The organism is Nocardioides sp. 31GB23 (genome assembly GCF_040012395.1).
Lineage (GTDB): Bacteria > Actinomycetota > Actinomycetes > Propionibacteriales > Nocardioidaceae > Nocardioides > Nocardioides salarius.
Genome location: NZ_JBDYKJ010000024.1, coordinates 1 through 57,671 on the forward strand (window position 1 = coordinate 1; position 57,671 = coordinate 57,671).

Consider the following 57,671-nt stretch of genomic DNA (forward strand, 5'->3'; position numbering starts at 1 on the left):
CCCCCCCCCCCCCCCCCCCCCCCCCCCCCCCCCCCCCCCCCCGGCCGGCATCCTGCTCACCGCCACCGCCGGCAGCCTGCGCATCATCCAGCTGCGGCGGCGTACGAAGAAGGACATCAAGAACCGCTGAGGCCCGCCCCGCTCACTCCCACTCGATGGTGCCCGGGGGCTTGCTGGTGATGTCGACCGTGACCCGGTTGACCTCCTCGACCTCGTTGGTGATGCGGGTCGAGACGGTCTCGAGGACCTCGTAGGGCAGCCGGGCCCAGTCGGCGGTCATCGCGTCCTCCGAGGTGACCGGGCGCAGCACGATGGGGTGGCCGTAGGTGCGGCCGTCGCCCTGCACGCCGACCGAGCGGACGTCGGCCAGCAGCACCACCGGCATCTGCCAGATGTCGCGGTCGAGCCCGGCGCGGGTCATCTCCTCGCGCACGATCGCGTCGGCCTGGCGCAGGATGTCGAGCCGCTCGCGGGTGACCTCGCCGATGATCCGGATGCCCAGGCCGGGGCCCGGGAACGGCTGGCGGTGCACGATCTCGGCGGGCAGGCCCAGCTGCTCGCCGACCAGGCGCACCTCGTCCTTGAAGAGCGTGCGCAGCGGCTCGACGAGCTCGAACTCGAGGTCCTCGGGCAGGCCGCCCACGTTGTGGTGGCTCTTGATGTTGGAGGTGCCGGCGCCGCCGCCCGACTCCACCACGTCGGGGTAGAGGGTGCCCTGCACCAGGAACGCGACCTTGTCGCCGCCCTCGCCGGTCACGGCGTCGGGCATCTTGTCGGCCAGCACCTCGGCCTCGGCGGCCTCGAAGGTGCGGATGAACTCGCGGCCGATGATCTTGCGCTTCTCCTCGGGGTCCGAGACGCCGGCGAGGGCGTCGAGGAACTGCTTCTCGGCGTCGACGACGCGCAGGTCGACCCCGGTGGCGGCCACGAAGTCCCGCTCGACCTGCTCGGTCTCTCCCGAGCGCATCAGCCCGTGGTCGACGTACACGCAGGTGAGCCGGTCGCCGATGGCGCGCTGCACGATCGCGGCGGCCACGGCCGAGTCGACGCCGCCGGACAGGCCGCAGATCGCCTGGCCGCGCTCGCCGATCTGGGCACGGATCGACTCGATCTGCTCCTCGACGATGTTGACCATCGTCCAGGTCTGGCGGCAGCCGGCGATGTCGACGAGGAAGTGCTCGAGGACCTGCTGGCCGTGCTCGGTGTGCAGCACCTCGGGGTGCCACTGCACGCCGGCCAGGCCACGGTCGACCTGCTCGAACGCCGCGACCGGGGTCTTGGTGGTCTCGGCGAGCACCGAGAAGCCCTCGGGGGCCGCGGTGACCGCGTCGCCGTGCGACATCCACACGGTGTGCGACGACGGCACGTCGGCCAGCAGGGTGCCCGCCTCGCCGACGGTGACCGGGGTCCGGCCGTACTCGCGCGAGCCGGTGCGCGCCACGGTGCCGCCCAGGCCGGCCGCCATCAGCTGGAAGCCGTAGCACATGCCGAAGACCGGGGTGCCCGACGTGAAGATCGTGGGGTCGATGCCCGGCGCGCCCTCGGCGTAGACCGAGCTCGGGCCGCCGGAGAGGATGATCGCCTTCGGCTTGCGGGCCAGCATCTCCTCGACCGGCAGGTGGTGCGGCACGATCTCGGAGTAGACCCGTGCCTCGCGCACCCGTCGGGCGATCAGTTGCGCGTACTGCGCCCCGAAGTCGACGACCAGCACGAGGTCGTGGTCGGGGATGCCGGGGGTCACGTCGCTCATGGGGCCAGCCTATCGGCGTACCGGCCCGGGCCTCGGGTCGCCACCTGCCCCGGACGTGTCAGGCCGGGGACTCCTGCGGCGCCCAGAAATAGCACCAGGGCCCGGCCGGGGAGGGAGGATGGCCGGGCCCTGATCGTCCACGCCTCTGTTGGACAGCAGCTTGGACAAACGACCCGACCTTTGGGAGGGAGCATGACTGCCGGGTCTGACCTTCACAACGAGGTCGATCTCAGGGGGTTACGTGGGTGACGGGCTTTCCCGCACCTTTTTTTCGTGGGCTAGACATCCAGCCTCAGCTGACTCCCACGATGGGCAGCCGCAGGGCGCCGGGAGCGCCCTCCGGGACCACCGGGTGCAGCGGCGCGACGGGGTCGACGCGGCGGTAGTCGGCGCCCAGCCCGGGACGCCGGTCGGCCTCGCCCTTGTTGGGCCACAGGGCCATCGCGCGCTCGGCCTGCGCGGTGATCGTCAGCGACGGGTTGACCCCCAGGTTGGCGGTGATCGCGGCGCCGTCCATCACGTGCAGGCCGGGGTGGCCGTAGACGCGCTGGTAGGGGTCGATCACGCCGCTCTCGGGCGAGTCGCCGATCGCGCAGCCACCGATGAAGTGGGCGGTCAGCGGCATGTTGAAGGGCTCGCCGATGTTGCCGCCGGCCGTGCCGCCCAGCACCCCGGCGATGCGGCGCACCGCGTCGTTGGCCGCCGGGATCCACGTCGGGTTGGGCGCGCCGTGGCCCTGGCGCGAGGTCATCCGCCAGTGCCCGGTGAGCCTGTTGCGCTTGCCGTAGGTGGTGATCGAGTTGTCGAGGCTCTGCATCACCAGCGCGATCACGGTCCGCTCCGACCAGTGCTTGAGGTCGTAGAGGTTGGCGATCTCGCGGCGCTGGGTCCACATCTCCTTCAACCACGCGCGCCAGCGCGGCCCGTCGCCGTCGCCGTCGGTGAGCACGGTCTGCATCATCGCCATCGCGTTGAAGCCCTTGCCGTAGCGCACCGGCTCGACGTGGGTGTCGGCGTCGGGGTGGAAGCTCGACGTGATCGCGACGCCGTAGGAGTAGTCGGTGGTGTCCGACTTGGGTGCGATGGCGCCCAGGATCGACTCGGAGTTGGTGCGCGAGAGGTAGCCGAGCCGGTCGGAGACGCGCGGCAGGTGGCCCTCGTCCTTCATCCGGTGCAGCAGCTTCTGGGTGCCGAGGGAGGCCGCGGCCATCACCACGTGCTCGGCGGTGAGGGTGCGGGTGGTGCGCGCGGTGGCGCGCTTGGCCTTGGTGTACTTGATGGTCACGTCGTACCCGCCGCCCTCGCGGGGGCGGATGCGGGTCACGGTGCTCAGCGGCATGACCCGCGCGCCCTGCTTCTCGGCGAGGTAGAGGTAGTTCTTGACCAGGGTGTTCTTGGCGTTGTGCCGGCAGCCCGACATGCACTCGCCGCAGTTGAGGCAGGCGTTGCGCGCGGGGCCCGCGCCGCCGAAGAAGGGGTCCTCGGCCTGCTCGCCGGGCTGCTGGCCCGGGCCGCCGAAGAAGACGCCCACCGGGGTGGGGTGGAAGGAGTCGGCCACGCCCATGTCGCCGGCGACCTTCTCCATCACGTCGTCGGCCGGGGTGCGCACCGGGTTCTCGACCACGCCGAGCATCCGCTTGGCCTGGTCGTAGTAGGGCGCCAGCTCGGACTTCCAGTCGGTGATGTGGCTCCACTGCGGGTCGTTGTAGAAGGCCGGCAGCGGCTCGTAGAGCGTGTTGGCGTAGACCAGCGAGCCGCCGCCGACGCCCGCCCCGGCCACGATCATCGTGTCGCGGACCGCGTCGATGCGCTGGATGCCGTAGCAGCCCAGGGCGGGCGCCCACAGGTAGCGGGTGAGGTCGAAGGTGCCCGAGGCGAAGTCGTCGTCCTCGAAGCGGGCGCCCGCCTCGACCACGCCCACGCGGTAGCCCTTCTCGGTCAGCCTCAGCGCACTCACCGAGCCGCCGAACCCGGAGCCGATCACCAGGACGTCGTAGTCGTGCTCGCTCATGTCAGGGCCTTCCCAGCTTCTTCATCACACGCAGCTGGGCGGTCATCACCCGTGCGTAGGTCTCGTCGGACATGCCCAGCATCGGGGCGATGCGGATCAGCCGCTGCGTGGCGACCGACTGGGTCTCGGTGTAGCGGTGGATGCCCTCGCTCCCCTGGCGCCGCCCCATCCCCGACTGGCGCATCCCGCCCATCGGCGAGTCGATGGAGGCGAAGGTGGCCGCGAAGGCCTCGTTGACGTTGACGGTGCCGCAGGCGATCTCGCGCGCGATCGCCCGGGCCCGGGCGCCGTCACGGCTGTAGACCGAGCCGTTGAGGCCGTACTCCCCCGCGTTGGCCCGCGCCACCGCGTCGGCCTCGTCGTGGAAGCGGTAGAGCGAGACCACGGGCCCGAAGGTCTCCTGGCCGAAGCAGGTCATCTCGGGAGTGACGCCCTCGAGGATCGTCGGCTCGAAGACGTAGGGGCCCAGGTCGGGCCGGGCGCGCCCGCCGGTGAGCACCCGCGCGCCCTTGGCGACGGCGTCCTCGACCTGGCTGGTCACGGTGTCGAGCTGCGCCTGGCTGACCAGCGAGCCCATGTCGTTGCCCCACTGGAGGCTCGCGCCCAGGGTCATCGCCTGGGTGCGTGCCACGAAGCGCTCGACGAAGCGGTCGTAGACCTGGTCGGCGACGAAGAGCCGCTCGGCGGAGACGCAGAGCTGGCCGGCGTTGGAGAACGAGGCACGCACCGCGCCCTCGGCGGCCTTCTCGACGTCGGCGTCGCGCAGCACCAGCATCGGGTTCTTGCCACCCAGCTCGAGGGAGCAGCCGATCAGCCGCTCGGCGCAGCCGGCAGCGACCCGGCGGCCGGTGGCGGTGGAGCCGGTGAAGCAGATGTAGTCGGCCTGGCCGATCACCTGGGGGCCGACGTCGGAGCCGGGGCCGGCCACGACCTGCCACAGGTCCTTCGGGAAGCCGGCCTCCTCGAGCAGCTGCGCACCCAGCAGCGCTGAGAGCATGGTCTGGGCGTCGGGCTTGGCCACCACGGCGTTGCCGGCCATCAGCGCGGGCAGCCCGTCGCACAGTGCCATCGTGAAGGGGTAGTTCCAGGGCGAGATGATGCCCACGACGCCCTTGGGCACGCGGTTGACCTCGACCCGGGTCAGGCCGGGCACCACGCCGAGGCGACGCCGGGGGTCGAGGTGCTGGTGCGCGGTGCGGGCGTAGTAGCGCGCGGTGAGCGCGATGTGGATCGGCTCGTCGAAGGCGTGCTGACGAGCCTTGCCCGACTCCCAGACGATGAGGTCGAGGATCTCCTCCTGGCGGTCGATCACCAGGTCGTGCAGCCGCATCATGATGGCCGAGCGGTGCTCGAGGCTGGTGCGCGCCCACGCGGCCTGGGCGCGCCGCGCCCGGGTGAAGGCCTCCTGCACGTCCTGCTCGCCCGACTGCGGCACGTGCGCCAGCGGCGCCCCGTTGATCGGGGTGCGCACCTCGGCGGTGCGCCCGGTGCTGCTGCGCACGCGCCGGGTCAGCGAGGCGACGTACTCCGGCTCGAGGGCGTACGACGCGGTCGGGTCGTGCTCGGGGTCGTGCGGCCCGTCGAGCGACGGGGCACCGGGCCGGTCGGGCTGCTGGGCGTTCATGTACCGAGAGTATGTGACCGCGGTCTCGCTCACTACCGATTGGTAGCGAGTGTGCTCTTTTACACAGCAAAAGAAAGTGTCAAGCGCCCCGGGACCACAGGTCCCGGGGCGCTCGATGACGCCGGAGCACTCGCCCAGAGGCTGCTCAGATGGCGAGGTCGATCTTCTCGTCGACGCCGCCACCACGGAGGGTGAGGGTGAACTTCTTGAAGCCGCTGCTCTTGACCTGCGTGCGGAAGCTGCTCTTCACACCGAGCTTGAGCACCTTGGTCTGACCCGCTACCAGCTTGATCTTGCCGTAGCCGATCTGCTTGCCCTTGGCGATGCCGCCCGACTCGGAGCCCAGCGAGATCGCCTTGCCGGTCAGGGTGCAGGGGGCCGCCCCGCACGAGACGGTGACCTTGATCTTGCTGCCCGCCGCGTTGTGCTGGGCACCGGCGGCACTGATGCTCGGCGTGGCCGGCTCGCCGCCGGCGATGGCGGTGATGGTGTTCGAGCCGCTGGCCGACCTGGTGCCGGAGGTCACGACCGCGGTGCTGGTGATCTGCTTGCTGCCGCGCTCGCCGCCCAGCGAGGACTCCAGGCACACCGCGCTGACCTCGGCCCGGGCCTTGTCGCCGCTGTCGTTGAAGAACTGGTGCGACCGGGTCTCGTAGCGCGGGTCGAAGCCGACCTGGAGCAGGCCGGGCTCGGTGGCGCTGAAACCGCCGGCCACGGCGTACGTCGACGGCCCGCAGCTGGTCTCGACGGAGCCGGAGGCGCCGTCCTCGATCATCCGGGCGACGGGGTCGACCGAGCGCAGGCCCAGCTGCGCGCTGTGCCCGTGGGCGGGAGCCGTGGCCAGGTCGAGGCACGCGACCGAGACCTTCAACCTGCTGTCCTCCTCGAGCTCCTCGGCGGTGAAGGACCACCCGGCGCCCTGGGGTGCCGAGGAGGTCATCAGGCCCGACCCGGCGGTGAACTCGAACGAGGGCGCGATCGCGATCTGTCCGCTGGCGCAGGAGCCGCTGGTCGCGGCGATGACGCCGTCGCCGTCGGCGCCCGTCGCGGTGCCGGTCGTGTACGTGACTCCGCCGACCAGTGCGTGGGTGTGGCTGGAGCCGGTGGTCTGCGTGGCCAGGCAGCTCACCCGCAGCTTGCCGGTGGCACGGGCCCCGTCGTTGACGACGCTCGCCACCCAGCCCGAGCGTCCGTCGACGGTGGCGGCGCGGCTCTCGGTGGTGAAGACGTCGGTGGCGCTCGAGGCGTGCACGCTGTCGAGCTGCAGGCTGCCGTCGGTGACGACGTGCCCGGCCGGGCAGGCCAGCGAGGCGGTCGTCGCCTTGCCGGCGGGCAGCTCGACGAACTTCTCCTCCTTCACGTAGACCAGCCGGTGCCCGGAGTCGCTGGGCGCCGGGGCGGTGAAGGCGTCGACGGTGGCGGTGACGGTGCGCGGCGCGGCCGTCGCGCCGGCGGCCAGGTCGCCGAGGGTGCAGGTGAGCGTGGCGCCCGTGGCGCTGCACCCCGGCGCGCTGGTGAGCGTGAGGCCGTCGGGGACGGTGTGGGTGATGACGGGAGCGGTGGCCACCGAGCCGCCGGTGTTCTTGACCGAGAGCGTGTAGACCACGCTGTCGCCGCCGGCGGCCGTGGTCTTGTCGGCGGTGATGCTCAGCTCGAGCCGGGGCGCCGGTGCGGCCGAGGCGGGCGCGAGGAGCAGTGGCAGGCCCGCGAGGCCCAGGGTCGTGGTCACGGCCACGGTGGTGGCCAGATTTCGTGTGCGCTTCAGGCGCATGGTGGAGTCCTCCCCCTCATGCGGCGAAAACCCCTCCCCGCCGCGTCGATGTGGGTCCCACTCTCGGCCCGCGCATGCGCCGCATCGACGACTCGGGACCGGCCCTGGGGTCGACCTGGCCCGAGTGGGCCATGCTCCCTGGGGTTGCCGGTCGCACCGGTCTCGACCAGGTGTCCAGACGTCCGAGCCCCGCCCGCGGGGAGGGACCGGACCCTCCCCGCACAGGCTAGCCCGCCGGCGGCGGGGTGTAGATGGACTTGACCTCGGTGTACTGCGCCATCCCCTCGGGCCCGAACTCGCGGCCCACCCCGGAGGCCTTGAAGCCGCCGAAGGGCGCGGCGAAGTCCATCGTGTAGGTGTTGACCCCGTAGGTGCCGGTGCGCACCTGGCGGGCCACGTCGATCCCGGCCGCCAGGTCGGCGGTCCACACGGTCCCCGCGAGGCCGTAGTCGGAGTCGTTGGCGATCCGCACCGCCTCCTCGACGCCGTCGTAGGCGATCACCGAGACGACGGGCCCGAAGATCTCCTCCTGGGCGATGCGCATCCGGTTGTCGACGTCGGCGAAGACCGTCGGGCGCACGTACCAGCCGCGGTCGAGGCCCTCGGGCATCCCCGTGCCGCCGGTGACCAGGCGGGCCCCCTCGCCCCGGCCGACCTCGATGTACGACGTCACCCGCTCCTGCTGCCGGCGCGCCACCATCGGGCCGACCTCGGTGGCGGGGTCGGCCGGGTCGCCGACCGGCATCGATGCGGCGGTCTGCGCCAGGGCGTCGACCACCTCGGCGTAGCGCCCGCGCGGGGCCAGCACCCGGGTCTGGGCCACGCAGGCCTGCCCGGAGTTCATGAAGGAGGTGAAGCGCAGGCCCTCCATGGTGGCGGTGAGGTCGGCGTCATCGAGCACGATGGCCGCCGACTTGCCGCCCAGCTCGAGGGAGCAGCGCTTGAGCTGCTCGCCGCACACCGCGCCGATGGTGCGACCGGCGGCGGTGGAGCCGGTGAAGGCCACCTTGTCGATGCCCGCGTGGGCGACGAGGTGGGCGCCGGCCTCGCGGCCGCCGGCCACGATGTTCACCACGCCGGGCGGTACGCCCGCCTCGTCCAGCAGCTCGGCCAGCAGGTAGGCGTCGAGTGGCGACTCCGGGGCGGGCTTGGCGACCACCGTGCACCCCGCCAGCAGGGCCGGGACCACCTTGGAGACCAGCGTGAACTGCGGGACGTTCCACGGAGCGATCGCCGCCACCACCCCGACCGGCTCGTGGCGCACCAGCACGTCGGAGCCGAGCACGCCCGGTCGGGCGGCCTCCCACGCGAAGTCGCGCGCGATCGCGATGAACGCCTCGATCTGCATCCAGGGGGCCGGCGACTGCGCCAGGTTGGCGAACGATGTGGGCGAGCCCATCTCGATGGTGATCAGCTCGGCCATGTCGCCCAGCCGGGCGGCGTACAGGCCCGAGAGGCGTTGGACGACCTCGACCCGCTCCGCCGGGGACGTGCGCGGCCAGGGCCCCTCGTCGAAGGCCCGGCGCGCGGCCGCCACGGCGGCGTCGATGTCGGCGGGACGACCCTCGGGCACCCGCGCCACGACCTGCTCGGTGTGCGGCGAGACGACCTCGATGACGTCGCCCGTGGCGGGTCGGGTCCACCGCCCGTCGATGTAGAAGGAGTCGCGGTCGAGCGCGTCGACGCCGATCGGTCGGTGGTCCTGGGTCTGGGTCATCCGGGGCTCCTGGGCTGCTGGACTGCTGGACTGGTGGCTCGGGGTGGGGTGGGGTGAGCTGGGTGTGGGGCGGTGGGTGGGCGCCGCTCAGGGCGCGAGGTCGAACCAGTCGGCGAAGCCGCTGCGGTCGTGGCGCCCGATCGCGCCGTGCTCGAAGAGGCCCCAGCCCTCGCTGGTGCGGCCCTCCTCGTGGCAGGTGCTGCGCCCGACGTAGTCGACGACGCCGAACATGGCCCTGCCGGCGTTCTCGGGGGTGGTGACGTCGTAGCTGAGCCGCTCGACGAAGCCCGCTCCCTTCCAGAGCCCGTGGCTCCAGTCGCTGTCGCCGCCGTACCCGCCGCCGAGGTGCAGCGGGGTGGGCAGCCTGGCCTCGACCTCGAGCAGCACCTCGACCCCGTCGGGGCGGGTGCAGCGGATCGTGGCGCCGGTGGCGGTGCGAGTGCCCGACGCGTAGCGCACCTGCACCAGCGGCCAGCCGAGCTGCTCGACGCGTCCGTCGGCGAAGATCCGGCTGCAGTCGTTGAAGGTGCGGTGCCCCTCGGGCGTCTCCTGCATCAGCAGCACGATCGAGAAGTCGTCGAAGCGCATCGGCACGTAGGTCCACCACATCCCGTCGAAGGGCGGGTCGGCCGGCCGCCCCGCCGGCTCGGGCTCGCCCACGGGGCGGATGCCCCACGACCGGTCGCGGGTGCCGAGCCAGGTGTCGGGAGAGACGGTGATCTCCTCGCCGTCGACGAGCATCGTGCCCTCCCACGAGCCCACCTGGGCGAAGCGCTGCGCGTCGAGGGTGACGCGGCTGCCCGAGCGCATCACGTGGGGCTGCTCCTGCACGGCGTCGAAGGAGCCCGTCCAGTGCAGGTCGAGCGCCAGCCCCTCGGTCTCCTCGAGCACCACCCGCAGGCGGCGCAGCGGCTCGGGCACCTCGATGCGGAAGGGACCGACGTGCATGTCGAGGCGGTCGTCGTCGACGGGGTCCCCGAGGTGCAGCGCGGTCTGGACGTCGCCGCGGCGCCACAGCACGAACGCGTCCTTGGTGCCGAGGTTGGGGTAGTAGCCCAGCCCCATGATCAGCAGGCGCTCGCCGCTGCGGTCGTGGGCGTTGAAGTAGCTGCGGTCGTAGAAGTTGCGGTCGCTGGTGGCGGCCCACCCCACGGGCAGCGGGGCCTGGTGCAGCGCGAACTCGTCCAGCGGTCCGACCATCTCAGGCACCCACCCTCTCCAGCGTGTCGAGCAGCAGGGGCAGGTTGTGCATCAACGACTCGATGTCGTCGGGCTCGGCGATCTCGCCGAAGTGCAGCTGCCGGAAGCCGGTGCGCATGAAGACGATGCACCACTGCAGGCCGCTGTGGACGTGGTACCAGTCGAGGTCCCCCAGCCGGACGCCGCTGGCGCGCTCGTACGTCGCCAGGACGTCGTCCTCTCGCAGGAAGCCCGGCATGCCCGGCAGGCCGAGCACCTCCACGATCGACTGGAAGACCTGGTGGGCGGTGACCAGCCAGCTGAGGTCGAGCTCGCGCGGGCCGAGCGTGGCCATCTCCCAGTCCAGCACGCCGGCGGGCTCGAAGCCGTCGTAGAGGATGTTGCCGATGCGGGCGTCGCCCCAGCACAGCACCGTGCCGGTGGTCGTCGCGGGCTCGTGGGTCTCGAGCCAGGCCAGCGCGCGCTCCGCGGTGGGCGAGGGCCCGACGTCGGCCTTCGCGAACTCGTACCAGGCACGGGTGCGGGCCAGGACGGCCCGCAGGGTGTCGGTGTCGGTGCCAGTGCCGGGGCCGGGGCCGGGGCCGGGGCCGGGGCCGGGATCGAGGAAGTCGAACCGCGACGCGGCGTCGGGCACGGCGTGCAGGGCCGCGACCACCTCGACCGTGCGGTCCTGCAGCCGGCGCTGCTCGTCGGCGGAGGCGTCGAAGAGCCAGTTGTCGCCGAAGGGGTAGGGCAGCACGTCGGGCGGCACCCGGCCCTCGACCCGGTCCATGAGGAAGAAGGGGCTGCCGAGGACCTCGCCGGTGGGCTCGATCCAGCGCACGGCCGGGACCGGCACGTCGGTGAGCTCGGCGACCAGGCGCATCGCCTCGTGCTGGCCCGCCAGGTCGTAGGCGGGGAAGACCGGCACGTCCTGCGGGGTGGGCGCGACGCGGGCGACGTACCCCCGCGTGCGGCGCTGACCGCCCTCGGTCCAGGTGACGTCGAGGACGACCGTCTCGGAGCTCATCCCGTTGGCGTCGACCCCGGAGCCGAGGGCCACGCCGGGGTCGGCACCGGCGGGCAGCCGGGCGGCCAGCCACCGCGCCAGCCTGGCGGCGGAGTCGCTCGCGTCGCGGCTGGACCGCTGCAGGGTCAGGTCGGCATCGGGTGCGACAGGCTGGCTCACGGGACTCCCCCGGTGTGACGTGGGTCATGCACGAGTTGACACGCGTCAGCGTGGTGGAACGTGTTCTCGTTTGTCAACGGCCCGCCGGCCCCGCCGCGGTTCCCCGATTTGGGCGACGCCCCCGCCTGGCCATCGGCCTAGCGTCCTGCTCGTGGTCGCCAGGGGGCCACACGACCATTCACATCACTTCGGGAGACAACGATGCGCAAGTCCGTACAGCTGCTCGCAGCAGCGACCACCATGGCCGGCCTGACCCTGTCGGCCATGCCGGCACAGGCCGACAGCACCATCGTCAAGATCAAGAAGCGGGCCCACCTCTCCGACTCCTCCAAGATCGCCTACGTCAAGGCCACCGTGACCTGCTCGGAGGACACCACCAGCGCCCGGCTGACCGCCACGCTGACCCAGGTGACCGTCGGCGGGACGCAGACCCAGACGGCCCAGGTCAGCCACTTCAACGCCTTCGAGTGCGACGGCGAGGAGGAGACGGTCTGGATCGCGATGCGCCGCCCGACCGGTGGCTTCAAGTGGGAGGCCGGCAAGGCTCGGGTCACCGACTTCGTGTTCGAGACCGCGGACCCGTCGGGCCACTACTCCGACGTCGCCAAGGGCCGTACCGTCCGTCTGCGCTGATGCACCTGATCCACTCCGCCCGCGCGCACCTGGCACGGTGCGTGGAGGACGACGTCGCGTCGGGCTTGCTCGTCGTGACGTGCCTGGTGACCGGCGCGACCATCAGCGCGGGGTTGCTCGTGCAGCTGGTGGCCTAGGCCCCCGCCCAACGGCCTCCAGGGCAATGGACCGCCCCCGGTGACGAGCTCACCGGGGGCGGTTCAACGCGCGCCCGCGACCGCCTCGGCCAGCCCGCGCGCCGCCAGCCGGTCGGCCCGCTCGTTGCCCTCGTCGCCGGCGTGACCCTTGACCCAGTGCCAGTGCACGTCGTGGCGCTCGCAGGCCGCGTGCAGCTGCTGCCACAGGTCGACGTTCTTGACCGGCTGCTTGGCCGAGGTGCGCCAACCGTTGCGCATCCAGCCCTCCACCCAGGTGGTGATCCCCGAGCGCACGTAGGTGCTGTCGGTGTAGAGCTCGACGCGCACCGGTCGCTTGAGGGCCGTCAACGCCATGATCGGCGCCGTCAGCTCCATCCGGTTGTTGGTCGTGGAGCCGGCCTCGCCCCCGCAGAGCTCGAGCTCGTGGGAGCCCTGGCGCAGCAGGGCGCCCCACCCGCCGGGCCCGGGGTTGGGCACGCACGCCCCGTCGGTGTGGATGACCACGACATCGGGCACGTCCTCGCTCACGCGCGGCATCCTCCCAGAGGGAGCCGGCTACTGCGCAGGTGACACCGAGGGCACGTGGGTGACCTGGTCCCAGGTGAAGGTGTACGCCGCACCGCCGGCCGGCACGTCCAGCACCAGGTTGTCTCCCCCGGCGGCCCCGCCGGCGCCGTAGTTCTCGTCCCACGAGTCGTCGACGGCGACCTTCCACTCGTAGCTGCCCTCGGGCAGCGTGAAGGTCGCGTGCCAGCGGCCGTCGGTCGCGTCGAAGGCCAGGTGGGTGGCCGCGCAGTCGGGCTGCCAGTCGGCCGGGCAGCCGAGCTCGTCCTGCAGGCTGCCGGCGAGCGTGACGCTGTCGCGGGCCGGCTGCGGGGCGGCGGTGCGCACCGTGACCTCGTCGCTGGTCACCGGCTCGGCGCCCGGCTCGAGCAGGACCGCGCGGTAGGTGACCTCGGTGCCGAGCTCGAGCCCCTCGATGTCGTCGGTGGCCCGGTAGGCCGGCGAGGACGTGTCGGTGCCGAGCACCTCCCAGGCCCCGTCGGGCCCGACCCGGCGCTCGAAGCGCACCGACTGGGTGGGCCGCTCGGGCTGGACCTCGGCGCTGACGGTGACCGGGTCGATGCTGCTGACCGTGCCGTCGGAGCCGGAGGTGCTCAGCGTGATGGCCGGGGCGGCGACCTGGGTGCCGCGCGCCTTCGCCAGCCGGGCGTGGCCGGCGTTGTCGAGGACGGCGGCGCGGTAGTGCACCGGGGTGCCGGTCGCCAGCACGCTGGTGTCGTGGAAGACCCGGTAGGGCGCCGAGTCGTCGGTGCCGACGCTCTGCCAGGCGCCGTCCCCGACCCGGGCCTGGAAGGTCACCTCGGCGAAGGAACGGCCGGCCACCCGTGCGCCCACCAGCATCCGGCCGCGATCGACGGCGCTGGGCCGCGGGGTGCGCAGCGTGATCGACGGGGCCCGGCGCGAGGCCGCCAGCCGCTCGCTGGCGGCGTACACCACGGTGGACAGGGCGGGCACCCGCACGCGCACCTCGCCGGAGCCGTTGGTGCGCACCCGCTGCTCCCCCGGGCCGTAGACCTTGCGGAAGGCGCCCTTGCGGACCCAGGTGGAGACCTTCGCCGAGCGTGCGGTGCTCGCGTTGTTGAGCAGCACGACGTACTCGCGCTGCTGGTCGCGGTCGAGGCGCGAGAAGGCGGCGACGCCGGGCCCGTCCTGGCCCAGCCGCACCTGGTGGGCGCCGTCGCGCAGCGCCGGGTGGCGCTCGGTGAGCCGGTCGAGGCGGGCGATGCGGCGGTAGAGCGGGTGCGTCGGGTCGAGGCTGTCGGTGGCCGGGGTCTTCGCGTCGGTGCCGAGCTGGGTGTCGTCGGCGTACTCCGGCACCTGGCTGGCGAACATCGTCTGGCGGGCCAGCTGGTCGCCGCCGGTGCCGGTGAAGCCCTGCTCGTCGCCGTAGTAGACGACCGGGTTGCCGCGCGAGAAGAACATCAGCTCGTGGCCCAGGCGGTCGCGGCGCAGCAGCTCGGCCTCGTCGGCCCCGGGGTTGTCGGCGCCGACGAAGTGCCCGAAGCGGCCCATGTCGTGGTTGCCGAGGAAGGTGGGCAGCGCGTAGGCGTTGGAGTCGGCGTCGGTGTAGAAGTCGTCGTCGACGAAGAACCGGGCCAGGTCGGCGGCGCTGGTGCCGCGCGAGGCGAAGTCGCGCGCGGCCCACTGGAAGGGGAAGTCGAGCACCGACTGCATGCCGGCGCGGGTCGTGTAGCCGGAGGTGAAGGCCTTGGCGGCGGCGTCGGCGCCGTCGAGCGCGACCTCGCCGAACATGAAGAAGTCGGGCTTGCCGTGGCTGCGGGCGTAGTCGAGCAGGCCGGGCCCGAACGCCTGCCAGAACGGGTCGTCGACGTGCTTCATCGTGTCGATGCGGAACCCGTCGATGCCGAGCTCGTCGACCCAGGTGCGGTAGATGTCGATCATCCCCTCCCGCACGGTGGGGTGCTCGGTGAAGAGGTCGTCGAGGCCGAAGAAGTCGCCGTACTGGCTGTCCTCGCCGGTGAAGGTGGTGTTGCCGCGGTTGTGGTAGAGCGTCGGGTCGTTGAGCCAGGCCGGGACCTTGAGGTCCTCCTCGCCCTCCTCGAGCACCGGGGTGTAGGGGAACGAGGTCTGGGCGTCGAGCTCGGGGAAGTCGTCGCCGCCGGCGTGGTCGCGGTCGTCGAAGGGCTCGCCGTCGGCGGTGCGGTAGGGCTCGACGTCCTTGGGCACGTACGCCGTGCGCGCACCCTCCTCGTAGCCGATGACGTCGGCGGTGTGGTTGGTGATGATGTCGAAGAAGACCTTCATGCCCCGCTCGTGGGCGGCGTCGACCAGGTCGGCCAGGTCGGCGTTGGTGCCCAGGTGGGGGTCGATGCGCGTGAAGTCGGTGATCCAGTAGCCGTGGTAGCCCGCGGAGGGTCCGTCCTCGAGCTGGACGGCCTTGTTCTCGAAGACCGGGGTCAGCCAGATGGCGTCGGTGCCCAGGCCCTCGATGTAGTCGAGCTGCTCGCGCAGGCCGACCAGGTCGCCGCCGTTGAAGAAGCCCTTGGCGGTGGGGTCGAAGCCGTGCTCGAGACGACCGCCCTCGATGCCGCCGGTGTCGTTGGCGCTCTCGCCGTTGGCGAACCGGTCGGCCATCACGAAGTAGAAGCTGTGGTCGGTCAGGCCGGTGCGCAGCGCCGGGCGGGCCACGTCGGTGGCCCGGTCGGGCCGGTCGGCGCGGACCGCCGGAGCGGTCGCAGCGCCGGCGACGGCCGGGGCGGCGGTGCTCGGCAGCGAGGCGCCGGCGGTGAGCAGGCCCAGCGCGAGCGCGCTGGTCAGGGCGGGGATCAAGCGGGTCACGGACGCCTCCCGAGAGTGATGAAGGTCACAGAGCCTGCTCACTCTAGCCCCTGGCCGCCGGTGGGCGTCAGACCCGCACGCGGTCCCCCAGGTCGTCGCGGTGCTCGTGGTGCATCCGGTGCCGCTCGCGGGTCGTGGTCACCTGCTCGGGCTGGATCTCGGCGATGGCCAGGCCCTCCTCCTCGCCGAGCCGGGCCAGCGGGTGGCCCTCGGGGTCGTAGACGGCCGAGCCGCCGATGAAGGAGCTGGCCCCGCAGCTGCCAGTGAGCCCGGAGAGGACGACGTAGAACCCGTTGTCGAGCGCGCGGGCGGCGTAGTAGAGGTCGCGGCGGTGGGCGCCGCCGGGGAAGTACGCCGCCGAGCACAGGTAGCCGAGCGCGCCGGCGTCGCTGGCGGCCCGGGCGTGCTCGGGGAAGCAGCCGTCGTAGCAGGTGGACAGGCCCAGCTCGACGCCGTCGACGACGACGGAGGCGCCATGGTCGCCGGCCTCGAACCACTCCCGCTCGGGCTGGTCGACGTGCTGCTTGTCGTAGGGCAGGTGGGCAGCGACCCCGTCGCCGGCCGCCCCGTCGGGCCGCACCACGAGGGTCGACAGGGTGCGCCGGGAGCCGCGGTCGAGCGCGGTGCCGACGACCACCGTCACACCGGTGCGCAGCACCTGCTCGCGCACCGGGTCGAGCCGGGGGCCGGTGAGGTCGGCGGGCCCGGGCAGGCTGCCGGCGAAGACGGCGGCGTCGTAGCCGGTCAGGAACGCCTCGGGCAGCACCAGCACCCGCACCCCCTGGTCGCCGGCCAGCGCGGCCAGGCGCGCGGTGGTGCGCAGGTTGGCGTCGAGGTCGCCCGGCACGGCCGCCGCCTGGCCGGCGGCGACGCGCAGCGCGGTGGTCGCGATGCTCACGGTGTGCTCACGGTGTGATCACCACACAGGCCTACTCGACGACGACCTCGACGCGCTGGAACTCCTTGCAGTCGGTGTAGCCGGTGGTGGCCATCGACCGACGCAGCGCGCCGATGAGGTTCATGGTGCCGTCGGCGACCCGGGAGGGGCCGAAGAGGATCTCCTCGAAGGTGCCGACGGTCTCGAACTGCACCCGCTGGCCGCGGGGCAGCTCGGCGTGGTGCGCCTCGGTGCCCCAGTGGAAGCCGCGCCCCGGGGCGTCGCTGGCGCGGGCGAAGGGCGAGCCGACCATCACGGCGTCGGCCCCGCAGGCGATCGCCTTGGCGATGTCGCCGGACCGGCCGATCGAGCCGTCGGCGATGACGTGGACGTAGCGCCCGCCCGACTCGTCGAGGTAGTCGCGGCGCGCGGCCGCGACGTCGGCGACCGCGGAGGCCATCGGCACCGCGACGCCCAGCACGGTGCGGGTGGTGTGGGCCGCGCCGCCGCCGAAGCCGACGAGGACGCCGGCGGCGCCGGTGCGCATCAGGTGCAGGGCGGCCTGGTGGGTCGCGCAGCCACCGACGATGACGGGCACGTCGAGCTCGTAGATGAACTCCTTGAGGTTCAGCGGCTCGGCCTGGCTGGAGACGTGCTCGGCCGAGACGGTGGTGCCGCGGATGACGAACATGTCGACCCCGGCGTCGACGACGGTCTTGGCGAACTCCTTGGTGCGCTGCGGCGAGAGCGACCCGGCGACGGTCACGCCGGACTCGCGGACCTCGCGCAGGCGCTGGGTGATCAGCTCGGCCTTGACCGGCTCGAGGTAGATCTCCTGCATCCGGCGCGTCGCCTCGGTGCCGGTCAGCCCGGCGACCTCCTCGAGCAGCGGCTCGGGGTCCTCGTAGCGGGTCCACAGGCCCTCGAGGTTGAGCACGCCCAGGCCGCCGTGGCGGCCGAAGGCGATCGCGGTGCTCGGCGACATCACCGAGTCCATGGGCGCGGCCATCACCGGAAGGTCGAAGCGGTAGGCGTCGATCTGCCAGTGCGTGCTGACCTCCTCCGGGTCGCGCGTGCGCCGGGAGGGCACGATCGCGACGTCGTCGAAGGAGTAGGCCCGGCGGGCACGCTTGGCGCGGCCGATCTCGATCTCGCTCACGGGGCCAGGCTAACCGCTGGCCCGCGCCGCCGGCTCAGTGGTGGGCGTGCTCGGTGCCGGCGTGGCCCTCGGGCTCGATCTGGAAGGTGGAGTGCTCGATGGCGACGTCGAAGTGCTCGGCCACGCACTCCTGCAGCTCGCGCAGCACCTCGCCCGAGTGTCCCGACTCGAAGCAGGCCCGCTGCATGGTCACGTGGGCGGTCAGCACCGGGAGGTCGGAGGAGACCCGGGTGACGTGCAGGTCGTGCACGTCGACGACGTGGCGCACCTCGAGGATGTGGCGGCGCACGTCGGCCAGGTCGAGCCCCGGCGGCACCGACTCGAGCAGCACCCGGGTGCTGTCGCGCAGCAGCAGCAGGGTGCGCGGCAGGATCAGCAGCGCGATCAGCAGGCCCGCGACGCTGTCGGCGCGCACCCACCCGAACGCGGCGATCAGCACCGCGCTCACGATCACCGCCACCGAGCCCAGCGCGTCGTTGGCGACCTCGAGGTAGGCCGCGCGCATGTTGAGGTTCGAGCGGCGGCCCCCGGTCAGCACCGCCAGCGCGACGAGGTTGGCCACCAGGCCGACCACGCCGAAGACCAGCAGCGACGTCGACGGCACGTCGGCGGGGGTGACCAGGCGGCGTACGCCCTCGACGAGCGCGAAGCCGCCCACCGCCAGCAGCAGCGTGGCCTGGGCCAGGGCGGCGATCACCTCGGCGCGCCGCAGCCCCCAGGTGTGCCGGTCGGTGGCCGGCCGGGTCATCAGCACGCTGGCCACCAGGGCCATGCCCAGCCCGACGGTGTCGGTGAGCATGTGGGCGGTGTCGACCAGCAGCGCCAGGCTGCCGGTGACGACCGCACCGACCGCCTGGGCGACGACGACCACGCCGGTCAGCGCCAGGGCGGTGCCCAGCCGGGCGCGGTTCGCCCCCGCCCCGTGGTCGTGCCCGGCTCCCATGCCCGACTCCTCCCCCGCGATCAGCGCCCGGTGTAGTTGGGCGCCTCGACGGTCATCTGCACGCCGTGCGGGTGGCTCTCGTTGAGCGAGGCCGAGGTGATCCGCACGAACCGGCCCTTCTCCTGCAGCTCGGGCACGGTGCGCGCGCCGACGTAGAACATCGACTGGGTCAGCCCGCCGGTGAGCTGGTGGGAGACCGCGGAGAGCGGGCCGCGGTAGGCGACCTGACCCTCGATGCCCTCGGGCACGATCTGGTCGTCGCTGGTGACCTCGGCCTGGAAGTAGCGGTCCTTGGAGTAGGACTTCTTGCCGCGGCTCGACATCGCGCCGAGCGAGCCCATGCCCCGGTAGGACTTGTACTGCTTGCCGTTGACGAAGACCAGCTCGCCCGGCGACTCCTCGCAGCCGGCCAGCAGCGAGCCGAGCATCACCGCGTCGGCGCCCGCGACGATCGCCTTCGCGATCTCGCCGGAGTACTTCATGCCGCCGTCGGCGATCAGCGGCACGCCGGCCGGCCGGGTGGCCAGCGACGCCTCGTAGACCGCGCTGACCTGGGGCACGCCCACGCCGGTGACGACGCGGGTGGTGCAGATCGAGCCGGGGCCCACCCCGACCTTGACCGCGTCGGCGCCGGCGTCGACGAAGGCCTGGGCGCCCTCGCGGGTCGCGACGTTGCCGCCGATGACCTGCACGTGGCGGGTGGCCGGGTCGCTCTTGAGCCGGGCGACCATGTCGAGCAGCAGCCGCACGTTGCCGTGGGCGGTGTCGGCGACCAGCACGTCGACGCCCGCCTCGACCAGGGTGGTGGCGCGCTGCCAGGCGTCGCCGAAGTAGCCGATCGCGGCACCGACGAGCAGCCGGCCGTGGGCGTCGTACGACGCGTGGGGGAACTGCTCGCTCTTGACGAAGTCCTTGACGGTGATCAGGCCGGCCAGGCGGCCCTGGTCGTCGACCAGCGGCAGCCGCTCGCGCTTGTGCTTGCGCAGCAGGGCGGTGGCCTCGTCGCGGGAGATGCCGACCGGGCCGGTGATCAGCGGCATCGGGGTCATCACCTCCTCGACCTTGAGCGTCGACCACTCCGCGACCGGGGTGAAGCGCAGGTCGCGGTTGGTGATGATGCCCAGCAGGCACTGGTCGGCGTCGACGACCGGGAGGCCCGAGACGCGGTACTCGCCGCAGAGGCGGTCGAGCTCCTCGAGGGTCGCGTCGGGGCCGATGACCACGGGGTTGGAGATGATGCCCGTCTGGGTCCGCTTGACCAGGTCGACCTGGTAGGCCTGGTCCTCGATCGAGAGGTTGCGGTGCAGCACGCCCATCCCGCCCTCGCGGGCCATCGCGATCGCCATCCGCGACTCGGTCACGGTGTCCATCGCTGCGCTGACCAGCGGCACCTTCAGCGAGATCTCGCGGGTCAGGCGCGAGGTCGTGTCGATGTCGGCCGGCGCCAGGTCGGAGTGACCGGGCAGCAGCAGCACGTCGTCGTAGGTGAGGCCGAGGGCGGCGAACTTCTCCGGGATCTCCACCCGTTCATCGTACGGGCGACGGCGGTGCCCGGCGCTGGCGGAGGGCGCGTCTCGCGTCACACCGGTGCCGAGCCGACCTCCAGCGGCCGCAGGCCCTGCACCGGCACCCGCACGGTCAGCTGGTCGGAGGCCAGCCGGATGCGTCCGTGCATGCCGGCCGCCAGCACCAGCGGCAGCACCGCGCGGTTGTCGGCGGTGGTGCTCAGCGCGACCTCGCGGGCGCCGAGGCTCAGCGCCAGGCGCGACGCGGCGACCAGCAGCCGCGTCCCCACGCCGCGGCGTCGCCAGGCCGGGTCGACCCGCAGCACCAGCGGCAGGCAGCCGTCCTCGAGCTCCTGGCTCGCCGGCTCGCCGGGCAGCCCGAGGCTCGCGCGGCCCACGACCACGTCGGCGACCACCGCCGAGACCACCCGGCCCTCCACGACGTACGACGGCCGCGCACCGTCGCCGAGGCGGCGACCTGCGACCGGGGCGGCCATCGCCGGGTCGGGCCGTCCGCGCCGCAGCACGTCGGTCACCAGCTCGGCGACGGCGACGCCGCGCGCCCGCTCGGTGTCGGTGAAGGGGGTGGCGCGGCGTACCTGCACGAGCACGTCGCCGACCGTCATCTCCAGCAGGTCGCCCCCCGGGCCCTGGTCGGGCTCGGTGTCGAAGAGCGCGGCCACCACCTCGGGGAAGCTCTCGGGCGAGGCCAGCACCTGCCGGGCGGCCTCGACGTAGCGGGTGGGCTGGTCGGTCAGCGCCGCGCCGGTGCACGGGGTGGAGAAGACGTGCCGCCAGCCGGCGGACTCCACCAGCACCGCCACGTCGGCCTCGCCCCAGTCGCCCGGCACGTCGACGACCACCTCGTCGGTGACCTCGTCGACGCCGGGGAAGACCTGCATGGCCCGGATGTCGGCGCCCGCCTCGGCGCAGCGCTGCGCGAGCGCGGCGAGACCTCCCGGGCGGTCCGGCGAGCTGGCCCGCACCTTCCACAGCATGGGTTCCTCCTCCGTGGGCCCGCTCCGACGGCGGGCTGTGGACTACGTTGGCCCACCGACGTTGCGGCGACGTTTCGGTCGTGGGTCGTGCGGTGACGAGCCGTCGAGCGGAGGTGGGCGATGGGCCGGGAGCGCCGCTTCGTGCTGCTGGTCGCCCTGGTGGCGGGTGGGCTGCGGCTGGTCGGGCTGTTCCGGCCGGTGCGCCCCGACGAGGCGGGCTTCACGCTCGTGGCACGCGCGTGGGCGCCGAGCGCCGACAGCGTCTACGGGCCCTACTTCGTCGACCGGCCGCCGTCGCTGGTGGCCACCTACGGCGCCGCGGACTGGCTCGCCGGGCCGCTCACGGTGCGGGTGCTGGGGGCGGCGGCCGTGACGGCGCTGGTGCTGCTGGCCGCGGTGACCGCCCGGCTGGTGGCCGGGCCGTCGGCGGCACGGTGGACCGCGGTGCTGGTGGCGGCGCTGTGCGTGACCCCGCTCATCGACGTGGTCGCCACCAAGGGCGAGCTGCTGGGCCTGCCGCTGGTGATGGGCGGCTGCCTGCTCGCGCTGCTGGCGCTGCGGCGGGCCGAGGGTCGGCGCGCGCTGCTGCTGGCCGGTGCCGCCGGCACGGTGTCGGCGACCGCGCTGGGTCTCAAGCAGAGCCTCGTGGGTGGACTGGTCTTCGGCGGGGTGCTGCTCCTGGTCGCGGCGCTCGGGCGCGAGGTGACGCTGCGCCGGGGCGCGGCCCTCGCCGGCGCGGCGCTCGTGGGGGCGGCGGTGCCGGTGCTGGCCACGCTCGGCTGGGCGGTGGCTGCCGGCGTACGGCTCGAGGCGCTGGGGTACGCCGTGTGGGCCTTCCGCGGCGACGCCTCGGCGGTGCTGGCCGCGCAACCTGCCTCGGCACCCACCGAGCGGGCCGCGCTGCTGGTGGTCGTGGCGGCCGGTGCCGGGATGGTCGCGGTCATCGGCGGCCTGCTGGTGCACGTGCGCGACGAGGTCGGCCGCGACGCACCCGTGACCTGGGCGGTGCTGGCGATGCTGGGCGCCGACACCGCGGCGCTGGTGGCCAGCGGCTCCTACTGGCGCGACTACCTGCTGGTGCTGGTGCCCTCGACGGCGCTGGCCGCGGCCCTGCTGGTGCGGCGACGCTCGAAGCGCGGCGCGGCGATGCGGGCGGTGGTCGCCGCGACGGCGGTCTCGAGCGCGGTCTCGCTGGTGGTGTGGGGTGCGGTGCAGCTGCTCGACCTGCAGGAGCTCGACGAGGCCGACACCGGCGCGGCCCTGGCCGCGGCCGCCGAACCGGGCGACACCCTCACCGTCTTCGGCGGGCGCGCCGACCTGCAGCTGAGCAGCGGGATGGACTCGCCCTACCCCTACCTGTGGAGCCTGCCGATGCGCACCCTCGACCCCGAGCTGGAGCGACTGCAGGAGCTGCTGGCCTCACCGCGGCGACCGACGTGGTTCGTCGAGTGGGTCCACCTCGGCGCCTGGACGCCGGAGGCGGGTGCCGCGCTGCGCGAGGTCCTCGAGGAGCACTACGTCGAGGTGGGCGGTGCCTGCGGGGACCACCGGGTCTACCTGCGCCGCGACGCCGAGCGGCCCGCGCCGCAGCCCCGCTGCCACGGCTGAGCCCCGGCGCCGCGGGACGTCATACGTCTGGCACGAGCGGACGTCCTGCCCGTATGACGTCCTGGGCGGTCACCGGGACGACGACGGCCCGCCCGGGTCTCCCCGGACGGGCCGTCGTGCGGTGCGGCGCGTGCTGCGCCGCGGGGTGGATCAGTGCGTGATCAGTGCCTGATCAGTGACCGTGGCCGTGGCCGTGGCCGCCGGCGGCGGACTCGTCCTCGTCCTCGGGCTTGTCGACGATCAGCGTCTCGGTCGTCAGCAGCATGCCGGCGATCGAGGTGGCGTTGACCAGCGCGGAGCGGGTGACCTTGACCGGGTCCAGGACGCCCTGGGCGACCAGGTCGCCGTACTCCTCGGTGGCGGCGTTGTAGCCGTTGCCGACGCCCATCTCGCGGACCTTGGTGGTCACGACGTAGCCGTTGACGCCACCGTTCTCGGCGATCCAGCGCAGCGGCTCGTCGGCCGACTTGCGCACGATGCGCACGCCGACCGCCTCGTCGCCCTCGAGGCCGAGGTCCTTCTCGAGCACCGAGACGGCGTGGATCAGCGCGGAGCCACCACCGGGGACGATGCCCTCCTCGATCGCGGCGCGCGTCGCGGAGACGGCGTCCTCGATGCGGTGCTTCTTCTCCTTCAGCTCCACCTCGGTGGCGGCGCCGACCTTGATCACGCAGACACCGCCGGCGAGCTTGGCGAGGCGCTCCTGGAGCTTCTCGCGGTCCCAGTCGGAGTCGGTGTTCTCGATCTCGGCCTTGATCTGGTTGACGCGGCCCTCGACGGCGGTGGCGTCGCCGGCACCGTCGACGATGGTCGTGTTGTCCTTGGTGATCACGACGCGACGGGCCTGGCCCAGCACCTCGAGACCGACCTGGTCGAGCTTGAGGCCGACCTCGGGGGCGATGACCTGACCGCCGGTCAGGGTCGCGATGTCCTGCATCATCGCCTTGCGGCGGTCACCGAAGGCCGGGCTCTTGACCGCGACGGCGTTGAACGTGCCGCGGATCTTGTTGACCACCAGGGTCGAGAGCGCCTCGCCCTCGACGTCCTCGGCGAGGATGAAGAGCGGCTTGCCGGCGGCGATGACCTTCTCCAGCAGCGGCAGCAGGTCGGCGATCGCCGAGATCTTGCCCTGGTGCAGGAGGATGTAGGGGTCGTCGAGGACGGCCTCCATGCGCTCCGGGTCGGTCACGAAGTACTGCGACAGGTAGCCCTTGTCGAACTGCATGCCCTCGGTGAAGTCGAGCTCGGTGCCCATCGAGCTGGACTCCTCGACGGTGATGACACCGTCCTTGCCGACCTTGTCGAAGGCCTGCGAGAGCAGGTCGCCGATGACCTTGTCGCGGCTGGAGATGGTGGCCACCGAGGCCATGTCCTCCACCGAGTCGACCTCGCGGGCCGCCTCGAGCAGCGCGTCGCCGACGGCCTTGGCCGCCGCGTCCATGCCGCGCTTGAGACCCATCGGGTTCGCACCCGCGGCCACGGCGCGCAGGCCCTCGTGGACCATCGCCTGGGCCAGCACCGTCGCGGTGGTGGTGCCGTCGCCGGCGATGTCGTTGGTCTTGGTGGCGACCTCCTTGGTGAGCTGGGCACCGAGGTTCTCGAAGGGGTCGTCCAGCTCGATCTCCCGCGCGACGGTCACGCCGTCGTTGGTAATCGTGGGGGCGCCCCACTTCTTGTCGAGGACGACGTAGCGGCCCTTGGGGCCGAGGGTCACCTTGACGGCGTTGGCGAGGGCGTCGACGCCGCGCTCGAGCGCGCGGCGGGCGTTCTCGTCGAACTCCAGGATCTTGGGCATGTGGATGCTCCTAGGTCAGTGGTGTGGGAGATGAAACGGGCCCGGGCGCCATGCGACGCGGGTCGCAGGGCGACCGGTCGGCATGACGCCCGGGCCGGTGGATCAGTTGACGATCGCGAGGACGTCGCGCGCCGAGAGGATCAGCAGCTCCTCGCCGCCGTACTTGACCTCGGTGCCGCCGTACTTGCTGTAGATGACCTTGTCGCCCACGGAGATGTCCATCGGGACGCGCTCGTCGCCGTCCTCGTTGAAGCGGCCCGGGCCCACGGCCACGACCTCGCCCTCCTGGGGCTTCTCCTTGGCCGTGTCGGGGATGACGAGACCCGAGGCGGTGGTCTGCTCCGCCTCGAGCGTCTTCACGACGATGCGGTCCTCGAGGGGCTTGATGTTGATCGACACGTTGGATCGACCTCCACTTTCTTGCACACGTTGGCTGGTGGAAAACGTAAAGGGGTGCTCGCAGGCCCTGGCACGCCGTCGCGGGGGTCGCGCCGACCTGGTGAGCGCTGGCACACTCACGGGGAGAGTGCCAGTCCAAAAACTAGCACTCCCCCTCGAGGAGTGCCAGAGCGGGAGGGCGGTGACAGGATCGCCCGATGGACCTCGACGCCTTCCGGTGGCTGCTCACCGACGACGGCCAGGCGCTCCTGGCCCGCGCCGAGGAGCTCGACCCGGGCGACCCGCTGCGCGCCCAGACGGCCCTGCGCCGCCACGCCGACGCCGAGCACGCGGCCGCCGCGCTGACCCAGGCCGGGCTGCGGCGTCGGGCGGTCGCCAAGTTCGGCGACCTGGCCGCGCGGCTCTACTTCACCCCCGACGGGCTCGAGCAGGCCACCCGCCTGGCCGTCGCCCGCCACCGCGCGGCGCGGCTGCGGGCCTTCGACGCCCTGAGCCTGGTCGACCTCGGCTGCGGCATCGGCGGCGACCTGCTCGCCGCGGCCGAGACCGGCATCGTCAGCGTCGGGGTCGACCTCGACCCGGTGCGGGTCGCTGTCGCCGGCGCCAACCTCGCGGCGCTCGACCTCGACGGCGTCGTCAGCGTCGTCGACGCGACCACGATCGACACCTCCCCCTTCGACGTCGCGTACGCCGACCCCGCGCGCCGCTCGGCGCGCGGTCGCAGCTTCGACGTCGACGACTGGACTCCCCCGTGGTCGTTCGTCGAGTCCCTGCTGGCCCGCGACTCCTGCGTCAAGGTCGCGCCGGGCATCCCCCACGACCTGGTGCCCGAGGGCGTCGAGGCCGAGTGGGTCAGCGACCACGGCGAGGTCAAGGAGGCCGCCCTGTGGTCGGGCCGCCTGGCCACGACCCGCCGTCGCGCCACCGTCATCGGCGACGGCGGGCTGGCCACCCTCACCGACGAGGACGACCCGGGCGCCGGCGTACGACCGGTGGGCCGCTTCCTCTACGAGCCCGACGGGGCGGTGATCCGGGCCGGCCTGGTGACCGCCGTGGCCGCGGCGTGCGACGGCGGGCTGGTCGACGAGCACATCGCCTACGTCACCACCGACGCGGACGACACGGCCACCCCCACCCCGTTCGCCCGCGGCTACGAGGTGCTCGAGGAACTGCCCTACCGCGAGAAGGCGCTGCGCGCCGCCCTGCGCGAGCGTGGCGTGGGCCGGCTGACCATCAAGAAGCGCGGCGTCGACGTGGTGCCCGAGGAGCTGCGCAAGCGCCTGGCCCTCTCCGGCGACGCCGAGGCCACGATCGTGCTGACCCGGGTGGCCGGGGCCGGCACCGCCCTGCTGGTCCGCCCCCTCTGACCCCACCCGCGCCCCCAGGACGCGGACAGTCCCTGACGTTCCTCACCGCGACACGCCGTCGAGGTGTGTGGAACGTCAGGGACTGCCCGAGCGCCATGGGTCAGGAGGTGCCGAGCGCCGCCTTCTCCGCACCGATGGTGGTGTCGGGGCCGTGGCCGGTGTGCACCACGGTCTCCTCGGGCAGCGCGAAGAGCCGCTCGCGGATCGACGTCTTGATGACGTCCTCGTCGCTGTACGAGCGTCCGGTCGCACCGGGGCCGCCCTGGAAGAGCGTGTCGCCGGTGAAGACGACGCCCAGCGAGGGCGCGTGGAAGCAGACCGCTCCCGGGGCGTGGCCGGGGGTGTGGATGGCCTGCAGGCGGGTGCCGCCGACGAGGATCTCGAACCCGTCGCCGAGGTCGACGTCCCAGAGGTGGTCGGTGTGGGTGAGCTCCCACAGCGGCCGCTCGTCGGGGTGCAGCATGATCGGTGCCACGACCCGCTCGCGCAGCTCGGGGGCGACGCGGCAGTGGTCGTCGTGGGCGTGGGTGAGCAGGATGGCGCGCACCGCCCGGTCACCGACCAGCTCCATGATCGCGTCGACGTCGTGCGGCGCGTCGATGACGACGCACTCGGTGTCGTCGCCGACCACCCAGACGTTGTTGTCGACCTCGTGGGTCTCCCCGTCGAGCGAGAAGGTCCCCGAGACGACGGCGTGGTCCACGCGGGCGGTCATCAGAGCACCACCACCGATCGCAGCACGTCGCCGTGGTGCATCTTGTCGAACGCGGCCTCCACGTCGTCGATGCCGATCTCCTCGGTGACGAACGCGTCGAGGTCGAGGCGCCCGGAGGTGTAGAGGTCGACGAGCATCGGGAAGTCGCGGCTGGGCAGGCAGTCGCCGTACCAGCTCGACTTCAGCGCCCCGCCGCGCCCGAAGACGTCGATGAGCGGCAGGTCGGGCACCTTCATGTCCGGCGTCGGCACCCCGACCAGCACCACGGTGCCGGCCAGGTCGCGGGCGTAGAACGCCTGCTTCCAGGTCTCGGGGCGACCCACGGCCTCGACCACCACGTCGGCGCCCTCGGCGCCCGGGTAGGTCTCGGCGCAGATCCGCTTGATCTCCTCGACCGGGTCGACCTGCGAGGAGTCCACCGTGTGGGTGGCGCCGAGCTCGCGGGCCTTCTCGAGCTTCTTGGGGTCGATGTCGACGGCGATGACGGGGCTGGCGCCCGACAGCGCGGCACCGGCGACCGCTGCGACACCGACACCGCCGCAGCCGATCACGGCGGCCGAGCGGCCCCGCGTGGTCTGGCCGGTGTTGATGGACGCACCGATGCCGGCCATCACGCCGCAGCCGAGCAGGCCGACCGCGGCGGGACGCGCCTCGGGGTCGACCTTGGTGCACTGGCCGGCGGCGACGAGGGTCTTCTCGGCGAAGGCGCCGATGCCCAGCGCCGGCGACAGCTCGGTGCCGGCGTCGTCACCCTCGGCCAGCGTCATCTTCTGGGTCGCGTTGTGGGTGTTGAAGCAGTACTGCGGCTCGCCGCGGTTGCAGGCGCGGCAGTCACCGCACACCGCCCGCCAGTTGAGCACCACGAAGTCGCCGGGCGCCACGCTGGTGACACCCTCACCGACCGACTCCACGACCCCCGCGGCCTCGTGGCCCAGCAGGAACGGGAACTCGTCGTTGATCCCGCCCTCGCGGTAGTGCAGGTCGGTGTGGCACACACCGCACGTCTGCACCTGCACCACTGCCTCCCCCGGGCCGGGGTCCGGGACGTTGATCGTGGTCACCTCGACGGGTGCGCCCTTGGCGCGCGCGACGACGGCCTTCACCTGCTGCATGTGCGATCTCCTCGATCGGTCCGGATGGCTACCGGACCATGCAACCCCATCCAGGAGGGCGAGGGCACCCCCGGGGAGGCGGTTCCAACCTTCCGCACCGGTGCTGCGTCTGGTGGGTGTGGGACCGAGGAGGAGACGATGCAGGCACGAGCACCGGCCCGGCAGGCCGAGGAGGTGAGCGCCGTGGAGACCGACCGCACGCCGGTCCGCGGCAGGAGCGAGCGGCGCGACGCCGAGTTCACCGAGTACCTCGCCGCGCGCCAGGCGGCGCTGCTGCGCACGGCCTACCTGGTCTGCGGCGACCGGCACCAGGCCGAGGACGTGCTGCAGACCGCGCTGGCCAAGCTCTACCTGTCGTGGGACAAGGTCCGCGACCGCGGCGCCGTCGACGCCTACGTGCGCCGGATCCTCGTCAACGAGACGACGTCGGCCTGGCGGCGGCCCTGGCACCGACGTGAGCAGGCCACCGAGCGGCTCCCCGAGACGGCCGCCCACCACGACACCTACGACGACGGGGGCTCCGCCGCCCTGTGGGACGTCGTTCGCTCGCTGCCGCCCAAGGCCCGCGCGGTCGTGGTGCTGCGCTACTACGAGCAGCTCAGCGAGGCGGAGACCGCCGAGACCCTCGGGGTCTCGAAGGGCACCGTGAAGTCCCAGTCGAGCCGGGCGATGGCCCTGCTCCGCGAACGCACACCGGCACACCTGCACCCCCGGGAGGAGGAACGATGAACGAGAACAGCCAGGGCACCGAGATCGGGGCCGCACTGGAGCGCGAGGTCTCCGGCCTGCACGACACGCCCTTCACGCTCTCCGACGTGCAGGGCCGCGCCCGCGGCATCCGACGCCGCCGCCACGCCCTGGCGGCCGGCGCCGCGGCAGCGGCTGTCGCCGTCGCGGTGCCCTCGGTCCTGCTGCTGGGCGGCACGATCGACCGCACCGACGCCCCCGACCCCGCCGGCCCGTCCCGGTCGGCCACCGAGGCGGTCGAGACGACCTCGGCCCCGGCCTCCTCGGTGCTGCGGGGCAGCACCCTGACCCGGCCCGACGGGACCACGACCGAGCTCGACCTGCCCGACGAGCAGGTGATCGACTACGCTCTGCTCGGCGACGGAAGGGTCGTGGCGGTCCCCAACGGCGGGAGGGAGATCCTCGTGCTGGGCGCCGACGGAGAGGTGCAGGCGTCGTACCCCGCCGAGATCAACCACATCGTCGTCGGCGCGACCAGCGACACGGCGGCGTGGGTGGGCGCCGACGGTGGCGTGCGGGTGCTGGAGTCGGGCACCCGCGAGCCGACCGTGCTGGCCACCCCGCCGGCCGAGCGCGACGCCTACCGTTCGGTCGACGCCGTCCTTGGAAGCGGTTGCGCCGCCGGGGGGTGCGAGGTGCTGACCGGTGACGGGAACACCACACTGCACGTGGTCAGCCGAGACGGCGTCGAGCCCTTCGACATCGACATGGCGGTGCGCGTCGACGACGTGAGCCCCGACGGCAGCCTGTGGTCCTTCTCCGAGCAGCCGGCCGACGAGTTCACCCAGTACGGCTGCGTCGGCCTGTACGACGTCGCTGCCGCGACCACCACGGCCCGGTCGTGCGACGTGTGGGGGCTGTCGTTCTCCCCGGACGGTCGCTATGTCGAGGCCGCCTTCGCCGAGAACAACATGCTGGGCGACGTCCGGGTCCTCGACCTGTCGCTGGAGACGGTGCTGGCCTACGAGCCCGACGACGGCCACGTGGTCAGTCGGACCGGCTGGGCCTCCCCCGACGCGCTGCTGGTCTCGGCCGCTGGCCTGCAGGACAACCAGTGGTCACTGCTCGAGGTGCCCCTGGACGGCGGCGAGCCCACCACGGTCGAGGGGCCGGTCCAGGGCGGGAACCCCGAGATCGAGGCGGAGTTCCGGATGTCCCGGTGACAGGACCGGGACTGCGGATCAGCGCCAGCGGAACGAGGCCAGCACCGACTCGACGCGCTGGGTGCGGATCTCGACCCCCACCGCCAGCAATTCAGGCTGCAGGACCAGCGTCTCGAGGACGAAGCACGGGTGCCGCCCCGATGCTTCACCTGCACCTCGTCAGCGCCATCGCCAGGTCGCGAGCATCGACTCCAGCCGCTGGCGGTGCAGGGACGCCGGGCCCGTGGTCCGCAGCTCGAAGTGGATCGTGGCGGCCGGGTCGAGGACGACCGACTTCAGGATCGTCACGTGCTTGCCCCCGCCCTTGCCCTCGATCAGCGGCATCTCCACCCCGTCGACCTCGCGAGCCTCCCCCAACCGCATCGGGAAGGGGTTGTCGGCCTTCGCGTTGTCCAGGGTCAGCTCGACCAGCAGGTCGAGGTCCGGGTCGTCGGTCAGCGTCGGGACCTCCAGCAGCGTCAGCCCACCGGTGCCGTCCAGCAGGTAGGCGCCTCCTGCCCCGGTGTCGGCCGCCTCAGTGACCCAGTCGTCGTCAGGCACCCGCACAGCTGCTGAGGGCAGGGTGAGCCTGGCGCCGGTCGCCGGAGGCGCCGCCGGAGCCGACGACTCGGGCTCCGTCGGCGTGCTCGAGGTCGAGGGCGCCGTCGGAGGTGTCGCACCACCGGCAGCCGACCCGTCGTCATCCCCGGAGCACCCGGCCACGAGGAGTGCCGTGCACAGCAGGAGCGGGGAGAGATGATGCTTCTTCACGTGGTCTCCGATTCTGGTGTTCCGGCCGGGTGGTTCCTCGCGTCCCGCGCGTCAGCGCCACTGCCACGAGGCGACCACGGCGTCGACGCGCTCACGGTGCAGCGCGGCGGACCCGGAGGTGCGGATCTCCAGCGTCAGGTACGCCGGCTGCGGCTCGAGCACCCCAGTCTCGAGGCGGACCATGTGCTCGCGCCCACCGCTGCCCTCGAGGACCGCGACGGACACCCCGTCGAGATCACGCTCCGGCCCCAGCCGCACAGCGAAGGACTCGTCGCGGTTGGCGTCTGCCAACGAGAGGTCCAACAGCTCGTCGAGGTCGGGGTAGTTGGTGATGGTGGGCACCTCGTTGATGAACAGCTTGCCCGAGAGGCCGGGCGCGTAGCCCCCTCCCGAGCCCTTCGCCGCCGACTTGGCCGTCCACGTCTGGTCGGGCAGCCGCAGCTGCGCCGACGGGAACCTCAGGCGAGCACCCGTCGCCTCGGACGCGGCCAGGGACGAGTCGTCGACCTCCGCCGGAGCTCTCGACCCCGGCGACGCTGCCGGGGACGTGGCGTCGTCGGCGACGGGGGCCTCGCCGCCCGCACTGCAGCTACCTACCGCGAGCACCGAGCACAGCAGGGGGGCGACGATCACGTGCGTCTTCACATGGTCTCCGAGACTCGGGCGGGCAACGGGCGGCTCCTCGCATCCCTGCTACCCGGAGCGAGCGCCGTTGACACCTCGCCGACGCTGCTCGTGCGGCAGGAGGCCCGTCGTGCCGGACGCGCCGGGGCGGACATGCCGCCACAGCTCAGGTTTTACCCTGAGCACGCCGGGGCACAACAGGTGTGCACACACACGGACCGTCGACACACCCGGAGTCTCAGCATGTACTTCGCAGGACTTTCAGCGGCCATGCAGTACGTGGCCGTCGAACAGACGACCATCGACCGGGTCATCTCCTTCCTGCGTGAGAACAGCGAGGGCGAGTGGGCGCGCCGGTTCGCCTCCGACGCGCCGATCGCCATGCCCTCGCTCGGGCGCGGAGACCGGGCCCAGGAGCTGGGGTTGCACCACGCCCGGGCCCAGCAGGTGATGGCCGAGACCGTGCAGGGCATCGTCCGCGACCTCGAGGCCTTCGCCGAGAGCGTCCACGAGGCCGCCCGCCTCATCAGGCGCGCCGATGAGGACTCGGCCGAGACCATGGTGGCCACGCAGCGGGTCGTCGAGATGCTCGACGAGGCCTCACTCACCTCGCAGAGCGACACGGCCTACGACCGGGCTCGCAACGAGCAGGGAGGCGACGCCTGATGGGCCAGCAGGAGGAGCGCCTGCGGCGCACCGTGTCGGGCGCCCACTTCCCCGACCTGGCCGTGTCCGCCGAGGGGTGGAGACAGGGCGCCGACAGGCTGCGGGAGGTGCAGAGCGTCCTCCAGATGGCGACGGAGGACGTGCGCGCCGGCTTCGGCGAGTCCTCCGAGGTCAGCGAGGCCGCCGTCACCGCCTTCACCAAGGTGGCCGAGAAGGCCGCGAAGCGCAGCGAGCAGATGCGTGCGGCCGCACAGGCGATCGAGACGTCGAACTCGGCACTGATGGCCGCCGCCCACGAGCAGCGCCTCCTCGACGCCAGCGCGCCCACCCAGCCACAGCCGCCCGAGCGGACCCCCGGCATGCCGGAGACCCCCGACACGCTGCGCGCCGAGCAGCGCTACGGCCGTGACCTGGGCGCCTACAACGCCGCGATGGCCGACCGCGAGGTGCGCGCCAAGCAGCGCGCCGACCAGGTCGACACGACGTACGCCGAGTCGGCCGAGGTGATGCGCCGCATCCACGGCGAGCCCGACGAGCGGGTCATGCGTGACGCCGCCGGCTCCGGCTCCGGCGCGGGTGCTGGAGGCGGGCGAGGCGCGGGCGGGACCGCCCCGACCGGCGGCGGCGTCGCAGCGGGCCACCCCGGGGGCAGCACCCACGTCCACCCGACCGGCACCCAACCGGCACCGACCGGCGACACCATCGACACCGGTGGCTCCGACCACGGGGACACCGGCTCGGGCGACCCGGAGCAGCCGAGCACCGACGCGACCGCGCCCGACGGCGGCGACAACCCGTTCACGCAGCCTGCGGACCCTGGCTCGACTGGCGCGGGCAGCACCGGCGGCACCGGAGGGCTGACCGCAGGCATCGGCGGCGGCATCGCCGGCAGCGCCGTGATGGGTGGGGCGGCGCTCCTCGGCGGCCGCCTCGCCGGCGGAGCCTCCGTGGCGCCGGTGGGCGGCGCGGCTGCCGGGTCCACGGCCGGTCGCCCCGCAGCCGCACGCGCCATCGGCGCGGGACGCACCTCGGGCGGAGCCACCCTCGGCCGCAGCGCCGGTGCGGTCGGGACGCCGACCACTGCCGGTCGTGGAGCTGCGACGGGAGCCACGGGCACCCGGGCGACCAGCGGCGCCCGAGGCACCTCCGGACAGGCTGGCGCACGCGCTGCCGGCTCAGCCGGTGGCGCCGGTGGCCGTGGCGCGGTCGGCGGGGCGGGCGGCACCGGCCGTGGCGCTGCCGGTGCGGCGGGCGGCGCCGGCCGTGGACGCAGCCGCGACGCCGACCGGCCCGACCAGGCATTCTTCGCCACCGAGGACGACTGGACCGACGACGAGGGCCACGCCCCGGTCCTCGACTGAGGACGGGGCGCCAGGTCAGCCGGCGAGCACCGAGGAGACCGGCAGGCTCGAGTCGGCCGGCAGGTCCAGCGACGACGGCGTACGGCCACGGGCGACCATCTCCGCGCCCAGCGCGGCCACCATCGCGCCGTTGTCGGTGCACAGGCCCGGGCGCGGCACCCGCACCCGGATGCCGAGGCGCTCGGCGCGCTCCTCGGCGAGGTGGCGCAGCCGCGAGTTGGCCGCGACCCCGCCGCCGATCAGCAGGTGGTCGATGCCCTCGCTCGAGGCGGCGTCGAGCGCCTTGCGCACCAGCACGTCGCAGACCGCCTCCTGGAACGACGCCGCGACGTCCGCGACCGGCACCGGCTCACCGGCGCGCTCGCGCGCCTCGACCCACCGGGCCACGGCCGTCTTGAGGCCCGAGAACGAGAAGTCGAAGCGGTGCCGCTCGAGGTCGCGGCGCGCCGTCAGCCCCCGCGGGAAGTCGATGGCCACGCTGTCGCCCTCGCGTGCCATCCGGTCGATGTGCGGCCCGCCCGGGAACGGCAGCCCGAGCAGCCGGGCCACCTTGTCGAAGGCCTCCCCCGCAGCGTCGTCGATCGTCTCGCCCATCGGGTCGACCCCGACGGTCACGTCCTCGACGCGCAGCAGGCTGGAGTGTCCCCCGCTGACCAGCATCGCCAGGCAGGGCTCGGGCAGCGGGCCGTGCTCGAGCTGGTCGACGGCGACGTGGGAGGCCAGGTGGTTGACGCCGTAGAGCGGCTTGCCCAGGCCCAGCGCCAGCGCCTTGGCGGAGGCGACGCCGACGAGCAGGGCGCCGGCCAGGCCGGGCCCGTTGGTGACCGCGATCGCGTCGACGTCGTGCAGCGAGATGCCCGCCGTCTCGCAGGCCCGCTCGATCGTGGGCACCATCGCCTCGAGGTGCGCCCGGCTGGCCACCTCGGGCACCACGCCGCCGAAGCGGGCGTGCTCGTCGACGCTGCTCGCGACCGCGTCGGCCAGCAGCGTGTGGCCGCGCACGATCCCGACCCCGGTCTCGTCGCAGGACGTCTCGATCCCCAGCACCAGCGGTTCGCTCACGCGGCTCATCGTCGCACGCGAGCCCACCGGCCCCGCGCCCAGATCGTCACCGGGCCCCGGGCATGATCTGGCCGTGCAGGAGATCTCGGTCGAGCAGCTGGTCACCACCTCGCAGCACCGCTTCGTGCGCCACCAGGTCGACCCGGCGCTGGCCCCTCGTGCCTGGGTCGCGGGGGCCGCGGCCGTGGTCGAGAACCACCCGCGCTGGACCGGCCCGGCCCCTGGGCCGCAGCTGGTCTGCCTGGGGCCCGCCGAGGCGCTCGAGCCGCTGATGGCGCGCGTCGCCGCGCTGCACCCCCGCCCCTGGCGGATCACCGTCGAGGCGGCGGCGTACGACGCGCTGCCGGCGGGCTGGGCGCACGACGCGGCCACGCGCTGGGACTGGATGCTGACCCACGAGCAGCCCGCCGAGCCGACCCCGCAGGTCGGCGAGGTCGGCGGACGCGACGACCTGGTCGCACTGCTCGACGCCGGCAACCCGGGCTCGTTCGCACGCCCCGACAGCCCCGGCGTCGAGGCGTGGCTCGGCGTCGTCGAGGACGACCGGCTGGTCGCCGCCGGCGCGCTGAACCGCCAGCACGACGGCACCGGCCAGCTGCGCGGCATCACGGTGCTGACGAGTGAGGAGCGGCGGGGCCTGGGCCGCCTGGTCTCGACGGCCCTGACCCGACGGGCGCTCGCCGGCGCGTCGGGCACCGCCAGCCTCGGTGTCTACGCCGACAACGCGCCGGCCATCCACCTCTACGAGCGGCTCGGCTACCGCACGGTGCACACGTTCCGTTCGGCCGTGCTCTCCTAGCGCCTCTGGTCGGTCCCGCCGCAGGCCGGCCCGAGACCTCGGCGCAGCACCACGGCGGTGGCGCCGTCGCGGTAGTAGCGGCGCCGCCGGTCGACCTCGACGAAGCCGCGCGCGGCGTAGAACGACAGCGCCCCGGCGTTGTCCTCGCGCACCTCGAGCAGCAGCCGGTCGGCGCCGCCGGCCCGGGCCGCGGCCACGACGGCGTCGAGCAGCGCGGTGGCCAGGCCGTCCCGCCGGTGCTCGGGGTCGACGGAGATCCGCTGCAGCTCGGCGATGTCGGCGACCACGCTGAGCACGGCGTGGCCCGCGACCACAGGCCCGGCCGCCGAGCCCATCTCCGCCACGAGGTACGTCGCGTAGGGCACGCGGCCCTCGAGGCCCTCCTGGAGCAGCCCCGGCGGCCAGGCGTCGGCGCCGAGGTTGCGCTGCTCGAGCGAGACGAGCGCGGCCAGGTCGTCGGGGCCCGCCGCGCGGACGGTCACGAGACCGTCTTGCGGCTGCGCGTGACCTCCGCGTCGGGGCGACGCAGGTACATCGGCTCGGGGTCGACGAGCTCGGCCCGCTCCTCGGCCACCACCCGCGCGAGCCAGCCAGCACCGGGTCGCTGCGGGCCGACCGCGAGCGGGAACGCCTCGGGGTAGAGCAGCGCACCCTCCCCCACCACCGGCGCGTCGGTGCCCAGCGCGGCGGGCTTGTCGACCACCGGACCGTCGAGCCGCACGCCGTCGGCGTCGTACGACGCGAGGTAGACCTCCTTGCGGCGGGCGTCGGTGGCGACCACGAAGTCGCGGTCGACCGCGCCGGTGTCGACGGCCTCGACCGCCAGCACGTCGAGGGTGCAGACGCCGTAGACCGGGATCTCGAGCACGAAGGCGAGGGTGCGCGCGGTCACCAGCCCGACCCGGAGGCCGGTGAACGGCCCCGGGCCGACCCCCACGCCGATGGCCGTGAGGTCCTGGCGGACCACCCCGACCTGGCGCATCACGGCATCGACGAGCGGCGCGAGCTGCTCGCCGTGCTTCATCGCCCGCTCGGCCTCGAGCTCGGCCACCACGTCGGAGCCGTCGTGCAGGGCCACGGCCACCCGCGGCGTCGCGGTGTCGAAGGTCAGCAGCATGAGCGGCAGGCTAGCCCGGGTCAGCCCGCACGGCGCCCGGCGGCCCGCTCGGCATAGGCGCTGGCGGCGGCGTGCACGGCCGCGACGTACTCGTCGGAGTGGTTGTAGGACAGCACCGCGCTGGCCCACCCGTCGCCGCGGGCCAGGTCGCGCCCGCCGGCGCACAGGTAGCGCGCCGCGGTCGCGGCGGCGTCGTCGAGGTCGTGCGGGTCGATGCTGCCGTCGCGGTCGCCGTCGGCGGCCCACGGCTCCCACGACGAGCGCAGGAACTGCATCGGCCCCACCGCGTGCTCCCAGGTCGCGTCGCCGTGCCAGGCGCGCGAGGCGGCCGTGGAGCGGATGGCGGCGAAGTCGCCGGAGCCGTCGAGGGCCGGGCCCAGGATCGCCGACGACGAGCGGCCCTCGGCGTCGAGGGTGCGCCCGCCCAGGGTGCCGTGCTGCGACTCGATCCAGCCGATGCCGGCCAGGGTGGTCCACCCGACGTCGCACCCACCGACGCCCGAGAGCTGGGCGTCGGCGTAGGCCCGCAGCGCCGGCGACGGGATGCCCGTGGCCCGGCTGGTGCGGCGCAGCCAGCCCTCGTCGACGAGCTGGGTGCGGCGCGCCTGGGTGCCGGGGTCGGCCTGGGCCGGCACCGGTGCACCGACGTACGCCGCCGGCGGGGTCAGGTCGACGGTGCGCTCGGGGGTGTAGAGCCGCGACACCGCGAAGGCCGCCCCCGACAGCGCCAGCAGCAGGCAGGAGAAGAGCACGATCGAGCGCGGGCCCGAGATCACGCGGCGCCCACCTCGCCGACCGGCAGGCCGTGGCCGACCAGGGCGTCGAGCAGCACGTCGTGCCCCTCGTCGAGGTGCCAGTGCACGGCGTGCAGCCCGACCGCGCGCGCGGCCTCGACGTTGGCGGCGACGTCGTCGACGAAGAGCACCTGCGCGGGGGCTGCTCCGATGCGCTCGACGGCGATCTCGAAGTAGGCCGGCTCGGGCTTCTTGGTGCCCAGCTCCCACGAGTAGCAGGAGACGTCGAAGTGGTCGTCGTAGCCGAGCCCGGCGCGCATCAGCTCGCCCCGCTGGCGGTGCTGGTTGGTGCCGAGGTGCACTCCCAGACCGGCCTCGCGCAGCCGCCCGGCCAGGGCCAGCGACTCCTCGGAGACGGTGATGTCGCGCCACAGCGCGTCGTAGACCTCGTGCGGCGCGACGTCGGCGTACGCCGGCACGATCCGCTCGAGCGCCTCGACGAAGTCGCCCTCGCCACGCAGCGGCCCACGCTCGGCGCGCCACAGGGCGTGCGCGAGCTCCTCGGCCCGGTCCCCGGCCCAGGCGCGCAGCAGCCCGACGGGGTCGGGGGCGCTGCGCTGCAGGACGCCGTCGGCGTCCAGCAGCACGTGCTCGACGCTCACCTCACTCGGTGCCGTGGGCGGCGATGAAGGCCAGGATCTGCTCGCTGAGCTCGGGGCGGCAGACCACGAGGTCGGGCAGGTAGACGTCGTCCTGGTTGTAGACCAGCTCGCTGCCGTCGACGCGCGAGGTGAACAGGCCGGCGGCGCGGGCCACGGCCACGGGGGCGGCTGAGTCCCACTCGTACTGCCCACCGGCGTGCACGTAGGCGTCGGCGACGTCGCGCACCACCGACATCATCTTCACCCCGGCCGAGCCCATCGGCACCAGCTCGGCGTCGATCTCCTCGGCCAGGGCCTGCACGAAGGCCGGCGGGCGGCTGCGCGAGACCGCGATCCGCGGCTTCTCGGAGGTGCGGGGCGGCACGACCGGCGCCTGCCCGGTGTTGAAGGTCTCGCCGAGCTCGGGCTGCGCGACGGCGCCGGCGACCAGGGCGCCGCCCTGCCACAGCGCGACGTGCACGGCCCAGTCGTCGCGCGGCGGCTCGGAGAACTCACGGGTGCCGTCGAGGGGGTCGATGATCCAGACCCGGTCGGCCGACAGGCGCGCCTTGTCGTCCTTGCCCTCCTCGGAGAGCACCGCGTCGTCGGGACGGTGCTGGGCCAGCAGGTCCATCAGCAGCTCGTGGGCGGCGGCGTCACCGGCGTCCTTGAGCTCCTTGCCCTCCAGGCCCTCGGCGCGGACCTCCAGCAGGCGGCGGCCGGCGGCCTCGGCCAGCCAGGTGGCCAGCACGTGGTCGTCGGCGGCGGGGGGCGGGGTTCCGGGCTCGAAAGTCACCAGCAGAGGGTAGCCGCGATCAGGAGTTGAAGCGCTGCTGGGTCTTCTCCAGGCCCTCGCCGACCAGGCACTCCACCGCGTCGGCGGCGGTGTCGACCACGAAGGGCAGCACCTTGCGCTCGGCCGGGGAGTAGTTGGAGAGCACGAAGTCGGCGACCTCCTGGCGACCCGGGGGGCGGCCGATGCCGACCCGCACCCGGTGGAAGTCGCCGGTGCCCAGCGAGGAGCGCATCGACTTCAGGCCGTTGTGGCCGTTGTCGCCGCCGCCCAGCTTGACCCGCAGGGTGTCGAAGGCGATGTCGAGCTCGTCGTGGATCGCCACGACCCGCTCGGGCGGCACCTTGTAGAAGGTGGCCAGCGCCTTGACCGGCCCGCCGAGCTCGTTCATGTAGGAGCGGGGCCGCGCCAGCACGACCCGGGGGCCGCCGGTGCCGGGAGCGCCGAGCCGTCCCTCGACGACGTCGGCGCGCCCGGACTTGTGGGCCCGGAACCCCGAGCCGAGTCGGGTCGCCAGCTCGTCGGCCACCAGGTAGCCGATGTTGTGCCGGTGCCCGGCGTACGTCGGGCCCGGGTTGCCCAGGCCGACGACGAGCCAGACGGCGCTGCTCGCGCCGCCGGTCTCACGTTCGTCGGTCATGGTGCTCCCCCGGGCCCGTCGCGATCACTCCTGCGAGTCGCCGGCCTCGGCGTCGCCGGACTGCTCGCCCTCGGTGGACTCCTCGTCGCCCGACTCCTCGTGCTCGATGCCGGCCTCGGCCTCGAGCTCCTCGAGCTCGGCGTCGAGCGACGCCTGGCTCTGCTGCTGGGTGACGTTGACGACCAGGATGTCGCCGTCGGTGAGCAGCTCGGTGCCCTTCGGCAGCTTGAGGTCGGAGGCGTGCACCTGGGTGCCGACCTCGGCGCCCTCGACGTCGACCTCGACGAACTCGGGGATGTGGGTGGCCTCGGCCTCGACCGAGACGACCGAGTTCTCGAGGACCACGAGGGTCTCGGCGACGGCCTCGCCGACCACGTGCACGGGGATGTCGACGGTGACCTTCTCGCCGCGGCGCACGGCCACGAAGTCGACGTGCTCGATGAAGCGCTTGATCGGGTCGACCTGGACCTGCTTGGTCAGCGCCAGGTGGCTCTCGCCGTCGACGTCGATGTCGAGCAGGGCGTTGGCGCCACCGTGCTTGAGCGCGAGCATGATCTCGTGGCCCGGGAGCGTGATGTGGGTCGGCTCGTTGCCGTGCCCGTAGATGACGGCCGGCACCTTGTCCTCGCGACGGATCCGGCGCGCGGCGCCCTTGCCGAACTCGGTGCGGGCCTCAGCGGCGATCTTCTCGGCAGCCATGTGTGTCTCCTCGTGCGCTACAGCGGTGCGGGGTCCCGGCAGGACCCTCGCAAGGTCGGGTGGTCACCTGCGGGTGGGCCCGGACGCACGAAGCGCCGCGCCCGTCGGGATCACGACACAGCGCGGCGCGAGGGTCTCGCAGCCGACCGCGTCGATCACGGAGCGACCGCGGACGGTCGGCTCCCTCGCCGAGGCAACCGCAGCAGTTTAGCCGCGTGCGCGCGACGAGGGCCAATCCGTCGGCGCGGCCGGGTCGACGGGCCGCCACGGCCGCAGCCGCACCCCCGGTGGGTCGGGCGGACGGGGGTGCGCGGGCTCCGGGGCCGGCGGCCGCCCGGGCAGCTCCATCGGCGCGAGGCTGCGGGCGACCCGGTCGGCCCAGGGGGCCGACACCCCGTCGAGCCGCAGCTCGCGCGGCGCCCGACCGGGTCGGAGCAGGCGTGCGTACGACGGCTGGCGGGCCCCGATCTCGACCACGTCGGCACAGTCCCGCGGCAGGGCGGTGACGTCGGGTCCGGTGACGACCACCGGCCCGGCGGCTGACGGGTCGGGGGCGGGAGCGCTGCCGTCGCCGGCGTACCCGTGACGCAGCCGCAGGTGGGGGCGGCCCGCCTCGGGGACACGGTCGTGGGGCAACCAGCGCGACCACGACCAGGCCGGGCCCACCCGTGGGCCCGCGACCTCGAGCGAGAGGTCGGCGGGGGCGTGCAGCGCGCCGAGCTGCAACAGCCACCAGCGCAGGGCCGCCTCGACCGCGTCGTCGGGCCCGACCAGCCCGACCGGGCCGCCGGACCCGTCGGGCCGCAGCGCCAGCAGCACCGGCTCGTCGTGGTGGCCCACCGTCCCGAGCCGCAGCAGGAGGTGGTCGGGGTCGGCGGGGCGGCGCTCCCAGCGTCGGGGCCAGTCCCGGCCCCTCGGGGTCGCCGAGGCACCGACCTGCGCGGGGTCAACCGGTGCCGGGGCGTACGCCGCCGGCCGCGGTGGCGGGCGGCGCCAGAGCAGCCGGCCGTCCCCGGGCGGGGTGGGCGCGGCCGGCTCCGGGTCGACCGGCCGCACCCGCGCCAGCGAGTCACCGACCGCGAGCACCTCCCCGGGCCGCCAGGTGCGGGGCTCGTGCGGCAGGAGGCCCCGGCCGTCGAGGCGGGTGCCGTTGCTCGAGCCCAGGTCGGTGACGCCGACGGCCGCCGGGGTCACCGAGACCAGGCAGTGCCGCCGTGACAGCGAGTGGTCCTGCCACGAGAGCGCACCGCTGCGGCCCAGCTGGTGCACGCCCTCCGGGAGCGGGTGCACCGAGCCCGCGTCGGGGCCGCTGACCACGTGCAGCTCGAGCCCGTGCGGTGGCGAGCCGGGTCCCTGGTCGAGCGGGTGGCGCTCGCCGAGCACCACCCGGGCCCCCCGCAGGAGCCCGACCTCGTCGAGGCGGGTGTGGGCGTCCCAGGAGTGGCGTGGCTCGCCGTCGCCCAGCAGCGGGTGCTGCACCCGCACGGTGCCCCGGGGTGCTCGCGCCAGGCGGCGCAGCGCGGCCTCCACCTCGGCGGCCGGGGTCGAGCCGGGCGCCTCGAGCAGGACGTCGGTGCTGGCGTCGCCGGACACGACGCTGATCGCGACCCGCACCGGCTCAGCCCCCGGCGCCCTGGATGGTCACCGTGGCCGGCTCGAGCCGGGTGAGGTCGCCGACCTGCGCGGTGACCTCGCAGTCGGCCGCGGGGTAGCGCGCCAGCAGGCTCAACCCGTCGGCCGAGACCGCGACCGCGTCGCAGGCCTGCAGCCGGACGCCGTCGAACCCGCCGGCCACGGCCGAGAGCGCGATGGTCGCCTCGCCGGCGGCGTCGGAGTCGAAGAGGGCACGCACGGGGTCGGGGCCCTCGCCCCAGTCGGGGAGCAGACGCACCCGCACCGGGGCGAAGCCGCTGCGCGCCTTGCGCACCACCGCCGGCACCTCCACGACGACGTCGCGCAGCCGCTGCACGGGGTAGCCGTCGCCGGAGCGCTGGGCCTCGAGGACCGCTCGCGTGCTGTCGGCGGCCTCCCCCACCCAACCCTCCAGCGCCGCCCCGGGGTCCGCGCCCAGGTCGAGGTCGAAGGACGCCACGACCAGCACCTCACCGTCGGCCGGCACCTGCCCGGGGTCGACCGCGAACCCGCACGCGACCGAGATCCCCGTGCGGGCGGCGAGGTTGTCCTGCACCGTCGCGCCGGTCCAGGTCGGACGCGGGCACTGGGAGCCGCGCGCCGGCAGCACCTCGAGGAACGGACCACGCAGCGGTGCGTCGCGGGCGCTGTAGCGCAGCCGGAGGGTCAGCCGACGCGTGGCCGGGTCGTAGTCGGCCTCCCGGTCGACCCCGAGACCCGTGGGCAGCAGCTGGTCGGTGCGCTCGGCGGCGACGGGGTCGGCGGCCACGGGGTCGGGCTCGTCGCCGGTGGCGACGACGACGCCGGCCACCACCGCGACCAGCGAGAGCGCGGCCAGGGCGGCCGCAGCGACGAGTCCGCGGCGGGGGGCGCGGTGCCGGCGCACGGCGGCCTGGTCCGGTGCGGGTGGTGGGCCGGGCGGCGCGGGGGCCGCGGAAGGCGCTGCCGCCGCGGACTCGTGCAGGAAGGTCGCGCCGACGTCGACCCGCGCGTCGTCGAGCTCGACCTGCACCGGGCCGGCGCGCACCACCGTGCCCTGCGCGAGGTCCCAGTCGTCGGGGGCGGGCTGCACGGGCAGGGCCGGGACGTCGCGCACCTGCGCGGCGACCTCCCGCAGCGCCGCGGCGGTGCCGGCGGCGCTCAGGCGGGTGGTGGGGTCCTTGGCCAGCATCGTCTCGACGACCTGCCACAGCGCGTCGGGCACCGGCAGGCGCGGCGGTCGCACCGTGGCGTGGCGGAACCCGACGGTGTGGGCGGTGCCCGCACCCGAGAACGGGGTGCGCCCGCCCAGCAGCTCGTAGAGCAGCACGCCCGTGGCGTAGACGTCGGAGGCGGCGCTGAAGCGGCCGTGCACGAACAGCTCGGGCGGCATGTAGCCGGGGGTGCCCAGCAGCCCGGTCGCCTGGACCGTGCGCTCCTGGGCCAGCCGGGCGATCCCGAAGTCGGTGAGCAGCACCCGGTCGGCGTACGCGGGGCCGGGCCCCTCGCCGGCGTGTGTCTCGCCACCGCGCAGCAGCACGTTGTCGGGCTTGACGTCGCGGTGCAGGCAGCTCTGCTCGTGGGCGGCGGCGAGCGCGTCGAGGACCGCGCACGTGGTCTCGACGGCGTCGCGGGCGCCCAGGGTGCCGACCTCGCGCAGGTGGCGGCGCAGGTCGGTGCCCTCGACGAGGTCCATGACGATGGCCAGCGCCTCGCCCTCCACGACCAGGTCGTGCACGCGCACGATCCGTTCGTGGCGCAGCGACATCAAGATGGCACGCTCCTGGACGAAGCGGCCCACGATCTGCTGGTCGCGGGCCAGCTCGCGGCGCAGCAGCTTGGCCGCGACGTACCGCTCGCCGGCGCGGTCCCAGGTGCGCCACACCTCGCCCATGGCGCCCTCGCCGAGCAGGTCGACCAGCTCGTAGCGACTGCCCAGCGCGCGTCGTCCGCCCGTCACGGGCCTCAGCCTGTCGTGTCGTCGGCGAACCAGTACAGCCGGGGCCCGGCGCCGGCGGCGACCGGACGGGCACCGGGGTCCTGGCCGGTGGCCCGCAGCGCGACGACGTCGGCCGCGGGCAGGGCACGCTCGCCCCCGAAGTCGAGGCCGGGACCGGCCAGGCCCTCGGCCGGGCCGGCCTGCAGGCCGCTGAGGGCCGAGAGCACGTCGGCCGTCTCGACCGAGCCGGCCGCGCGGGCCGCCGCGGCGATCGAGAGGACGGCGTCGTGGCTGGCGGTGTCGGCGTCGGCGGCGACCTCGGCGAACGCCGCGTCGCCGAACAGGTCGGTGCTGGCATCGTCACCGGCGGCCAGGCGCAGCGCCGCGAAGAAGGCCGAGACCGCCTCGGCCCGGGCGCCCTGGGCGAGCGAGGTGGCGTCGCCGGCGTCGGTGCCGGCACTCAGGTAGGCCCCCGCGGTGGTGCCCGCGGCCTCGTCGAGCCCCGCCGCGAAGGCGGGGCTGAGGGCCTCGGGCGAGAGCACCACGGGCACGGCGGGCGCGACGCCCTGCAGCGCGGCCACCATCCTGGCCTGGGTGCTGGCCGCGGCGGCCACCACGACGCTGTCGACGCGTCCTGCGTCGTGGGCCGAGGCGACCCGGGCGGCGACGTCGTCGACGTCGGCCCCGATGGTGGCGGCGTCGGCCGAGCCGACGTCGACCTCGACGTCGTCGGCGGTGAGCACGAACGGCCTGCTCAACCCGTCGCCGGCCATCGCCTCGAGCAGCACCCGGTCGACGTCGGCCGCGGCCGGGCCGGTGGCGAAGGCGCCCGCGGGCAGCTCGCCGTCGCGGTCGTAGGGCAGCAGCACCGCGGTGCCGGCAGCGGTCGCGGCCTCGACCGCGGCGTCGAGGTGGTCGCCCCGCGTGGCCGCGACGATGCCGGCGACCTCGGCGTCGAGCAGCTGCTCGACCGCCGCCCCGGCCCCCTCGGCGGTGCCCTGGTCGTCGACGACCTCGAGCTCGACCCGGCCCCCGCCCAGCCCCAGCCGGTACGCCGCGACCGTCGCGCCCTCGGCCGCGCCCACCAGGTCCTGGCCCTGGCCGGGCTCGGAGCGCAGGGTCACCACCACGCCGACGCGCAGCGGCTCGTCGGCGCTGACCTCGGAGACCGTCGTCACCGCGACCGCCGCCGGCGCTCCCGCGGCCGGCCCGCTCGCCGCGGGTGAGCCGGGCCCGGGGGCGTCGCCGCCCGAGCAGCCGCTGGCCGAGAGCCCCAGCACCGCCGCCAGCAACGCGGTCAGCACCGCCGCCGGGGCAGGGGCGTGGACCAGTCGCCGCACCGCTCAGTCCTGGCCGAGGTGGAAGGAGAACACGGTGAGCAGCGAGTCGTCGGCGCCCACGCCGTCGTCGAAGGCCCGGAACTCCTGCTCGCGCTCGAGCGAGCGGATCGTCTGCGCCTGCTGCAGGAACACCTCGTCGAGGGTCCTGCCGCGCACCGCGCCGAACGCCGACGCGCGGGCGTTGGCCAGCTGCACCGAGTCGTTGGCCAGCCCGGTCTGCCCGGCCCCGGTCGCCAGCGAGCCGAGGATGCCGGTGCCGCCGCTCTCCCGGGTGCCGAGGTCGACCAGGACCCGCTGGAGGTCGGCCTGCAACCGCGCCTCGGACTCGCCGAGGTCGCCGGTGGCGGCGGTGATGTTGGTCCCGATGGTGCGCAGCGCGTCGCCGACGGCACCGCCCAGGCGCGACTCCGCCTGGCGGACCTGCCGGTCGAGGCCGGCGCGCTGGCCCTGGATGCGGCGTCCGCCCTGGGCGACGATGCGCTCGGCGGCACGGTCGGCCCCCTGGCTCAGGGAGCCGAAGAGCTCGGCGACGCGCTCGTCGGCCTTGCCCCGGGCCCCGTCGGTGGCCTCGATGCTGCGACCGATCTCCCCGCCGGTGCCGTCGAGCGCCTTGCGGGCCTCGGCGAAGGCCTTGTCGACCTCCTTCTCGAGCCCGGCCTGGTTGCAGGCCACGCGCTGGTAGGCGAAGCGCAGGGCGTCGACCGAGCCCGCGGGCTCGCGGCCGGTGAGGTCGTCGCAGGAGGGCACCTCCGCCTGCGCGCCCAGCGCGGCCACCCGGGCCACCAGGCCGCGCAGGTCGGCGACGTCGACGGTGTCGTCGATCGCCTCCCCCAGCTCGACCAGCGCGCCGTCGACCGAGGTGCGCAGGCTCGCGAGCGCCCGCGCCACCGAGCCGTCGCCGTCGACGGCCGAGGTCTGCTGCACCGAGACCCACGCCGCCCGCACCGACTGCAGGCGCTGGGCGAGCGTCGTTCCCCCGGCGCAGCCGGCGGCAGCGCGGGCGGCGTCGATGCGGGTGACGAGTCCCTGCTGCAGCTGCTCGAGGACGTCGGCGGGGATGCGTGAGGTGTCGGTGACGTCGGCGAGCCCGGGGATGGCGCACACGGCCGAGGTCAGTGCCTGGGCGCGCTGGGCGATGCTGCCGTCGACGTCGGGGGTGCCGACGGCCTCGGCCTGGGCGCCGGCCAGGGCGTGGATGTCGGCGAAGGCGGACTGCAGGCCGGTGGCCGCGCCGGGCTGCAGCAGGGTCTTGAGCGACTCCAGCGAGTCGACCAGCGAGCCCAGCAGCAGCGCCAGGGGCCGCACCGGCTGGCCCGAGCCGCCGAGGATCTCGTCGGCGGCGGCCTCCACCGAGGCCAGCTCGTCGACGACCGTGGCCATCGACTCGCCCAGGTCGTCGACCGCGCCGGCGTCGAGGCGACCGGCCAGGTCGGTCCCGAAGAGCGAGAGCACGTCGGCCTGCTCGGCCAGGCGCTCGCGCGCCGCGGCCAGCACGCACACGGCGGAGGTGGCCTCGGGCCCGCAGTCGGCGAGCTCGTCGGCCGAGCCGATCTGGCGCGCCAGGTCGTCGGCGATCGAGGCGCGGCAGGCGCCGCTGGCGTTCGACAGGGTGCTCAACCGGCTGCTGACGGCGGCGAGCTGGCCGTAGACGGTCGGTGCGGACAGGTCGCGGCCGAGCTCGACCCGGCACCCCTCGGCGCCGTCCTGCGGCGTGGGGGGCTTGATCCTGGCGGGGTCGCCGAGCACGTCCTTGACCTCGGTGAGGCTGGAGGAGAGCGCCTGGACGGCGTCGTCCTGCACACCGCCGAGCTGCTCGCCCAGCGACCCGTCGAGCCGGGCCAGGTCGGCCGACAGGCCGCCGAGCTGCTCGCTGACACCGACCGAGGAGCTCTGCAGGTCGGCGATGGTCTGCGCACCCAGCCGCTCGGCAGAGTCGGAGAGCCGGGTCTCGATGTCGGTGAGCACGGCGCCGGCCTGGGTCAGCACGCTCGTGACGTCGCCGATGACCTCGATCGTGCGCGCCTCGGTGTCGATGGCCCCGCCCCGGTCGTCGCTGAACGCCTCGTCGAGCAGGCCCGTCAGCGAGGTGTCGGTCACCAGGCCGGGCTGCACGCCGATGTCGAAGGACGGCACCTCGAAGTCGTCGGTGTCGAGCACCAGGCGGAAGGTCGCGCTCGGCGCCAGGCGCGGGGGCGCCAGCATCGTGGCCCACTGCACCCGCGGCTCGCCGCCACCGCCACGGCTCAGCACGCCGTTGGTCACGTCGTCGTCGCCCTCCTCGCCGGTGACCACCTCGGCCAGGCTGCCCTCCCCCAGCACGGCCGAGGCGACGACGGTGAGCGGCACCCCGACCAGGGCGAACTGCGAGCGCTGCACGCCGCCGGCGTCGTAGGTGACCTCCTCGGGGCGCACGGTGGTGTTCTGCACGGTCAGGTCGAGGACCACCCGGCCGCTGCGGCCGGCGATCTCGCCGAGGTCGGTGCCGGCCTCGTCGCCGAGCCGGTAGGCGGTCTGGATGCGCACCGGCAGCTCCTCAGCCGCCTCCTGGGCGTCGAGGGCGGTCTGCAGCGCCTCACCACCCTCCTCGCCGCGGCGCACCGACGTCGACTCGACGGCGGTCAGGGCCCCGTCGGTGCCCAGCCGCACGTCGACCTGCTGCAGCACCTGCTCGCCCACGGCCTGCGCGGGCGCGCCGCCGGCCGAGAGCAGCGCCCCCGCCAGGGCGACGGCGAGGGAGGCCCGCACGGTGCGACCGGCGCGGGAGGGACGGATCGCGGCGTGGCGCGCGACGGACATGGGGGGCTCCTCGAGACTCAGGCCGGCCCCTCACCGACGCAGGGAGCCGATCGGGTTCCTGCTCGCCAGGGCCGTCCGGCAAACCAATGTCTAGACATCATGGGTCATCGCGACGGGCGCCGTCGGGTCTTCCCACGATCTGCGTGTCCCGGGCCCGGGGTGCTGCCCGCGTCGCCCTCCCTAGGGTGGGCGCATGTCGCTCACCCTCACCGAGGCCCGCGCCCGCTCCGCGCAGGTCACCGACGTCTCCTACGACATCGACCTCGACCTGCGCGACCACGCCGGCGAGACCTTCGGCTCCACGACGACCCTGACCTTCACCACCGCCGCGCCGAGCACGTTCGTCGAGCTCACCGACGCCCGCGACCTCGTCGTCAGCGTCGACGGCCGGGCCGTGGAGGCGGCGTACGACGGGCGGCGGATCACGCTCGAGGGCCTGCCGGTCGGGACGCCCGTGTCGGTGCGGGTCGAGGCGCGGCTGCCCTACGTCAGCGACGGCGACGGCATGCACCGGATGACCGACCCCGTCGACGGCGAGACCTACGTGTCGGCCTACCTCTCCCTCGACATCGCGCAGCGGGTCTTCGCCTGCTTCGACCAGCCCGACGTCAAGGCCACGATGGCCGTCGCGGTCTCGGCCGACCCGCGCTGGCAGGTGATCGGCAACGGGCGGGTGACCTCGAGCGAGGACGGCCGCTGGGTCTTCGCCACGACGCCGCGGCTGTGCCCCTCGCTGTTCGTGGTGTGCGCCGGGCCGTGGCACTCGGTGACCTGGGAGCACGCCGGGCTGCCGTTCGGCTGGCACGCGCGCGCGTCGTTGGCCGCCGAGCTCGACCGCGACGCCGACGAGCTGCGACGCACCACCGACGACTGCTTCGACCACTACGCGACGCTCTTCGACGAGCCCTACCCCTTCGACTCCTACGACCAGCTCTTCGGCCCCGGCCACAACTGGGGCGCGATGGAGACCCCCGGCTGCGTGACCTACCGCGACGAGCTGCTGCCGCGCGGGCGGGTCACCGACGACCAGCGCTCGCGCCGCGCCACCGTCATCGCCCACGAGATGGCGCACATGTGGTTCGGCAACCTGGTGACGATGCGCTGGTGGGAGGACACCTGGCTCAACGAGAGCTTCGCCGACTACATGGGCTACCGGGTCGCGGCCGAGGGGGCGGGCTTCGGCGGCACGCTCGTGGTGCACGAGGCGACCCGCAAGCCCGCGGCGTACGTCGCCGACGAGCGGCGCTCGACCCACCCGGTCGCGCCCGCGCCGGAGGACGTGCCCGACGTCGACAGCGCCTTCACCAACTTCGACTCGATCTCCTACGCGAAGGGCAACTCGTGCCTGCGCCAGCTGGTGACCTGGCTGGGTGACGACGACTTCCTCACCGGTGTCAACGCGCACCTGACCCGGCACCGCTTCGGCAACGCCACCCTCGACGACCTCGTGGCGGCCCTCGACGCGGCCTCGCCGCGCGACGTGCTCGGGTGGGCGGAGGCCTGGTTGCGCCGCACCGGCTTCGACACGATCGCGGTGCGCCGAGGAGACGACCAGGTGCCGGTGCTGGTGCGCGAGGGCGTGCGTCCGCACCGCTTCTCGGTCAGCGCCCTCGACGCCGACGGCGCGCTCGTGGCGACCCGGGTGGTCGACCTCGCCGACGAGGAGGTGGCGCTGACCGGGTGGGCCGGGCTGGCGGTGGTGCCCAACAGCCAGGGCGAGACCTTCGCCCGGCTGCGGCTCGACGCCACCTCGGCCGATGTGGTCGCCCGGCGCCTCGGGTCGGTCGAGGACGAGCTGACCCGCACGGTGCTGTGGGCGCACGCCTTCGACGAGGTCCGCACCCGGGCGCTCCCGGTGTCCGGCTTCCTCGACCTGGTCGAGCGGCACCTGCCCGGCGAGCCGCGGCCGGCGCTGGTCTCGGCGGTGCTCGACCGTGCGCTGGGCCCGGTGCTCACCCGCTCCACCCCGGCCGCCGAGGCGCCCGCGGTGGTCGACCGGGTGGCCGCGGCCTGCCGCTCGGCGCTGGCGGCCACCGCCGACGACCAGGTGGTGATCGCGCTGACCCGTGGCCTGGCAGCGACCAGCCGCGACGCCTCCGCACTGCTCGGCTGGCTCGCGGCCGGGCGCACCGACGCCGGGGTCGACCTCGACCCCGGACTGCGCTGGTCGACGGTGGCGCGTCTCGCCAGGCTGGGTGCGCTCGACGAGGCCGGCATCGAGGCCGAGCGGCAGCGCGACCAGACCTTCGCCGGCGAGCTGGGCGCCGCCCGCGCGCTCGCTGCCCGCCCGAGCGCCGAGGCCAAGGCCGCGGCCTGGGCCACGATGAGCGCCCCCGACGTCTCGAACCGGGTCTTCGAGGCCGCCGCCCAGGGCTTGTGGGACCCCGAGCGCGTCGGGCTGTGCACGGCGTACGTCGACGCCTACCTGGCCGACTCCCCCGCCATCTGCGAGCGCCGCGGCCAGGGCTTCTCGCTGGTCGTGGGCCGCAACGCCTTCCCGGCGGTGCAGCTCAGCCCCGCGCAGCGCCAGCGTCTCGCCGACTCCCTGGCCTCGGGCTCGGTGCCCACCGTGCTGTCCCGGCTGTGGAACGACCAGCTCGACGACCTCGGCTGACCCGGCCCAGATCTCACGCTGACCCGGCCCAGACTTCGCGCTGACCCGGCCCGAACCTGCAGCTCAGTCGCGGGTCACGGTCGTGGGCACGTCACCGGGTCTCGACACGCTCCGTCGCGGCCTCGTCCCTCGGCCGCGGTCGCTGCTCGACCACCGACGATCGCTGCCGCAGGCTCGGCAGCGATCAGGCGTGGCCGTCGAACATCGAGGTGACCGAGCCGTCCTCGAACACCTCGCGGATGGCGCGGGCCACCAGCGGGGCGATCGAGAGGATGGTCAGCTTGTCGAAACGGCGGTCCTCGGAGATCGGGAGGGTGTCGGTGACGATGACCTCGACCGCCGGGCTGTTCTTGAGCCGGTCGACGGCGGGGTCGGAGAGGATCGCGTGGGTCGCGGCGATGACCACACCCGCGGCGCCGTCGGCCATCAGGGCCTCGGCGGCCTTCACGATGGTGCCGCCGGTGTCGATCATGTCGTCGGTGAGGACGCAGATCTTGCCCGCGACCTCGCCCACGACGCGGTTGGCGACGGTCTCGTTGGGCCGGTCGGTGCGGCGGGTCTTGTGGATGAAGGCCAGCGGTACGCCACCGAGCTTGGCCGACCAGCGCTCCGCGACCTTGATCCGGCCTGCGTCGGGCGAGACGACGGCGAGCGGCTGGTCGCCGTACTTCTCGTTGACGTAGTCGGTGAGGATCGGCAGCGCCATCAGGTGGTCGACGGGGCCGTCGAAGTAGCCCTGGATCTGGTCGGCGTGCAGGTCGACGGCGATGAGCCGGTCAGCGCCGGCGGTCTTGAAGAGGTCGGCCATCAGGCGCGCCGAGATCGGCTCGCGGCCGCGGTGCTTCTTGTCCTGGCGGGCGTAGCCGTAGAAGGGCATCACCACGGTGATGCGCTTGGCGCTGGCGCGCTTGAGCGCGTCGACCATGATCAGGTGCTCCATGATCCACTCGTTGATCGGAGCGGTGTGGCTCTGGATCACGAACGCGTCGCAGCCGCGCACCGACTCCTCGTAGCGCACGTAGATCTCGGAGTTGGCGAACTCGTAGGCCGAGGTCGGGACCAGCTCGGTCTCGAGGATGCCCGCGACCTCCTCGGCGAGCGCCGGGTGTGCCCGACCGCTGAAGACCATGAGGTTCTTCTCGGTGGTCTTCTTGTATCCGGTCACGAGCAGCTCCTGGGTCGCCGACGGGTGGGGTGCGCCCGACAGTCTGCCCCGCGGACGGTCGGCCGCGAAACCCGAGACCGGGCTGCGCCGCCCCGTGTGACCGACGTGACGCGCAGTCTTTGCCTAGGCCGACCCCGGGGCCCCTCCGGAGCCCTCTCCCGACCCCTCGGCGCGGGCCGCGGCCTCGGCCTGGGCGGTGCCCGCGCGCCGCTGCTGGGCCCACCGCTCGATCACCCGCATCGGCCCCGCGCTCAGCGCCAGCGCACCCGCCGGCACGTCGCCTCGTACGACGGTGCCGCCGCCGGTGCTGGCGCCGTCGCCGATGGTCACCGGCGCGACGAACGTGTTGTTGGAGCCGGTGCGGGCGTGCCGCCCGACGGTGGTGCGGTGCTTGGCCACACCGTCGTAGTTGGCGAAGATCGTGCCGGCCCCGATGTTGGTGCCCTCGCCGATCTCGGCGTCGCCGACGTAGGACAGGTGCGGCACCTTGGCGCCTGCGCCGATGACGGCGTTCTTGGTCTCGACGAAGCCGCCGATCTTGCCGCGCTCGCCCAGCCGGGTGCCCGGGCGCAGGTAGGAGAACGGGCCGACGTCGGCCTGCTCGCCCACCACGGCGAGCTCGCCGTGCACCCGCACGACGCGGGCCCCGACGCCGATCTCGCAGTCCTTGAGCGTGGAGTCGGGGCCGATGACGGCGTCCTCGCCGACCACGGTCGCGCCGAGCAGCTGGGTGCCCGGCAGCAGCACCACGTCGGGGGCGAGCACCACGTCGGCGTCGATCCAGGTCGTGGCGGGGTCCATCACGGTGACGCCCTCGCGCATCCAGCGCTCGACGATGCGGGTGTTGAGCTCGCGGCCCAGCTCGGCGAGCTGGGCGCGGTCGTTCGCGCCCTCGGTCTGGCGCACGTCGTCGATCGGGTGGGCGCCGACGGTCAACCCGGCCTCGCGCGCCAGGCCCAGCAGGTCGGTGAGGTAGTACTCGCCGTTGGCGTTGTCGTTGCCCAGCCGCGGCAGCGCCTCGTGCAGGAACGCCGCGTCGAAGGCCATGATCCCGGAGTTGATCTCGCGGATCTCGCGCTGGTCGGTCGAGGCGTCCTTCTGCTCCACGATCGCCACGACCTCACCGTCCTCGTCGCGCACCACCCGGCCGTAGCCGAACGGGTCGTCGACCACGCCGGAGAGCACGCTGACCGCACGCTGCGCCGCCTCGTGCTCGGCCACGAACGCGCGCAGGCTCTCGGCGGTCAGCAGCGGGGTGTCGCCGTAGGCGACCAGCACGGTGCCCTCGCGGGCGTCGGCCGCCTCGACCCCCACGCGGACGGCGTGGCCGGTGCCGGCCTGCTCCTCCTGCACCGCGAGCAGCGCCTCGGGGGCGAGCTCGGCGATGTGGGCACCGACCTGGTCGCGCTGGTGGCCGATCACCGCGACCACCCGGCGCGGCGCGCAGCCGTGGACGGCCACCAGCACGTGGCCCACCATGCTGCGCCCGCCGATGGGGTGCAGGACCTTGGCGGTCTTCGACCGCATCCGTGTCCCGCCGCCGGCGGCGAGGACGATCACGGTCAGGTCGTGCAGCACGGGGTCGGCCACGGGTTCTCCGAATCAGCGGGGGGCAGGAGCGCGCTCACTGTAGAGCCCGCAGGTGAAGCGCGCTCAGGTAGCGCGATCCTGGGCGACGTGGCCGAGGATCCAGGTCGCCACCGACGCGGTGACGGCACCGACCAGGCCGATGCCGACGAGCATCAGCGCCACCGCCACGAAGCGGCCCTCGGTGGTGACCGGGTAGTGGTCGCCGTAGCCGACGGTCGTCACGGTGGTCGCCGCCCACCACAGCGAGTCGCCGAAGCCGGTCAGGTTGGCGCCGGGGGCGCCGCGCTCGGCGTCGAGCACGGCGAGCGCGCCCAGCCCGACCGCCAGGGTGGAGGCGACCGACACGTAGACCAGCACCCGGCCGGCCAGCGACGAGGCGGCCGAGCGGTCGAGCATCCGCACCAGCGTCAGCAGGCGCAGCAGCCGCAGCGGGCGCAGCAGGGGCAGGGCGACCAGCGCGACGTCGTACCAGTGCCGCAGGGCGTAGGCCCGGGCGTCGGGCGCCAGCACCAGCCGCACCGCGAGGTCGACCGCGAAGGCGATCCACACCGCGTAGGAGACCGCGGTCAGGACGGTGGCGACGTCGGCGTCGAGCCGCGGGTCGAGCACCGGCCAGGCGTAGGCGACCAGGAAGGCCAGGGCCAGCAGGACCAGCGGCACCTCGGAGCGTCGCTCCCACCGCTCGACGCGGCTCACCGCAGCGCCACCGGGTCCGGCTCGCCGGTCTGGACCCGCCACAGCGCGGCGTACGCCCCGTCGGCGGCCAGCAGCTCGTCGTGGGTGCCCGCCTCGGTGACGCGCCCGGCGTCGAGGACCCAGATGCGGTGCGCGTGGCGCACCGTCGAGAGCCGGTGGGCCACCACGAGGGCGGTGCAGCTGCGGGTGGCCACCCGCAACGAGCGCTGGATGGCCGCCTCGGTCTCGTTGTCGACCGCGCTGGTCGCCTCGTCGAGCACCAGCACGCTGGGCCGGCGCAGCAGCGCACGCGCCAGGGCGAGGCGCTGGCGCTGGCCGCCCGAGAGGGTCACACCGCGCTCGCCGACCAGGGTGTCGAAGCCGGCGGCGGTGGCCTCGACGAAGTCGCGGGCGGTGGCGGCCTCGGCGGCCGCGACGACCTCCTCGCGGGAGGCCTCGGGTCGCCCGTAGGCGATGTTGTCGGCGATCGTGCCGGCGAACATGTAGACGTCCTGGGCGACGTAGGCCATCGACCCGCGCAGGGAGTCCCAGTCGAGGTCGCGGGTGTCGTGGCCGTCGAGCAGCACGCTGCCCTCGCGCGGGTCGTCGAAGCGCAGCACCAGGCGCAGCAGCGTGGACTTGCCCGACCCGGTCGCGCCGACGATCGCGTGCGTCTCCCCCGCCGGCACCACCAGGTCGACGCCGTGCAGCACGTCGGGGCCGTCGGCGTACCCGGCCCGGACGCCGCGCAGCTCGATGCGCCCCTGGACCGGACGGGCCAGCGCGGTGCTGCCGGCCGGCACCGAGACCGGCACCGCCAGCAGGGCCAGGATCCGCTGGGTCGAGGCCCGCCCGCGCTGGTAGAGGTCGAGCACGGTGGCGACCTCGGTGAGCGGCCACAGCAGCCGCTGGGTCATGAACACCAGCACCGAGTAGAGCCCGACGGCCAGGTCGCCGCGCAGCACCGACCAGCCGCCGAGCAGCAGCGTGCAGGTGAAGCCGGCCAGGATCGCCATCCGCACCAGCGGCACGAACGCGGCCGAGGAGCGGATCGCGGCGCGGTTGGCCTCGCGGTAGGCGCTGGAGACGCCCGCGATCCGCTCGCGCTCACGGTCCTCGGCGGTGAAGGCCTTGATGGTCGCGACCCCCGCCAGGTTGGCGGCCAGCGCGCCGGACAGGTCGGCCACCGCGTCGCGCACCCGGGCGTAGAGCGGCTCGAGCCGGCGCTGGAAGACCAGCGAGCCGACCACGATCACCGGGATGGGGGTGAAGGCCAGCAGCAGCAGCGTCCACGACGAGGCCGCGAAGACGGCGCCGACGAGCAGCACGTTGAGCACCGTCTGCAGGATCGCCGGCGCGCCGACGTCGAGGAAGCGCTCGAGCTGGTTGACGTCGTCGTTGAGGGTGGCCAGGGTCGAGCCGCTCGAGCGCGACTCGTGCCACGACATGTCGAGGTGCTGGGCGTGGTCGTAGGCCTCGACGCGCAGGTCGTGCTCGACGCCCTGGGCCAGGCCCCGCCACAGCACGTCGGCGGCGTACTGCGAGGCCGACTCGACGATCCAGACCACGACGTTGATCGCGGCCAGCCACCCCAGCTGCGCGTAGCGCGACTCCACCCCCAGCACCGCGCCCACCAGGGAGTCGTCGCCGCGCACGACGACGTCGACCGCCGCGCCGATCAACAGCTCGGGCACCACGTCGGCGACCTTGTTGAGCGTCGACATGACGACGGCCAGGACGAAGCGGCGCCGGTAGGCGCGGTGGCGCTGCCACAGCGCCTGCAACGGCCGGTCGGGGGTGGTCGCGCTCATATTAGGTGACCCTAAGCCAACGGGTCCGACCGGTCGCGGTGGGGCTACTCGGCCTCGACCACGTCGATGAGGAACCACAGGGTCGCGTTGCCGGGGATGTCGGGCGGGCTGCCCTGCGTGCCGTAGCCGTAGGCCGGCGGGATCTGCAGCAGCACCCGGCTGCCGACCGGCACGCCGTCGAGGCCGATGCTCCACCCGGGGATCAGTCCGCTGAGCGGAGAGACGAGCGGCTCGCCGCGCGAGTAGCTCTCATCGAACGGCGCGTCGGCGTCGTACGTCGCGCCGAGGTAGTCGACGGTGACGGTGTCGGAGGCCTTCACCTTCGCCCCGTCGCCCTCCTCGAGCACGACCCGCTGCACGGGGGTGTCGAGCGCGGGCTCGTCGATGCCCTCGAAGTCGAGGCCGACGGGGTCGCCGCCCTCGCTGACCACGCTGGGCTGGCTGTCGGGCGCGGCGTCCTCGGCCTGGTCGCTCGACGGCGTCGGCGCGACCTCCTGCTCCTCCACCAGGTCCATCACGACCACCACGCTGTCGTCGGCGCCCAGCCCGAGGGAGTTGCTCTCGGCGCCCGGGCCCAGCAGGTCGGTGGGCGTGGTGACCGCCACGACCCGCGAGCCGTACGTCGCGCCGTCCATCATCTCGAGGAAGACCTCGCCGACCTGCTCGTCGTTGGGGATCGACTCCGGCGCGCCGTTGTCGTAGTCGCTGAAGACGTCCTCCTGCGTGCTGCCGTTGCCGACGTACACGTAGGTGCTCACCGTGGCGCCCTCGGCGATCTCCTCCCCGTCGCCCTCGACCAGGGTCTCGACCGTCGTCTCCTCCGGCTGCTCGATGGCCCCGCTCCACTCGGCGGTGAGGCTCTCGCCCACCTCGCCGGTGAAGCTGACCTCCTCGGGGCCCCCGGAGGAGCCGGACGAGCCGGTCGCCTCGTCGGCGGAGTCGGACTCGGAGCCGCAGGCCGCCAGGCCGGACAGCAGGACGACGGCGCACAGGGCGGCCAGGGGACGCGAGCGTCGGAGCACGGGCTTCTCCACATCGGAGGGGCGGGGGTCGGGGCGCGAGGGCCCCGGGTCGGGGTCGAACCTACGTCGCCGGTCCTCGCCCCGGCCCGGGCGGGCTCCCCGCACGCGCCCGGTGGTGGCCCCCTACGGTGTGCCCATGACCGCTGTGGGAGACCCCGGACCGTTCTCGGCGCACCTCGGGTTCCGGGTGGTGCGCGCCGACCCCGCGGGCGCCGTCGTGGAGGCCGACCCCGGCCCCGAGCACCTCAACGGCGGCGGCATCCTGCACGGCGGCTACCTCAGCGCCCTGCTCGACAGCGCCACCGGTTGGGCGGTCCACGCCGCCGGACCCGAGGGCATGATCGCGCCGCACGTGCAGCTGAGCTCGCAGTTCGTGCGGGCCGGCGTGGCCGGGGAGCCGCTGGTGTGCACCGCGACCTGCACGAGCAGGGGCGGGCGGATCTGCACGACCCAGGGCGAGATCACCCAGGCTGGTCACGTCATCGCCCGCGCCATCGGCACGCACGCGGTGATCTCGCGGGGCTGACCCGGAGCCTTCGAGCTGAGCTCCCCGGGTAGGAGTCGAACCTACGTCGCTAGTCCTGATTCAAAGTCAGGCGGGCCCTGCCGGCAGACCAACCGGGGAATGAGGACACCACCCTAGGGTCCTCGTGGCCCGACGGGTGGGGGTGGTCGGGTCTAGGGTCGATCGCGTGGACCTGCCCGTGATGCCGCCGGTGCGGCCGATGCTCGCCAAGTCCGTCAAGGGCGTGCCCGACCCCGAGAAGCACGGCGGGCTGTCCTTCGAGCCCAAGTGGGACGGCTTCCGCTGCCTGGTGTTCAAGGACGGCGACGAGGTCGAGCTGACCAGCCGCAACACCAAGCCGCTGACCCGCTACTTCCCCGAGCTCGTCACGGCGGCGCGCGAGCAGCTGCCCGAGCGCTGCGTGCTCGACGGCGAGGTGTTCGTGGCGCTCCCGACGCCCGACGGCGGCCAGCGCCTGGAGTTCGAGGTGCTGCAGGAGCGCATCCACCCCGCCGCCTCCCGCGTCGACATGCTCTCGGAGAAGACACCGGCCGGCTTCGTGGCCTTCGACCTGCTCGCCCTGGGCGGCGAGTCCTACGTCGACCGGCCCTTCGCCGAGCGCCGCGCCGCGCTCGAGGAGGCCCTGGCCCACCTCTCCGACCCCGGGGCCGCCGGGCCGTGCCACCTGACCCGCACCACGACCGACCCTGCCGTGGCCGAGCGGTGGCTGGAGCAGTTCGAGGGTGCCGGGCTCGACGGCGTCGTGGCCAAGCCGCTCGGGGCGGCGTACGTCGAGAACGCGCGCACGATGCTGAAGATCAAGCACGAGCGCACCGCCGACGTGGTGCTGGCCGGCATGCGCGAGCACAAGACCTCCACGCCGGAGCGGCCGCTGCTCGGCAGCCTGCTGCTGGGGCTGTGGAGCGAGGGCGACGACGGGCCGGTGCTGCAGCAC

Annotated in this window: 49 protein-coding genes and 1 tRNA gene (1 of these 50 running past the window's edge); 12 read left to right on the forward strand and 38 right to left on the reverse strand. The window is 73.9% G+C overall.

The window, feature by feature from the left end:
- Positions 1-142: 142 nt before the first annotated feature.
- From guaA to ABKW28_RS09615, 7 genes are all read right to left on the reverse strand, one after another.
- The gene (gene guaA, locus ABKW28_RS09585) at positions 143-1,750 is read right to left on the reverse strand and encodes a glutamine-hydrolyzing GMP synthase (RefSeq protein WP_193666990.1); all 1,608 of its coding nucleotides are present in this window, start codon (positions 1,748-1,750) and stop codon (positions 143-145) included.
- A 292-nt stretch (positions 1,751-2,042) separates the two neighbouring features.
- A complete protein-coding gene (locus ABKW28_RS09590; protein ID WP_193666989.1) occupies positions 2,043-3,761 on the reverse strand; it encodes a GMC family oxidoreductase in 1,719 nt (572 codons plus the stop codon).
- Position 3,762: 1 nt separating this feature from the next.
- Positions 3,763-5,385 carry a succinic semialdehyde dehydrogenase gene (locus ABKW28_RS09595; protein WP_348608742.1) on the reverse strand — a complete coding sequence of 541 codons (1,623 nt, stop codon included), beginning with the start codon at positions 5,383-5,385 and terminating at the stop codon, positions 3,763-3,765.
- Positions 5,386-5,530: 145 nt separating this feature from the next.
- Entirely contained in the window at positions 5,531-7,156 is a 1,626-nt protein-coding gene (locus ABKW28_RS09600; protein WP_348608745.1) for a DUF11 domain-containing protein, read from the reverse strand.
- A gap of 226 nt (positions 7,157-7,382) precedes the next feature.
- Positions 7,383-8,873 (reverse strand): aldehyde dehydrogenase, encoded by a 1,491-nt coding sequence (locus tag ABKW28_RS09605; RefSeq protein ID WP_348608748.1) that lies wholly within the window; start codon positions 8,871-8,873, stop codon positions 7,383-7,385.
- An 87-nt stretch (positions 8,874-8,960) separates the two neighbouring features.
- The gene (locus tag ABKW28_RS09610; RefSeq protein WP_348608751.1) at positions 8,961-10,073 is read right to left on the reverse strand and encodes a hypothetical protein; all 1,113 of its coding nucleotides are present in this window, start codon (positions 10,071-10,073) and stop codon (positions 8,961-8,963) included.
- A gap of 1 nt (position 10,074) precedes the next feature.
- Complete coding sequence (locus ABKW28_RS09615; protein ID WP_348608754.1) at positions 10,075-11,241, reverse strand: phosphotransferase family protein; 1,167 nt, start codon at positions 11,239-11,241, stop codon at positions 10,075-10,077.
- A gap of 201 nt (positions 11,242-11,442) precedes the next feature.
- Here ABKW28_RS09615 and ABKW28_RS09620 point away from each other — a divergent pair, with 201 nt between their 5' ends.
- Both ABKW28_RS09620 and ABKW28_RS09625 read left to right on the forward strand, forming a co-directional pair.
- Positions 11,443-11,874: a hypothetical protein gene (locus ABKW28_RS09620; protein WP_348608757.1), complete on the forward strand. Its 432-nt coding sequence runs from the start codon at positions 11,443-11,445 to the stop codon at positions 11,872-11,874.
- Positions 11,874-12,011, forward strand: a complete 138-nt coding sequence (locus ABKW28_RS09625) for a hypothetical protein (RefSeq protein ID WP_348608760.1) — start codon at positions 11,874-11,876, stop codon at positions 12,009-12,011. Before ABKW28_RS09620 ends, ABKW28_RS09625 begins: the two co-directional genes overlap by 1 nt.
- Positions 12,012-12,074: 63 nt before the next feature.
- Here ABKW28_RS09625 and rnhA read toward each other — a convergent pair whose 3' ends face one another.
- From rnhA to ABKW28_RS09660, 7 genes are all read right to left on the reverse strand, one after another.
- Complete coding sequence (rnhA, locus tag ABKW28_RS09630) at positions 12,075-12,527, reverse strand: ribonuclease HI (RefSeq protein ID WP_348608836.1); 453 nt, start codon at positions 12,525-12,527, stop codon at positions 12,075-12,077.
- Between the two features lie 39 nt (positions 12,528-12,566).
- A complete protein-coding gene (locus ABKW28_RS09635; protein ID WP_348608763.1) occupies positions 12,567-15,374 on the reverse strand; it encodes an alpha-amylase family glycosyl hydrolase in 2,808 nt (935 codons plus the stop codon).
- 67 nt (positions 15,375-15,441) lie between these two features.
- Entirely contained in the window at positions 15,442-16,272 is an 831-nt protein-coding gene (locus ABKW28_RS09640) for a carbon-nitrogen hydrolase family protein (RefSeq protein ID WP_348608766.1), read from the reverse strand.
- Positions 16,273-16,303: 31 nt separating this feature from the next.
- Complete coding sequence (locus ABKW28_RS09645; protein WP_193666982.1) at positions 16,304-17,410, reverse strand: GuaB3 family IMP dehydrogenase-related protein; 1,107 nt, start codon at positions 17,408-17,410, stop codon at positions 16,304-16,306.
- A gap of 34 nt (positions 17,411-17,444) precedes the next feature.
- Positions 17,445-18,353, reverse strand: a complete 909-nt coding sequence (locus ABKW28_RS09650) for a cation diffusion facilitator family transporter (protein WP_193666981.1) — start codon at positions 18,351-18,353, stop codon at positions 17,445-17,447.
- Positions 18,354-18,373: 20 nt separating this feature from the next.
- Positions 18,374-19,876 carry an IMP dehydrogenase gene (guaB, locus tag ABKW28_RS09655; protein ID WP_348608769.1) on the reverse strand — a complete coding sequence of 501 codons (1,503 nt, stop codon included), beginning with the start codon at positions 19,874-19,876 and terminating at the stop codon, positions 18,374-18,376.
- A 56-nt stretch (positions 19,877-19,932) separates the two neighbouring features.
- On the reverse strand, positions 19,933-20,856 hold the full coding sequence (locus tag ABKW28_RS09660) for a GNAT family N-acetyltransferase (protein ID WP_193666979.1): 924 nt from the start codon (positions 20,854-20,856) through the stop codon (positions 19,933-19,935).
- A 120-nt stretch (positions 20,857-20,976) separates the two neighbouring features.
- On the opposite strand from ABKW28_RS09660, the gene ABKW28_RS09665 reads away from it, so the two are divergent.
- Positions 20,977-22,464, forward strand: coding sequence for a hypothetical protein (locus ABKW28_RS09665; RefSeq protein ID WP_348608771.1), 1,488 nt, complete (start codon positions 20,977-20,979; stop codon positions 22,462-22,464).
- Between the two features lie 172 nt (positions 22,465-22,636).
- Here ABKW28_RS09665 and groL read toward each other — a convergent pair whose 3' ends face one another.
- A complete protein-coding gene (gene groL / locus ABKW28_RS09670; protein WP_193666977.1) occupies positions 22,637-24,259 on the reverse strand; it encodes a chaperonin GroEL in 1,623 nt (540 codons plus the stop codon).
- A gap of 102 nt (positions 24,260-24,361) precedes the next feature.
- The gene (groES, locus tag ABKW28_RS09675; protein WP_179614115.1) at positions 24,362-24,658 is read right to left on the reverse strand and encodes a co-chaperone GroES; all 297 of its coding nucleotides are present in this window, start codon (positions 24,656-24,658) and stop codon (positions 24,362-24,364) included.
- Between the two features lie 197 nt (positions 24,659-24,855).
- On the opposite strand from groES, the gene ABKW28_RS09680 reads away from it, so the two are divergent.
- A complete protein-coding gene (locus tag ABKW28_RS09680) occupies positions 24,856-26,025 on the forward strand; it encodes a class I SAM-dependent methyltransferase (protein ID WP_348608774.1) in 1,170 nt (389 codons plus the stop codon).
- Between the two features lie 100 nt (positions 26,026-26,125).
- Here the strand turns inward: ABKW28_RS09680 and ABKW28_RS09685 are convergent, their stop codons facing one another.
- A complete protein-coding gene (locus ABKW28_RS09685; protein ID WP_193666975.1) occupies positions 26,126-26,740 on the reverse strand; it encodes an MBL fold metallo-hydrolase in 615 nt (204 codons plus the stop codon).
- On the reverse strand, positions 26,740-27,852 hold the full coding sequence (locus ABKW28_RS09690) for an S-(hydroxymethyl)mycothiol dehydrogenase (RefSeq protein WP_204797252.1): 1,113 nt from the start codon (positions 27,850-27,852) through the stop codon (positions 26,740-26,742). Before ABKW28_RS09690 ends, ABKW28_RS09685 begins: the two co-directional genes overlap by 1 nt.
- A gap of 138 nt (positions 27,853-27,990) precedes the next feature.
- Between ABKW28_RS09690 and ABKW28_RS09695 the strand changes: the two genes are divergently transcribed.
- Complete coding sequence (locus ABKW28_RS09695) at positions 27,991-28,581, forward strand: SigE family RNA polymerase sigma factor (RefSeq protein ID WP_348608777.1); 591 nt, start codon at positions 27,991-27,993, stop codon at positions 28,579-28,581.
- Positions 28,578-29,762 carry a WD40 repeat domain-containing protein gene (locus ABKW28_RS09700; RefSeq protein WP_348608780.1) on the forward strand — a complete coding sequence of 395 codons (1,185 nt, stop codon included), beginning with the start codon at positions 28,578-28,580 and terminating at the stop codon, positions 29,760-29,762. The genes ABKW28_RS09695 and ABKW28_RS09700 overlap by 4 nt, the downstream gene beginning before the upstream one ends.
- Before the next feature lie 159 nt (positions 29,763-29,921).
- Here the strand turns inward: ABKW28_RS09700 and ABKW28_RS09705 are convergent, their stop codons facing one another.
- Positions 29,922-30,302, reverse strand: a complete 381-nt coding sequence (locus tag ABKW28_RS09705; RefSeq protein WP_193666971.1) for a hypothetical protein — start codon at positions 30,300-30,302, stop codon at positions 29,922-29,924.
- A 261-nt stretch (positions 30,303-30,563) separates the two neighbouring features.
- Entirely contained in the window at positions 30,564-31,145 is a 582-nt protein-coding gene (locus ABKW28_RS09710; RefSeq protein WP_348608783.1) for a hypothetical protein, read from the reverse strand.
- 234 nt (positions 31,146-31,379) lie between these two features.
- Here ABKW28_RS09710 and ABKW28_RS09715 point away from each other — a divergent pair, with 234 nt between their 5' ends.
- Positions 31,380-31,802, forward strand: coding sequence for a hypothetical protein (locus ABKW28_RS09715; protein ID WP_348608786.1), 423 nt, complete (start codon positions 31,380-31,382; stop codon positions 31,800-31,802).
- Positions 31,802-33,163 (forward strand): hypothetical protein, encoded by a 1,362-nt coding sequence (locus ABKW28_RS09720; RefSeq protein WP_348608789.1) that lies wholly within the window; start codon positions 31,802-31,804, stop codon positions 33,161-33,163. Before ABKW28_RS09715 ends, ABKW28_RS09720 begins: the two co-directional genes overlap by 1 nt.
- 15 nt (positions 33,164-33,178) lie before the next feature.
- Here ABKW28_RS09720 and tsaD read toward each other — a convergent pair whose 3' ends face one another.
- Positions 33,179-34,234 (reverse strand): tRNA (adenosine(37)-N6)-threonylcarbamoyltransferase complex transferase subunit TsaD, encoded by a 1,056-nt coding sequence (gene tsaD, locus ABKW28_RS09725; RefSeq protein ID WP_302709007.1) that lies wholly within the window; start codon positions 34,232-34,234, stop codon positions 33,179-33,181.
- 64 nt (positions 34,235-34,298) lie between these two features.
- Between tsaD and ABKW28_RS09730 the strand changes: the two genes are divergently transcribed.
- Positions 34,299-35,024 (forward strand): GNAT family N-acetyltransferase, encoded by a 726-nt coding sequence (locus ABKW28_RS09730; RefSeq protein WP_348608792.1) that lies wholly within the window; start codon positions 34,299-34,301, stop codon positions 35,022-35,024.
- Here ABKW28_RS09730 and ABKW28_RS09735 read toward each other — a convergent pair.
- From ABKW28_RS09735 to ABKW28_RS09785, 11 genes are all read right to left on the reverse strand, one after another.
- On the reverse strand, positions 35,021-35,506 hold the full coding sequence (locus tag ABKW28_RS09735; RefSeq protein ID WP_348608795.1) for a GNAT family N-acetyltransferase: 486 nt from the start codon (positions 35,504-35,506) through the stop codon (positions 35,021-35,023). The two genes, ABKW28_RS09730 and ABKW28_RS09735, sit on opposite strands and share 4 nt — an antisense overlap.
- Entirely contained in the window at positions 35,503-36,141 is a 639-nt protein-coding gene (gene tsaB, locus ABKW28_RS09740) for a tRNA (adenosine(37)-N6)-threonylcarbamoyltransferase complex dimerization subunit type 1 TsaB (RefSeq protein ID WP_193666964.1), read from the reverse strand. The genes ABKW28_RS09735 and tsaB overlap by 4 nt, the downstream gene beginning before the upstream one ends.
- A gap of 20 nt (positions 36,142-36,161) precedes the next feature.
- A complete protein-coding gene (locus ABKW28_RS09745; protein WP_348608798.1) occupies positions 36,162-36,917 on the reverse strand; it encodes a lytic murein transglycosylase in 756 nt (251 codons plus the stop codon).
- A complete protein-coding gene (locus tag ABKW28_RS09750; protein WP_193666963.1) occupies positions 36,914-37,537 on the reverse strand; it encodes an HAD-IA family hydrolase in 624 nt (207 codons plus the stop codon). The genes ABKW28_RS09745 and ABKW28_RS09750 overlap by 4 nt, the downstream gene beginning before the upstream one ends.
- Position 37,538: 1 nt before the next feature.
- Positions 37,539-38,312 carry a 3'(2'),5'-bisphosphate nucleotidase CysQ gene (locus ABKW28_RS09755; protein WP_193666962.1) on the reverse strand — a complete coding sequence of 258 codons (774 nt, stop codon included), beginning with the start codon at positions 38,310-38,312 and terminating at the stop codon, positions 37,539-37,541.
- A gap of 19 nt (positions 38,313-38,331) precedes the next feature.
- A complete protein-coding gene (pth, locus tag ABKW28_RS09760; RefSeq protein WP_341231307.1) occupies positions 38,332-38,949 on the reverse strand; it encodes an aminoacyl-tRNA hydrolase in 618 nt (205 codons plus the stop codon).
- Positions 38,950-38,973: 24 nt separating this feature from the next.
- Positions 38,974-39,648: a 50S ribosomal protein L25/general stress protein Ctc gene (locus ABKW28_RS09765; protein ID WP_193666960.1), complete on the reverse strand. Its 675-nt coding sequence runs from the start codon at positions 39,646-39,648 to the stop codon at positions 38,974-38,976.
- A gap of 207 nt (positions 39,649-39,855) precedes the next feature.
- Positions 39,856-41,262 carry an FHA domain-containing protein gene (locus tag ABKW28_RS09770; RefSeq protein ID WP_348608801.1) on the reverse strand — a complete coding sequence of 469 codons (1,407 nt, stop codon included), beginning with the start codon at positions 41,260-41,262 and terminating at the stop codon, positions 39,856-39,858.
- Positions 41,263-41,266: 4 nt separating this feature from the next.
- Positions 41,267-43,219 (reverse strand): serine/threonine-protein kinase, encoded by a 1,953-nt coding sequence (locus ABKW28_RS09775; protein ID WP_348608809.1) that lies wholly within the window; start codon positions 43,217-43,219, stop codon positions 41,267-41,269.
- Positions 43,220-43,224: 5 nt separating this feature from the next.
- Positions 43,225-44,538, reverse strand: coding sequence for an ABC transporter substrate-binding protein (locus ABKW28_RS09780; protein ID WP_348608812.1), 1,314 nt, complete (start codon positions 44,536-44,538; stop codon positions 43,225-43,227).
- 3 nt (positions 44,539-44,541) lie between these two features.
- Positions 44,542-47,334, reverse strand: a complete 2,793-nt coding sequence (locus ABKW28_RS09785) for a hypothetical protein (RefSeq protein ID WP_348608815.1) — start codon at positions 47,332-47,334, stop codon at positions 44,542-44,544.
- 193 nt (positions 47,335-47,527) lie between these two features.
- Here ABKW28_RS09785 and pepN point away from each other — a divergent pair, with 193 nt between their 5' ends.
- Positions 47,528-49,948 (forward strand): aminopeptidase N, encoded by a 2,421-nt coding sequence (pepN, locus tag ABKW28_RS09790; protein ID WP_348608818.1) that lies wholly within the window; start codon positions 47,528-47,530, stop codon positions 49,946-49,948.
- A 184-nt stretch (positions 49,949-50,132) separates the two neighbouring features.
- Here the strand turns inward: pepN and ABKW28_RS09795 are convergent, their stop codons facing one another.
- From ABKW28_RS09795 to ABKW28_RS09815, 5 genes are all read right to left on the reverse strand, one after another.
- Positions 50,133-51,113, reverse strand: a complete 981-nt coding sequence (locus ABKW28_RS09795; RefSeq protein WP_193666954.1) for a ribose-phosphate diphosphokinase — start codon at positions 51,111-51,113, stop codon at positions 50,133-50,135.
- Positions 51,114-51,236: 123 nt separating this feature from the next.
- A complete protein-coding gene (gene glmU / locus ABKW28_RS09800; protein ID WP_348608821.1) occupies positions 51,237-52,703 on the reverse strand; it encodes a bifunctional UDP-N-acetylglucosamine diphosphorylase/glucosamine-1-phosphate N-acetyltransferase GlmU in 1,467 nt (488 codons plus the stop codon).
- Positions 52,704-52,766: 63 nt separating this feature from the next.
- A complete protein-coding gene (locus tag ABKW28_RS09805; protein ID WP_204797251.1) occupies positions 52,767-53,399 on the reverse strand; it encodes a potassium channel family protein in 633 nt (210 codons plus the stop codon).
- Positions 53,396-55,189, reverse strand: coding sequence for an ABC transporter ATP-binding protein (locus tag ABKW28_RS09810; RefSeq protein WP_348608824.1), 1,794 nt, complete (start codon positions 55,187-55,189; stop codon positions 53,396-53,398). The genes ABKW28_RS09805 and ABKW28_RS09810 overlap by 4 nt, the downstream gene beginning before the upstream one ends.
- A 44-nt stretch (positions 55,190-55,233) precedes the next feature.
- On the reverse strand, positions 55,234-56,316 hold the full coding sequence (locus tag ABKW28_RS09815; protein WP_348608827.1) for an FKBP-type peptidyl-prolyl cis-trans isomerase: 1,083 nt from the start codon (positions 56,314-56,316) through the stop codon (positions 55,234-55,236).
- 31 nt (positions 56,317-56,347) lie between these two features.
- Between ABKW28_RS09815 and ABKW28_RS09820 the strand changes: the two genes are divergently transcribed.
- A complete protein-coding gene (locus tag ABKW28_RS09820) occupies positions 56,348-56,737 on the forward strand; it encodes a PaaI family thioesterase (RefSeq protein WP_348608830.1) in 390 nt (129 codons plus the stop codon).
- Between the two features lie 20 nt (positions 56,738-56,757).
- Here ABKW28_RS09820 and ABKW28_RS09825 read toward each other — a convergent pair.
- Positions 56,758-56,836 (reverse strand) — tRNA-Gln (locus ABKW28_RS09825).
- 67 nt (positions 56,837-56,903) lie between these two features.
- Between ABKW28_RS09825 and ABKW28_RS09830 the strand changes: the two genes are divergently transcribed.
- Positions 56,904-57,671, forward strand: the 5' portion of a protein-coding gene (locus ABKW28_RS09830) for an ATP-dependent DNA ligase (RefSeq protein WP_193666950.1). The gene runs 360 nt beyond the window's last position; only the first 768 of its 1,128 coding nucleotides appear in the window; its start codon is at positions 56,904-56,906; its stop codon lies off the right edge, out of view.

Bases quoted from the DNA above. Each gene is read 5' to 3' on its own strand.
- ABKW28_RS09600 (WP_348608745.1), bottom strand. From the start codon at position 7,156: ATGCGCCTGAAGCGCACACGAAATCTGGCCACCACCGTGGCCGTGACC.
- ABKW28_RS09590 (WP_193666989.1), bottom strand. From the start codon at position 3,761: ATGAGCGAGCACGACTACGACGTCCTGGTGATCGGCTCCGGGTTCGGC.
- ABKW28_RS09625 (WP_348608760.1), top strand. From the start codon at position 11,874: ATGCACCTGATCCACTCCGCCCGCGCGCACCTGGCACGGTGCGTGGAG.
- ABKW28_RS09620 (WP_348608757.1), top strand. From the start codon at position 11,443: ATGCGCAAGTCCGTACAGCTGCTCGCAGCAGCGACCACCATGGCCGGC.
- groL (WP_193666977.1), bottom strand. From the start codon at position 24,259: ATGCCCAAGATCCTGGAGTTCGACGAGAACGCCCGCCGCGCGCTCGAG.
- ABKW28_RS09680 (WP_348608774.1), top strand. From the start codon at position 24,856: ATGGACCTCGACGCCTTCCGGTGGCTGCTCACCGACGACGGCCAGGCG.
- tsaB (WP_193666964.1), bottom strand. From the start codon at position 36,141: ATGCTGCTGACCTTCGACACCGCGACGCCGCGGGTGGCCGTGGCCCTG.
- ABKW28_RS09720 (WP_348608789.1), top strand. From the start codon at position 31,802: ATGGGCCAGCAGGAGGAGCGCCTGCGGCGCACCGTGTCGGGCGCCCAC.
- ABKW28_RS09785 (WP_348608815.1), bottom strand. From the start codon at position 47,334: ATGTCCGTCGCGCGCCACGCCGCGATCCGTCCCTCCCGCGCCGGTCGC.
- pepN (WP_348608818.1), top strand. From the start codon at position 47,528: ATGTCGCTCACCCTCACCGAGGCCCGCGCCCGCTCCGCGCAGGTCACC.
- ABKW28_RS09660 (WP_193666979.1), bottom strand. From the start codon at position 20,856: ATGCTGTGGAAGGTGCGGGCCAGCTCGCCGGACCGCCCGGGAGGTCTC.
- ABKW28_RS09810 (WP_348608824.1), bottom strand. From the start codon at position 55,189: ATGAGCGCGACCACCCCCGACCGGCCGTTGCAGGCGCTGTGGCAGCGC.
- ABKW28_RS09595 (WP_348608742.1), bottom strand. From the start codon at position 5,385: ATGAACGCCCAGCAGCCCGACCGGCCCGGTGCCCCGTCGCTCGACGGG.
- pth (WP_341231307.1), bottom strand. From the start codon at position 38,949: ATGACCGACGAACGTGAGACCGGCGGCGCGAGCAGCGCCGTCTGGCTC.
- guaA (WP_193666990.1), bottom strand. From the start codon at position 1,750: ATGAGCGACGTGACCCCCGGCATCCCCGACCACGACCTCGTGCTGGTC.
- ABKW28_RS09685 (WP_193666975.1), bottom strand. From the start codon at position 26,740: ATGACCGCCCGCGTGGACCACGCCGTCGTCTCGGGGACCTTCTCGCTC.
- ABKW28_RS09715 (WP_348608786.1), top strand. From the start codon at position 31,380: ATGTACTTCGCAGGACTTTCAGCGGCCATGCAGTACGTGGCCGTCGAA.
- ABKW28_RS09690 (WP_204797252.1), bottom strand. From the start codon at position 27,852: ATGCAGCAGGTGAAGGCCGTCGTCGCGCGCGCCAAGGGCGCACCCGTC.
- ABKW28_RS09610 (WP_348608751.1), bottom strand. From the start codon at position 10,073: ATGGTCGGACCGCTGGACGAGTTCGCGCTGCACCAGGCCCCGCTGCCC.
- ABKW28_RS09765 (WP_193666960.1), bottom strand. From the start codon at position 39,648: ATGGCTGCCGAGAAGATCGCCGCTGAGGCCCGCACCGAGTTCGGCAAG.
- ABKW28_RS09700 (WP_348608780.1), top strand. From the start codon at position 28,578: ATGAACGAGAACAGCCAGGGCACCGAGATCGGGGCCGCACTGGAGCGC.
- ABKW28_RS09605 (WP_348608748.1), bottom strand. From the start codon at position 8,873: ATGACCCAGACCCAGGACCACCGACCGATCGGCGTCGACGCGCTCGAC.
- tsaD (WP_302709007.1), bottom strand. From the start codon at position 34,234: ATGAGCCGCGTGAGCGAACCGCTGGTGCTGGGGATCGAGACGTCCTGC.
- ABKW28_RS09665 (WP_348608771.1), top strand. From the start codon at position 20,977: ATGGGCCGGGAGCGCCGCTTCGTGCTGCTGGTCGCCCTGGTGGCGGGT.
- ABKW28_RS09695 (WP_348608777.1), top strand. From the start codon at position 27,991: ATGCAGGCACGAGCACCGGCCCGGCAGGCCGAGGAGGTGAGCGCCGTG.
- ABKW28_RS09650 (WP_193666981.1), bottom strand. From the start codon at position 18,353: ATGGGAGCCGGGCACGACCACGGGGCGGGGGCGAACCGCGCCCGGCTG.
- ABKW28_RS09820 (WP_348608830.1), top strand. From the start codon at position 56,348: ATGACCGCTGTGGGAGACCCCGGACCGTTCTCGGCGCACCTCGGGTTC.